Annotated in this window: 33 protein-coding genes and 2 pseudogenes (1 of these 35 running past the window's edge); 17 read left to right on the forward strand and 18 right to left on the reverse strand. The window is 67.3% G+C overall.

All coding sequences use genetic code 11. The features are described 5' to 3' along the window. The first annotated feature begins 47 nt into the window (after window positions 1-47). Together ACWCRB_RS09935 and ACWCRB_RS09940 are read left to right on the forward strand one after the other, a co-directional pair. Complete coding sequence (locus ACWCRB_RS09935) at window positions 48-578, forward strand: plasmid mobilization protein (protein WP_450995634.1); 531 nt, start codon at window positions 48-50, stop codon at window positions 576-578. Then, complete coding sequence (locus tag ACWCRB_RS09940) at window positions 575-2302, forward strand: relaxase/mobilization nuclease domain-containing protein (protein WP_450995571.1); 1728 nt, start codon at window positions 575-577, stop codon at window positions 2300-2302. Before ACWCRB_RS09935 ends, ACWCRB_RS09940 begins: the two co-directional genes overlap by 4 nt. 245 nt (window positions 2303-2547) lie before the next feature. On the opposite strand, the gene ACWCRB_RS09945 is transcribed toward ACWCRB_RS09940, so the two are convergent. The 4 genes from ACWCRB_RS09945 to ACWCRB_RS09960 all read right to left on the reverse strand — a co-directional run bounded on the left by ACWCRB_RS09945 (window position 2548) and on the right by ACWCRB_RS09960 (window position 5362). Then, the gene (locus tag ACWCRB_RS09945; RefSeq protein ID WP_450995572.1) at window positions 2548-3246 is read right to left on the reverse strand and encodes a hypothetical protein; all 699 of its coding nucleotides are present in this window, start codon (window positions 3244-3246) and stop codon (window positions 2548-2550) included. An 84-nt stretch (window positions 3247-3330) separates the two neighbouring features. After that, a complete protein-coding gene (locus ACWCRB_RS09950) occupies window positions 3331-3705 on the reverse strand; it encodes a hypothetical protein (protein WP_329219713.1) in 375 nt (124 codons plus the stop codon). Window positions 3706-3898: 193 nt separating this feature from the next. Then, window positions 3899-4585, reverse strand: a complete 687-nt coding sequence (locus tag ACWCRB_RS09955) for a DUF317 domain-containing protein (RefSeq protein WP_450995573.1) — start codon at window positions 4583-4585, stop codon at window positions 3899-3901. A 654-nt stretch (window positions 4586-5239) separates the two neighbouring features. Then, window positions 5240-5362 (reverse strand): hypothetical protein, encoded by a 123-nt coding sequence (locus tag ACWCRB_RS09960; protein ID WP_329219709.1) that lies wholly within the window; start codon window positions 5360-5362, stop codon window positions 5240-5242. Window positions 5363-5757: 395 nt separating this feature from the next. Here ACWCRB_RS09960 and ACWCRB_RS09965 point away from each other — a divergent pair, with 395 nt between their 5' ends. Further along, the gene (locus tag ACWCRB_RS09965) at window positions 5758-6387 is read left to right on the forward strand and encodes a hypothetical protein (protein ID WP_329219702.1); all 630 of its coding nucleotides are present in this window, start codon (window positions 5758-5760) and stop codon (window positions 6385-6387) included. Between the two features lie 444 nt (window positions 6388-6831). Continuing rightward, complete coding sequence (locus ACWCRB_RS09970; RefSeq protein ID WP_450995574.1) at window positions 6832-9471, forward strand: valine--tRNA ligase; 2640 nt, start codon at window positions 6832-6834, stop codon at window positions 9469-9471. A 63-nt stretch (window positions 9472-9534) separates the two neighbouring features. Here ACWCRB_RS09970 and ACWCRB_RS09975 read toward each other — a convergent pair whose 3' ends face one another. The 3 genes from ACWCRB_RS09975 to ACWCRB_RS09985 are packed head-to-tail and all read right to left on the reverse strand — an operon-like array spanning window position 9535 to window position 12557. Continuing rightward, on the reverse strand, window positions 9535-10458 hold the full coding sequence (locus tag ACWCRB_RS09975; protein WP_450995575.1) for a glycosyltransferase family 2 protein: 924 nt from the start codon (window positions 10456-10458) through the stop codon (window positions 9535-9537). A 20-nt stretch (window positions 10459-10478) separates the two neighbouring features. Next, on the reverse strand, window positions 10479-11153 hold the full coding sequence (locus ACWCRB_RS09980) for a class I SAM-dependent methyltransferase (RefSeq protein ID WP_450995576.1): 675 nt from the start codon (window positions 11151-11153) through the stop codon (window positions 10479-10481). Between the two features lie 42 nt (window positions 11154-11195). Continuing rightward, on the reverse strand, window positions 11196-12557 hold the full coding sequence (locus ACWCRB_RS09985; protein ID WP_450995577.1) for a hypothetical protein: 1362 nt from the start codon (window positions 12555-12557) through the stop codon (window positions 11196-11198). Window positions 12558-12982: 425 nt separating this feature from the next. On the opposite strand from ACWCRB_RS09985, the gene ACWCRB_RS09990 reads away from it, so the two are divergent. Beyond that, a complete protein-coding gene (locus ACWCRB_RS09990; RefSeq protein ID WP_450995578.1) occupies window positions 12983-14023 on the forward strand; it encodes an AAA family ATPase in 1041 nt (346 codons plus the stop codon). Then, entirely contained in the window at window positions 14020-14580 is a 561-nt protein-coding gene (locus ACWCRB_RS09995; RefSeq protein WP_329219690.1) for a phosphotransferase-like protein, read from the forward strand. Before ACWCRB_RS09990 ends, ACWCRB_RS09995 begins: the two co-directional genes overlap by 4 nt. 24 nt (window positions 14581-14604) lie before the next feature. On the opposite strand, the gene ACWCRB_RS10000 is transcribed toward ACWCRB_RS09995, so the two are convergent. Together ACWCRB_RS10000 and ACWCRB_RS10005 are read right to left on the reverse strand one after the other, a co-directional pair. Beyond that, window positions 14605-15462 (reverse strand): DUF1932 domain-containing protein, encoded by an 858-nt coding sequence (locus ACWCRB_RS10000; protein WP_450995579.1) that lies wholly within the window; start codon window positions 15460-15462, stop codon window positions 14605-14607. After that, window positions 15459-16133 carry an HAD family hydrolase gene (locus ACWCRB_RS10005; RefSeq protein ID WP_450995580.1) on the reverse strand — a complete coding sequence of 225 codons (675 nt, stop codon included), beginning with the start codon at window positions 16131-16133 and terminating at the stop codon, window positions 15459-15461. The genes ACWCRB_RS10000 and ACWCRB_RS10005 overlap by 4 nt, the downstream gene beginning before the upstream one ends. A 591-nt stretch (window positions 16134-16724) precedes the next feature. Between ACWCRB_RS10005 and ACWCRB_RS10010 the strand changes: the two genes are divergently transcribed. The 6 genes from ACWCRB_RS10010 to ACWCRB_RS10035 all read left to right on the forward strand — a co-directional run bounded on the left by ACWCRB_RS10010 (window position 16725) and on the right by ACWCRB_RS10035 (window position 34083). Continuing rightward, a complete protein-coding gene (locus ACWCRB_RS10010) occupies window positions 16725-22001 on the forward strand; it encodes a DEAD/DEAH box helicase (RefSeq protein WP_450995635.1) in 5277 nt (1758 codons plus the stop codon). Continuing rightward, complete coding sequence (locus ACWCRB_RS10015; RefSeq protein ID WP_450995581.1) at window positions 21998-25021, forward strand: helicase-related protein; 3024 nt, start codon at window positions 21998-22000, stop codon at window positions 25019-25021. The genes ACWCRB_RS10010 and ACWCRB_RS10015 overlap by 4 nt, the downstream gene beginning before the upstream one ends. Further along, window positions 25018-29079: an Eco57I restriction-modification methylase domain-containing protein gene (locus tag ACWCRB_RS10020; protein WP_450995582.1), complete on the forward strand. Its 4062-nt coding sequence runs from the start codon at window positions 25018-25020 to the stop codon at window positions 29077-29079. The genes ACWCRB_RS10015 and ACWCRB_RS10020 overlap by 4 nt, the downstream gene beginning before the upstream one ends. A gap of 93 nt (window positions 29080-29172) precedes the next feature. Then, on the forward strand, window positions 29173-31017 hold the full coding sequence (locus tag ACWCRB_RS10025) for an AIPR family protein (protein WP_450995583.1): 1845 nt from the start codon (window positions 29173-29175) through the stop codon (window positions 31015-31017). 64 nt (window positions 31018-31081) lie between these two features. Beyond that, window positions 31082-32902, forward strand: coding sequence for an McrB family protein (locus tag ACWCRB_RS10030; RefSeq protein WP_450995584.1), 1821 nt, complete (start codon window positions 31082-31084; stop codon window positions 32900-32902). Continuing rightward, window positions 32899-34083 carry an McrC family protein gene (locus tag ACWCRB_RS10035; protein ID WP_450995585.1) on the forward strand — a complete coding sequence of 395 codons (1185 nt, stop codon included), beginning with the start codon at window positions 32899-32901 and terminating at the stop codon, window positions 34081-34083. The genes ACWCRB_RS10030 and ACWCRB_RS10035 overlap by 4 nt, the downstream gene beginning before the upstream one ends. Before the next feature lie 32 nt (window positions 34084-34115). Here ACWCRB_RS10035 and ACWCRB_RS10040 read toward each other — a convergent pair. The 5 genes and pseudogenes from ACWCRB_RS10040 to ACWCRB_RS10060 all read right to left on the reverse strand — a co-directional run. Then, a pseudogene (locus ACWCRB_RS10040) lies at window positions 34116-34493 on the reverse strand (aminotransferase class I/II-fold pyridoxal phosphate-dependent enzyme); the annotation flags it as partial. Between the two features lie 297 nt (window positions 34494-34790). After that, window positions 34791-37523 carry a pPIWI_RE module domain-containing protein gene (locus tag ACWCRB_RS10045; RefSeq protein ID WP_450995586.1) on the reverse strand — a complete coding sequence of 911 codons (2733 nt, stop codon included), beginning with the start codon at window positions 37521-37523 and terminating at the stop codon, window positions 34791-34793. Further along, the gene (locus ACWCRB_RS10050; protein WP_450995587.1) at window positions 37511-41077 is read right to left on the reverse strand and encodes a pPIWI_RE_Z domain-containing protein; all 3567 of its coding nucleotides are present in this window, start codon (window positions 41075-41077) and stop codon (window positions 37511-37513) included. The genes ACWCRB_RS10045 and ACWCRB_RS10050 overlap by 13 nt, the downstream gene beginning before the upstream one ends. Next, on the reverse strand, window positions 41070-42131 hold the full coding sequence (locus tag ACWCRB_RS10055; RefSeq protein ID WP_329219676.1) for a pPIWI_RE_Y domain-containing protein: 1062 nt from the start codon (window positions 42129-42131) through the stop codon (window positions 41070-41072). Before ACWCRB_RS10055 ends, ACWCRB_RS10050 begins: the two co-directional genes overlap by 8 nt. Then, a complete protein-coding gene (locus ACWCRB_RS10060; RefSeq protein ID WP_450995588.1) occupies window positions 42128-43648 on the reverse strand; it encodes a PD-(D/E)XK nuclease family protein in 1521 nt (506 codons plus the stop codon). The genes ACWCRB_RS10055 and ACWCRB_RS10060 overlap by 4 nt, the downstream gene beginning before the upstream one ends. Window positions 43649-43776: 128 nt before the next feature. Between ACWCRB_RS10060 and ACWCRB_RS10065 the strand changes: the two genes are divergently transcribed. After that, the gene (locus ACWCRB_RS10065; protein WP_450995589.1) at window positions 43777-44670 is read left to right on the forward strand and encodes a serine/threonine protein kinase; all 894 of its coding nucleotides are present in this window, start codon (window positions 43777-43779) and stop codon (window positions 44668-44670) included. Window positions 44671-44703: 33 nt separating this feature from the next. On the opposite strand, the gene ACWCRB_RS10070 is transcribed toward ACWCRB_RS10065, so the two are convergent. After that, the gene (locus ACWCRB_RS10070; protein WP_450995590.1) at window positions 44704-47418 is read right to left on the reverse strand and encodes an AfsR/SARP family transcriptional regulator; all 2715 of its coding nucleotides are present in this window, start codon (window positions 47416-47418) and stop codon (window positions 44704-44706) included. A 741-nt stretch (window positions 47419-48159) separates the two neighbouring features. After that, window positions 48160-48437 (reverse strand): annotated as a pseudogene (locus ACWCRB_RS10075) (LacI family transcriptional regulator); the annotation flags it as partial. 124 nt (window positions 48438-48561) lie between these two features. Here ACWCRB_RS10075 and ACWCRB_RS10080 point away from each other — a divergent pair. Next, a complete protein-coding gene (locus ACWCRB_RS10080; RefSeq protein WP_450995591.1) occupies window positions 48562-49314 on the forward strand; it encodes a hypothetical protein in 753 nt (250 codons plus the stop codon). 88 nt (window positions 49315-49402) lie between these two features. Here the strand turns inward: ACWCRB_RS10080 and ACWCRB_RS10085 are convergent, their stop codons facing one another. Together ACWCRB_RS10085 and ACWCRB_RS10090 are read right to left on the reverse strand one after the other, a co-directional pair. Next, window positions 49403-49873: a DUF5615 family PIN-like protein gene (locus tag ACWCRB_RS10085; RefSeq protein WP_450995592.1), complete on the reverse strand. Its 471-nt coding sequence runs from the start codon at window positions 49871-49873 to the stop codon at window positions 49403-49405. After that, window positions 49870-50514 carry a DUF433 domain-containing protein gene (locus tag ACWCRB_RS10090; protein ID WP_450995593.1) on the reverse strand — a complete coding sequence of 215 codons (645 nt, stop codon included), beginning with the start codon at window positions 50512-50514 and terminating at the stop codon, window positions 49870-49872. The genes ACWCRB_RS10085 and ACWCRB_RS10090 overlap by 4 nt, the downstream gene beginning before the upstream one ends. Before the next feature lie 169 nt (window positions 50515-50683). Here ACWCRB_RS10090 and ACWCRB_RS10095 point away from each other — a divergent pair, with 169 nt between their 5' ends. The 3 genes in view from ACWCRB_RS10095 to ACWCRB_RS10105 are tightly spaced (each overlapping or abutting the next) and all read left to right on the forward strand, a layout consistent with a single transcriptional unit that may run on beyond the window. Beyond that, window positions 50684-52342 carry a TIGR02677 family protein gene (locus tag ACWCRB_RS10095; protein WP_450995594.1) on the forward strand — a complete coding sequence of 553 codons (1659 nt, stop codon included), beginning with the start codon at window positions 50684-50686 and terminating at the stop codon, window positions 52340-52342. After that, window positions 52339-53664 (forward strand): TIGR02678 family protein, encoded by a 1326-nt coding sequence (locus ACWCRB_RS10100; RefSeq protein WP_450995595.1) that lies wholly within the window; start codon window positions 52339-52341, stop codon window positions 53662-53664. Before ACWCRB_RS10095 ends, ACWCRB_RS10100 begins: the two co-directional genes overlap by 4 nt. After that, window positions 53661-57671, forward strand: partial view of a TIGR02680 family protein gene (locus ACWCRB_RS10105; RefSeq protein ID WP_450995596.1) — the 5' portion only. 279 nt of this gene lie beyond the right edge of the window; 4011 of the gene's 4290 nt are visible here — the first part of the coding sequence; the start codon lies at window positions 53661-53663; the stop codon falls past the right edge of the window. The genes ACWCRB_RS10100 and ACWCRB_RS10105 overlap by 4 nt, the downstream gene beginning before the upstream one ends.

The raw sequence follows: 57671 nt of genomic DNA on the forward strand, positions 1-57671 counted from the left end.
GAATATTTTATAGAAGATTACGGAATACGAGATTGCTTAAGTGGTGACTGGTTTTCAGACGTGTTCTATTCCGTTCTGGGGGGGGGTCCGTCCGGCGCCAGGGGGCGCCGGACGGGAAGGCTGCGACCGAGGGCGGATCGCAGCCAGGGAAGGCCGGCCGCAAGCGCCGGACCAAGATCAAGGGGAAGGCGCGTCCGCGCGACAAGAAGCAGCGACCTGCCCAGAGTGTCCGCCTCAGCGATCAAGAGCACGCCATCATCCAGGTCGGCGCCGATGCCGTCGGCATGAGTCTGGCCGGCTTCCTCGCTCACTCCGCGCTGGCTGCCGCCCGTGACCAGTCCCGCACTGCCGCCACCATTGCCACCGAACGCGATGTGCTCACAGAGCTGTTCGCCATGCGCCGTCAGCTCGGCTGGGCCGGCAGCAACCTCAACCAGGTGGCCAAGGCCCTCAACTCCGGCGGCGATGTACCCCACCTCAAGGAAGTGCTTGCCGACATTCACTGCACGGCCCACGCCGTGAAGAAGGCCGCCGACCGGGTCACCAACCGCCAAGAGCAAGAAGGCGAGGCGGCTTGATCCCCAGCATCCACAAGCAGGGCAGCCGCACCCTCGGCCTGCTCCGCTACCTCTACGGCAAGGGCACCCACGAGGAGCACATCGACCCGCACCTGGTCGCCTCCTTCGACCACATGGCACCCGACCCCGGCCGCGACCCCTCGGCCACGACGGAGGACCTCAAGCAGCTCCTCGACCAGCCCCTCCATCTGCTCGACGCCGACCAGCGACCCGAGAAGCACGTGTGGCACTGCTCGGTGCGCGCCGCCCCCGACGACCCGATCCTGACCGACGAACAGTGGGCCGACATCGCCCGCCGCATCGTCGCGGCCACCGGCATCGACCCCGGCGACGGTGCGGGCTGCCGCTGGGCCGCCGTCCGGCACGCGGACGACCACATCCACATCGTCGCCACCCTCGTACGCGAAGACGGCCGCCGCCCCGACCACCACCGTTCCGGCAAACGCGCCCAGGCCGAAGCCCGCCTCATCGAAGCCGACTACAACCTCCACCGCGTCACCCCCGGCGACGGCACCGCCGCGAAGTGCACCACCAGCGCCGAGCGGCACAAGGCCGAACGTCTGGGCAAGGAACGTGCCTCCCGCGAGGAACTGCGTGAGACCGTCCGCCGCGCGGTGGCCGGTGCCGCTTCCACGGACGAGTTCCTCGGCCGCCTCAAGGACGCCGGGCTTCTCGTCCGCGTCAAGGTCATGCCCTCCGGTGACCTGAAGGGCTACAAGGTCGCCCTGCCCGACGACCGCAACGAGGACAAGGAGCCGATCTACTACGCCGGATCCACCCTCGCCCCCGACCTGTCCCTGCCCCGCATCCAGAAACGCTTCACCACCGACTCCGCCCCAGCGGAGACCGCCGACAGCGAGCGGCCGGAACGCCCCACCGCGCCCTCGGCACCCGCTGCGGCACGGCGCACCACCGCCCACGCGGCCTGGGCAGCACTGCTCGTCCTCGACCACAGCGGCGACGACGGCGCGACTGCCGCCCAGATCGCCGCCACCGGCGAGGCCCTCGACGCCCTCGCCAAGACCTCCGCCCTCCACACCCGCAACGAACTGCGCCAAGCGGCCTGGGAGTTCGAGCGGGCCTCCCGCTCCCACACCCGAGCCGAGTTCCGCCACGCGCAGGACCTGCGTCGCGCGGCCCGCGACCTTGTCTACGGCGGGCCCGCGTTCGGCCGGGGCGAGGACGGGGCCGGCACCGCGATGGTCTTGGACACGCTGATCTTCCTCGCCATCGCCGCCGCCCACTGGCACGCCCAGCGTCAGCACGCCCAACAGGCCGAGGCCGCCCACCGGACCGCCGAGCACCTGCGGGCCGCCTACCAGCAGGCAGCCACCGAACCCCTCACCGTGCTGCGCGAACGTGGCCGCCGTATCGCCCCGTCCCTGCGCCACCACCACGCCACCACCGTGCGCGCCGCCCTGCCCGACCTCGCCGAGACCGTCCTGGCCGAGCCCGGCTGGGACGCCCTGGCTGCCACCCTCGCCGACGCCACAAAGGCAGGCCACAACCCGCAGGCCCTACTCGCCGAGGCCGCCGCCCGCAGGGAACTGGGCACCGCCGATTCCATCAGCGACGTCCTGGTCTGGCGCCTGCGTCACATGGCCAGCCTTCCCGCCTACGCGCCGTCGCCCCCGGAACCCACCCAGGCCAGCCTCCTCCCGGCCGGCCAGGCCCCGACTCCGCACATCGCAGCGCCTTCGGCACCACGCGCACCGCGCCGCTGATCCCGACACGGGTCCGTAGCCGACCACGCCGCTGACGACACCGGCTGCGCGTTGCACGATGGGCCCGACCGGTTCTCCCGGTCGGGCCCATCACGCATTTATGCCAACAGCCAGCAACGGCCCCACGTTCAGAGACGCTCGGCCTCGTTAAGCCGTATCCACCAACGGTCAACTCCGAGTACCTGGACCGAGGATGAACGCCGGGGCGCGAAGCGCTGTCCCATGGCGTCGAGTCCCCATCGGCGTCAGGGAGCGCCATGCGCCTTGTCGACGGCCTTCGCCAGGTGGGCGTCAACCAGGGCCGCGCTGCCAGAAACTGCTACGACCACCGTCCCGGTACGGACGGCCGTCTGTTTGACCACGCTGGCGCGACCGCCAGCGGTGAAGGTGAGCAGCTGGCTCCACCGCTCGTCACCCAGCCTCGGGGCGGGCAGCTTCCGCGTCGTGACCGTGATAGGGGTGGCGCCGACGAGCACCTGGTACGTGGGGCAGGAGGTCATCGCCTCGAAGATCTGACCCACGCCTTTCGAGAGGTTGTCCTCGGTACCGCTGTACAGCTCCTCGGCCACCTCCGAGTTGCTGCCGCCCTCATAGGCGAAGGACGCCTTCGCCTTGCGGGGGAAGTCGAGGCTGCCGCCGACAGCTACGTCGCCGCCCAGCTTGTCCAGGGCCGGGCAGCCGGACACGGTGACGTCGTCGTGCCGCTGGGGCTGCTGCGGCTTGCGGGTGTAGCCCTCGCCAAGGTCGCTCTCGTCCAGGAGGCGCTTGCTCAGCTCGGCCGAGGACAGCAGCGCGGACACCGCGGCGCCCTTGGCGGCGCGGTGCGCCTGGGCTGTCGCCGAGGACGCCTTCCTAGGGGACGTGGAGGAGACGGTGGAACAGCCCGCCAGGGCGGGGACGGCTAGGGCACTCAGACACAGAGCGGTGATGGTGTGACGACGCATGCGGAACCCCCAGGGTGCTGCGGAGCGGATGGTCTGACTGAACCGACCCGGTTACGGTGTCGGCGGGTAGCAGGGGGTGGGGGCTCAGTGGCCGAGGTGGCGCAGGCCGTCTTCGAGGGTGGGATGGAACCGGTCGACCGGCCCGGAGTTGCGGTTGTACCAGGCCGCGTCCAGGCCGGACTCCCTCGTCTCGTGGCCGGCCCGGCAACGCAGCCACACCGAGTCGTCACGCAGGCAGAAGACGATCCAGTCCCGGTACGAGCCGCACGCGGGGCACGTACGGACCTCGCAGTCGATGACGAGCGGCTGCTCCCAGCGCATCATCAGCCCGGCCACCTCCTGTCGCGACGGGACCCGCAGATCCGGCGGCAGGAACTCGGACACCGCCCCCTCGGGTGCGGCCGGTGCCAGCGCAGCCGCGCCGTCGGCGTTGTCGGGCAGGGGCGGTTGGCTGTGCATCTGTAGCAGCGTGTAGCCCGCGCGCTGGGCTTCATGGAATGCGCGGTCCGCGCGAGCTCGTCGAAAGAACAAGATCTTCTTCCTCTCTGTCTTCTGGTGAGCGCAGGGCACGGGGCGCACCCGCGCTCACCTGCTGAAACTCAGGGAAGTTGGCTACGGCTAGCGCCACAGCCTGCTCCGGGGAGCGGTGTCGTCAGTTGCGGCGGACGACGGTGAGCCGGCCCTCGGCGCCCTTGGGCACGGTGCGGCGGGGCACCGGGACCGGTGAGGCAAGCGATGACGCGAACACGGCCACCAAGTCGTTCGGAACACTGGCGCTGAAGCTCGCGCACCACAGGTACGAGGCGCCGAGCACGGGTTCCGCCCACGCCTGCCAGCCCACCAGGTCAGGGCGCGGGTCGGCGTCCTCGATGAGCGGCGGCAGCATCTCCATGGAGACGCTGGAGGACAACCCGGGGTCTGTGGCGGTGGTGCGGGGGCGGTCCACGTCGCGGATCCAGCCCTGGGCACTGAGCGCGTTGATGACCGTCTCAGGCCCGTCGAAGCTGACGTGGGGCGCCTCGCGGGCGTCGAGCGCTATGAGGAGATCGGCGAGCGCCTCGGGAGGGATACCAGCGGTGAAGTACGCATTCCACTCCGTCAGCGCGGAAGCGGCATGCGGGCGGGCGCTCAACTGCCAGGCAACGGGCAGTCCGCCCAGCTCGAACGGGTAGGCCGCGAGGATCCACTCGGCGCCGCGCAGCCCGTCCGGGCTCACGTACAGCAGGGTGTGGCGGGCCGTAGGCCACATGCGCCAGCCGAGGCCGGCCAGGGTGTCGCCGATCCGCTCGGCGAGTACGCCGTCGTCACCGGCCAGGTGGCGGGGAGTGACCGAGTACACCGGGTCCGACGAGTCGGAACGGGAAGGATCGCTGGAGTGGTGCGGGTGCAGGGGCGCCTCCGTGGGCTCAGGGGAGGTTTTCCGTCAAGACGTTGTACGTTGACATGGTTTGCAGCAGCACACCAGTCTTTGCGGGATCTTTCCTGTCTGCCCCCGGCGAACTGTTGTCCTTGGACAGCGAATCCAGTCGTCCGCCCCGCGCTGGCCTGCGGCGACTAACTTGATTGTCAAGGGCGTTGATGAGGCCGTCCCCGCTCACCAACGCCGTGACCTGCGACGACTGCGTTGGATGTCAAGGAATTCCACGGACTGGGTTCGATGTCGGCGGACAAACTGATTGACCTGTCTCACCGGAGTTGGGTCGTGTCTCACTGAAGATGGACAGATGCTGGTCCGTCTCATCGAAGGTGGACAGCAGGCGCGCGACCAGCTCGAAAGTGGAGCCGGAGTCGGAACTCACCGTCGATGGTGCGCCGACCCCCGACACCGGAAAGGCGCCTGCCGGTGAGACCTCCGTAGCCTCGCGCTGACGCCGAGGCCCTGGCCAAGTACTCGATAGATCGGGCGTGACCAGCGCTACCGTGCATCGGTACACCTTCGGTGAGACGGGTCGGCTGCGCACCTATGCCGAGAGGATCAACTGCGGACCGGGCATCACTCCTGGGCGGAGGCGGTCAACTCCATCATCGCCTGGGCGTAGGTTGCGCCGTCAATCTCCTCGTCGTGGTACTGGCGCATCAGCTCGTCGATCTTGGCCTGTAGCTCTGTCCGGTCCATCGTTATCTCCCAACATGTCAGTGTCGCAAGGTGGGGACAGTAGCGCGACACGCACCGCACGACGGCGCTTTCCCCAGATCGAGGACACCTTGCCCTTCCACTTCGAGCTGGTCGCGCGCCTGCTGTCCACCTTCGATGAGACGGACCAGCATCTGTCCATCTTCAGTGAGACACGGCCCAACTCCGGTGAGACAGGTCACTGATGCAGTGGCACCCCACCATCAGCCCAGGCGGTAGACGCGGAGCGGGCACGGCTACCAGTGCCCGCTGGTAGCCGTGCCCGCGACTGGGCTGGATCTGGCCGGGTGGCTGTGGCGCTGCTCAGCAGCCGACGGAGGCGGGTAGCACGAAGAAACCGGTCGAGGGAGGTGCCGAGGCGCTGGCACCCTGGGGCAATGTTGTTCAAGCTCACCGGATCCAGTTGCTCGGGCAAAACGACGCTCGCCAACGCCACAGCTGGCAGGCTCCGGCAGATCGTCGTGCACGACTTCGATGAACTCGGTGTGCCAGAGGGCGCCGACCTTCACTGGCGCCATCGAATGACCGAGTTGTGGGTGCAACGCGCGCTGGAGTACCAGGATCGTGGCATTGACCTCCTACTCACCGGGCAGTCTCCCCTGGGCGAAGTCCTCGCTGTGCCCTCCGCGCCACTACTGGACGGCATCGCCGTATGCCTGGTCGATGTCGCCGACGAGGTCCGGCGCGTTCGACTCGCCGAGCGTGACCCCGGCCGGTGGGACGCTCCGGCGGTCGACGCCTTCATCGGCTGGGCCGCATGGCACCGGAAGCACGCCCTAGACCCCCGTCACCGGCCCGACGTCGTCATCGACAACAGCTGGCCCGAGATGGCCTGGCAGTGCTGGACCAGGTGGCACGCCGATGATCCCCGATGGCGCACTCAACTGCTCGACACCACGGACCAGCCGGTCACGAAATCCGTAGATCAGGTCGAGCGGTGGATCACTGAGCAGCGCGAAATGCATCGGGCTGGCCGACTCGCCCTGGGCCACGGCTGGACTTCATGATCCGATCGGGCGGTCCGGGCGTGCAACTGCCATCATCACCCACGTCCACCAGGCCGGTCGTGGCCCACGTGAACTGCCGACCGAAGCAGTTGCCCACTCGGGACCTGGACACCGCCGAGCCGTCAGCGACGTCCTCCTCCGGTGTGTGAGTCAGATCGCCGGCCCATCTGCCGAGCCTGCTACACCAGCACACGGCCGCCCCGCCAGTGACCCCGCCCCGATCACGACAGAAGCAGCACGGACGACAGTCGAGCTTTCCTCCGACGCCGAGATCTTTGCAATCGGGCGATCCGGCAGTAGCCGAAGCGGGTAAACTGGTTCACGGTCGCACGAGAGCGTTCTTGGTCACACTTGGACTGCCTTCGTGCGGCCACTTTCATGCCCTGGCCAGGGACTGCGCTCGGAGAGAAAGTCCGGCGAAGGCAGAGACCCCGGGCCCCTAGAATGGCCGTCGTGACCGACAACACTCAGCGCCCCGACAGCGGGCTAAACAGCTCCCCCGAACTGCCGACTCAGTACGCGCCGGCCGAGGTAGAGGGGATGCTGTACGAACGCTGGGTAGACCGCGGTTACTTCGAGGCCGACGCGAAGAGCGACAAGCCCGCGTACACGATCGTCATCCCCCCGCCGAACGTCACTGGCTCCCTGCACCTCGGGCACGCCTTCGAGCACACGCTGATCGATGCCCTGACCCGCCGCAAGCGCATGCAGGGTTACGAGACGCTGTGGCAGCCGGGCATGGACCATGCCGGAATCGCCACGCAGAACGTGGTCGAGCGTGAGCTCGCCAAGGAGGGCAAGTCCCGCCACGACCTCGGGCGCGAGGCATTCGTCGACCGTGTCTGGCAGTGGAAGGCCGAGTCAGGCGGGCAGATCGCCGGCCAGATGAAGCGCCTCGGCAACGGTGTCGCCTGGAGCCGTGACCGCTTCACCATGGACGAGGGTCTCTCCAGGGCCGTTCAGACCGTCTTCAAGAAGATGTTCGACGACGGTCTGATCTACCGCGCCGAGCGGATCATCAACTGGTGTCCGCGCTGTCTGACGGCCATCTCGGACATCGAGGTCGACTACCAGGACGACGACGGCGAACTCGTCTCCATCACGTACGGCGAAGGCGACGAGACCCTCGTCGTCGCGACCACCCGCGCCGAGACGATGCTCGGTGACACCGCGGTCGCGGTCCACCCGGACGACGAGCGGTACGCGCATCTCATCGGCAAGCAGATCAAGCTGCCGCTGACCAACCGCAGCATCCCGGTCGTCGCGGACACCCACGTCGACCCCGAGTTCGGCACCGGCGCGGTCAAGGTGACCCCGGCCCACGACCCGAACGACTTCGCCATCGGCCAGCGCCACGGCCTGGAGTCGCTGACCGTCATGGACGAGCGCGGTGTCATCACGGTGCACGGTCCGTTCGAGGGCCTGGACCGTTTCGAGGCCCGCTCCGCGATCGTCGCCGCGTTGCGCGCTGACGGCCGGATCGTCGCCGAGAAGCGCCCGTACGTCCACTCGGTGGGCCACTGCTCGCGCTGCAAGACGACGCTGGAACCGCGCCTGTCCCTGCAGTGGTGGGTCAAGGTCGAGACGCTCGCCAAGGCGGCCGGGGACGCGGTCCGCGACGGACGCGTGAACATCCACCCCGGCGACATGTCCCAGCGGTACTTCGACTGGGTCGACAACCTCAACGACTGGTGCATCTCACGGCAGTTGTGGTGGGGACACCGCATCCCGGTCTGGCACGGCCCGAACGGCGAGACGGTCTGCGTCGGCCCCGACGAGCAGCCGCCGACCGGCGAGGGCTGGACCCAGGACACGGACGTCCTCGACACCTGGTTCTCCTCCGGCCTGTGGCCCTTCTCCACCCTCGGGTGGCCGGAACAGACCCCGGACCTTGAGAAGTTCTATCCGAACTCCGTCCTCGTCACCGGCTACGACCTCATGTTCTTCTGGGTCGCCCGCATGATGATGTTCGGCCTGTACGCGATGGACGGCGAAGTCCCGTTCCGCACCATCGCGTTCCACGGCATGGTCCGCGACGAGTTCGGCAAGAAGATGTCGAAGTCGTTCGGCAACACCGTGAACCCGCTGGACTGGATGGACAAGTACGGCTCGGACGCCGTCCGCTTCACCCTGGCCAAGGGCGCCAACCCTGGTACGGACGTGCCGATCGGCGAGGACTGGGTCCAGGCGTCCCGGAACTTCGCCAACAAGATCTGGAACGCCACGCGCTTCGCGCTCATGAACGGCGCCACGATCGAGAGCGACCTCCCGCCCGTCGAGAAGCTCTCGGCCACGGACCGGTGGATCCTGTCCCGGCTCAACGCGACCGTCGCCGAGGCGGACGCGTACTACGACGACTACCAGTTCGCGAAACTCGCCGACTCCCTCTACCACTTCGCGTGGGACGAGGTCTTCGACTGGTACGTCGAGCTGTCCAAGACCACCTTCTTCGAGGGCGGCGAGCAGGCAAAGGTCTCCGGCCGCGTGCTGGGCGAGGTCCTCGACGTCACCCTGCGCCTCCTGCACCCGGTCGTCCCGTTCGTCACCGAGAGCCTCTGGACGACGCTGACCGACCGCGAATCCCTCGTGATCGCCGACTGGCCGACGGACAGCGGATTCCGCGACCCGGCAGCCGAGGCAGAGATCGAGAACCTCCAGCAAGTGATCACGGAGGTCCGCCGCTTCCGCTCCGACCAAGGTCTGCAGCCGGGTCAGAAGGTCCCGGCCCGTCTAGACCTGTCGGGCACGCAGCTCGCCGCCCACGAGGCCGCCATCCGCCAACTGCTGCGCCTCCAGCCGGAGGGCGACGACTTCAACGCGACCGCGACGCTCCCCGTCGCCGGCGCCACGGTCGCACTCGACCTGTCCGGCACGATCGACGTCGCGGCCGAGCGGAAGCGTCTCGCCAAGGACCTCGCGGCGGCCGAGAAGGAGAAGGCCCAGGCGCAGGCCAAGCTCGGCAACGAGACGTTCCTGGCCAAGGCCCCGGACAACGTGGTCGACAAGATCCGCACCCGCCTCGCCAAGGCGGAGGAGGACATCGTCCGTCTCCAGACCCAGATCGACAATCTGCCGTCTGCCTAGCGGCCAGGCCAGTGAAGAAGCCCCGGACCGTGGTCCGGGGCTTCTTGCTTGAGTGTGCGGCGGTTACGGGATTCCCAGGCACTCGAACGGACTCGACAGGGAGAACTCCCTCTGACGTGCGACCGTCAGGGCCTGCTCGACGTCGTGCGTGGCCATGCGAATCAGGTCGTCGAGTCGAGAGGGCTTCGACGCGAGGACGTCGCGGGCAATGTCTTCTGCAGTGCCGTCGCGCTGGAAGTGGTGCTGGAACAGGTCGAGGTTCTTCTCGACCACGAGGAGGGTCATGTCGAACTCGGAGATCGCGGCGTTGGACACGCGCCGACCGCGCGAGTGCACCCGGTACTCGTGCAGCGGGCCGGAGATGCACACGATGGAGTTGTGCGCTCCGTTGCGGAAACGCCCGGCGAGTAGGTTCACGGCAAACGCCCAGTCCCCCCACTTCAGTACCTGCGGGTCGTACATGCCGCCGCGGATGGCGTCGTCGCGGCGGTAGACGATCGAAGTGGGCACGTGGTGCTTGCGCAGCACCAGCTCCTCCCGGCACGGATACGAGGAGATAGTGAGGCCCTCGAATTCGCCGATCATGCGGGACATCGTGTGCACGAAGGCCACGTGGTCGTGCGTCCGGAGGATCTCGACCGCACGGTCCGGATAGCTGCCGTCCACGAGGAGTTCTGGTGCAGTGGCGAGGCGGTCGTCGGCGTCGAGCTGCATGACGTACTCGAAGCGCGCGGCTTCGACACCAGCATTCCTGGCCGCGTGGTGCCCGCTGTGGCCGAGGCGGATTACACGTACCTCCGGTCGTTCGCCGCATGCTGCGATGGCGCCGAGAGTGCTCTCGTCGTCCGATCCGTCATCCACGATCAGGACCTCGAACGGGAACACGTGCGGTTGCCCGATGAGGGAATCCACGGCCTCGATGAGGTAATCGCCCGAGTTGAAGCAGGGGATGACGAAACTGATCCCTACTGGCGTGGTCGACTTCACGATAATCTCCCTGTCCCTGATCAGGCCGACGTGTTTGCCGTAATGACGGTGGCGCGGACCGCTTCGAAACAGTTGGCCCCGGTTCGGCTGTCTGTTTCGGCGTGCTCATCCCAGAGCAGCGTGACGTCCCACCCGTGGTAGATACGCTCGATGAGGCGCTGGAAAGACTCGGGCGAGTAGCCTGCTTCACCCTCGATCTGCCGGAGCCGACCCGCTGTGGATCTGCGGGTGATCGACGTAAATACCTCAAGGTAGTGATAGTTCTTTGACCGTGCGTTGGCGACCGCGCTTTCCAGCACGGACTCGACGTCGGGTTCTGCGAGGTAATGCAGTACATCCTTGGCGACGACTATCCCGAAGTCCCGGTCAATCGTGTACTCCTCAACGAGCGACTCACGTACATCGATTCGCTGGGCCAAGTCCCCTTGCCCCTCCAGCCGTCCCAGGAGCACGCTGCTGGGAACCTGGTCGACAGCAACCACCCTGTACCCCGCCCGAGCCATGGCAACGGTGTGGTTCCCCGCGCCGTAACCGAGGTCTAAAGCCGTCCGCGGAGTTCCTTCCCCGACCGAGTCCAAGAACAGGTTGAACCGCTCCGATGTCGGGGCCTGGAGGTTCTCCGCCGTGTTCCTCCCCCGCCGGATTGCATCCACGTAGAAGGCATGCACGGACGCCTTCGACACAAGGTCAGCCATTGAACTCCTCCTCAGTCACTGTGAGATGGGCACTGCGAGCCACTAGAACGGGACCTCGATCAGGCGGCCCGGAGTGAGGACCGCCGAGGCGAGCGCCTCGGTCACCTTCATCGGGAGGAGGTGGCTGGCCAGGGAGCTCCGCTCCTCCGTGCCGTTCAGCCAGTGCTCCATCAGCTGACGGTTGCTGTCGCTGTGGAACAACCCGTCGAACGACTCCTCCGACACGTACTGCTCGTCGGGGAGGAGAGCGGCGTTGGCGCGCGTAGTCACACGGGCGAAGGCGTCGATCCCGTCTGCGCTGACACCACGAGGGATGTCGTAGCAGTGGACGTGCGTGGAGAACAGCGTCGAGATCTGGGCCTCCATGTCGACGCTCGAAGTACGGCCGTTCACGTTGTAGAGATCCGGAGGGAGCTCGTCCCAGTTCCGGATGGAAGGGGTGGTCTGCTCGAAGGACAGCGTGCCGAGCGAGACCGTCCTGCCCGACGCAATGTCGACGAGACGGAACGTGGAGGTTACGTCGGTCTCGCCGAACCGGAAGCCGTCGTCGGCGTCATCTGGCCAGAGCGGATCGCCGTCCTGGAACCTCCTCGTGATCGGCCGGGACATCCGCTGGCGCTGGTCGATGGGGAACGCGCCGAAGCCGCTGAGCTCCAGTTTGAACTGGCGCTCAGGGAACAAGGAGGAGTTGAGCGAGAGGATCTGCGTCGCGAGATCGACGTAGTGGTACGCGCCGTGCATCATCATCCCGTAGCCGTACTTGTACGGGTGATCGTCGCGACTCTCGAACTCTCGCTGAAGATTCCACACTCCGCCGGCTGCCCGGAGATGGAAGGAAGTCAGGGGAGCTTCCCACCTATCCATTCTCTCTCTGAGCGACGCGAGGACCTTCTGGTTGTAGATCGGGTGGTACCGACTCAGGGTCATGACCGAGTGCTCCGCCGGAGAGTCGACAGAGACCCCGATGAGCTCCTCCATGGTCTTGGTGATGTGCGACGGCTTGAAGCGGCCATCCACCATGGGCGCCAACACGGGCTTCTCGACAAGCGAGTTGATGTGGTTCTCCACGCAGAACCGAAGGTATGCCTCATGCGCCCGTACTTCCGTGGCGATGTATACCTTCGTCGGTATTCCTGGCGTACGGAGACGTCGCACTGCCGCTGCGATGATTTCCTGCGGAGTCTCCCGCACCCGGGCATCAGAGTCCGGGAGGTAGACAATTCCTCGCGGCTTCAGGTCAATAGCATGGACTCGCTGTTCGATTGCCGACCTCTGGCACTCCAGGTCGATGATGGAGTAGGAGTCGATATGGCCTGACTGGACGGCACCCTTGATGCAGGGAAGGTACTTGTTGGCGACGATCTCATCGAAACCGACCACAATGAGATGATGCTTCGCTATCACGAGTCCACCTTTCAGGGATGCCCAAGAGGCATGGCGAATGCGGTGAGTTTTTGAGCGCACGCCACTACAAACCGAAAGGCTGCAGTGCACGGTTACTGCAAGTTCAGCAGTCGGGAATTCCCTGCCTGCCGCCGTTCATCGCTCCCTTGGAAGGCCCGTCAGACGAAGAGAACGGCATAGCTTTGCGACGACGCGGGCATCAGATCGACAGCCACAGCGGAGCCCCTCCGATCTCGTACGGATACTGGAGACCGAGGCGGGTAAGCGATCGCCGCGTCGGTGTGACCATGACAGCGGCTCGGGGGTGTGCGGAGTATCACAAGCTGTTGCCGAAGCTGCTCATCAGCAGCTCATGGCCGGTTGGTCTGACTTTTCAACATCCGCTTACACACGGGTTCATGACAGGCAGACTTAGGCTCCGGATCATGACCAGGGATGGGCAGGCGATAGGCGCGGTGGGTAAGAGTCGCCCAGGGTGGCGCCCGGACAAGCTGAGGCAGCAGCGCGAGGCGCACGGCCTGACGCTCGAAGGCGCGGGCGAGCAGGTGCGCGAGGTGGCCAGGGCCTCGGGGCTCACGGTGCCGGCCGCCAACTTTCAGACGCTGTGGCAGCACGAGCAGGGTGAGGTCTATCCCGGGCCGCACTACCGGCGCGCGTACTGCCTGCTGTACCGCGCGACCGAGCCGGAGCTCGGCTTCCGTAACGCTCTGCCCGACGAGGCCACGAAGCTCAAGTTCACCGCGTCGAGCGAACCGCAGAACGGCGCCCATGTCCTGGCCGTGGAACGGGCGTTGCACCAGCTGGCACCGAGCGCGGAGGACGCCGACGGCCTGGGCGTCCAACAGCGGATCCTCGATGCCTGGAAGCGGCGTCACACGGGCGGTGATCCGAACAGGCCGACGCTGATGATGGTCGGCGGCTACGCGGGCAGCGGGAAGTCGGAGTTCGCCCGCTTCGTATCGCAGCTCACCGGGTGGCCCGTCCTCGACAAGGACCCGATCACGCGCCCGCTTGTCGAGCGCCTCCTTGTTGAAATGGGCAGCGAGCCCAACGACCGGCACACCGACCTCTACCGGGAGAAGGTCCGCCCGCTGGAGTACCAGTGCCTGCTGGAGACCGCGTACGCGAACGTCGACTGCGCGATCAGCACCGTCCTCTCGGCCCCCTTCATCGCCGAGACCACCGACCCTCGGTGGATGCGGCGCCTGATCAACCGCTGCGAAGCACGTGGCGTCACCGTCGCTGTCGTCTGGATTCAGTGCGACCTCGACACGATGCACGAGTACATCAGCTTCCGGTCCGCCGCCCGGGACAGCTGGAAACTCCAGAACTGGGACACGTACGCCAGCGGGATCGATCTCGAACTGCGGCCCGTCGTACCGCACTTGGTCGTCGACAACCGGCTCGGCGCCGCGATATCGCTCACGGACCAGGTACGCCAGGTCTTCGGGACGATGTTTCCGTGAGGCAGGGCATCATGCTGTACGGGCCGCCGGCGACAGGCAAGGACACGATCACGGCCGCACTCACCGAACTCGACGCGCGGTACGTGCCGTTCACCCGGCTGAAGGTCGGGACCGGGAAGTCCGAGGGCTACCGGATGAGTACAGCTGAGCAGCTGGCCGTCTTGGAGGCACGCGGCGACGTCATCTATCGCAACGACCGATACGGCAACATTTACGTCGTCGACCGGCCCGGCCTCGACCAGGCCATGGAGGGTGGCAGGACCCCCGTCGTCCACCTCGGTCAGATGGTGGGGATGGAGCAGGTGGCCGCTCTCTTCCCGGCGCGCTGGGTGCGCGTTCTGCTGTGGTGCTCCAAGGAGACCACCGCCCGACGCTCACCGCAGCGGGGCGACACCGACACGGCGGCTCGGCTGGCCGCGTGGGACGCCACTCAGGCCGATCTTGCGGCTCATCCGCAGGCTGAGTGGGAGCTGCGCGTAGACACGGAGGCGACGGAACCCCGTCAAGCAGCACAGAGGATCAACGACATCGTCCGTGCTACGTCACCTCGCTCCTGACGGACTCGGCGCAATACACCCTGCTCAACTCGGGTTGTCCAGGTCCCCCTCGACGCGCAGGGCTTCCAGTGCCTCGGCGATATCCAGGTGCTCGTCTCTGTTGCCGTCCCACCGGGCGAGCGTCGCCGCAGCGGCGCGCATGAGGGAATCCGGCAGCCCTGCGTCGGCGAGCAGTGCCGCCGCGTCCTCAAGTTCTGGGCCCCAACGCCAGGCACGAGCAGCGGTCTTGGGGATGTAATCGGTCTCCACGAGGTAGCTGCGGGTGCGCTTCGCCGCGATCACCAGCAGCTCGTCCGCGACACCGTACGTGTCCGCCGCCCCGTACGCCACGGCGGCCAACACGCGGGAGACCTTCTGGTAGCTGGAGTACGCGAGCTTGAGAGCGGAGGCTTGGCCGATGCTGTCGCCCAGAACATGGGTCTGCACGTCGGTGCCGGCGAAGAGTTCGGCGATCCGGTCGGCTTTCTCGCCAGGGCCGGACAGATAGAGCGTCGGGGACTTGCCGCCCACCGGAGGCGATCCGACCACGGTGGCATCGATGGCCGGCATCGGGGCCAGGCAGTCGGCGATTCGCTGCACGCGCGACGGTGAGACGGCGTTCGCTTCAACATAGAGCGTGCCCGCGCCGACCATGCCAAGCTCGGCTACCTGGGCGGCGGTGTCCTCCGCTGCGGCGGGAGGGCACAGGGAGAGCAGCACGTCAGAGCGGGAGACGAGCTCCGGCAGTGCCTCGGCTTCCAGGCCCGCGTGCTCGGCCCGGCGGCGGGTTGTGTCGCTGCGTCCGTCGGGGCACCACAGCACGATGTGGCCGCGGGCGCGCAGCTGGGCGCCGAAGGCGGATCCCATGCTGCCGGGGTGCAGCAGCCCGACGGTGTCCGTCATGCCATGGTCCTCGCGTGGTCGGCGGAGTGCAGGAGCAGCAGGTCGATGGCGGCGCGTGCATGCGGCACCGTGTGGTCCGGCCCGGGATCGTCCGGCGGCCAGGAGCGGTCGTTGCCGATCCAGATGGTGTTGAGCCCCGCAGAGCGTCCGCCGCCGATGTCGTTGACCGGGTTGTCGCCGACCATCCAGCCGCCGTCGCCCAGCACGGTGCCGCAGCGGGCCGCCGCCAGGGCGAAGTGCCGGGTCTGCGGTTTGCGAGCATCGGCCTCCTCGGAGACGAAGACGCCGTCCACGCGCTCGGCGATACCGGTGGCCCACAGCTTGGCGCGCTGGATGTCCACCGCACCGTTGGTCGCCACCCCCACTCGCCAGTCGGCCACACGCAGCTCGTCCAAGCCGTCGAGGACCTCGGGCGGGCACGACACCATGGCCGCGATTTCGGTAACGTACACGCGCCACAACTCCGCAGTCGACGTGGCTAGTTGGTACCGGGCGCGGATCACATCAAAGGTGGACGGATAGGCCCGCTCAGCCACCATGTCCAGGACGTGCGCCTGCTCCTCGTCCTCCAGACCGTGCCGGGTGGTGAACTCGGCGGCCCAGTCGGCGAGTGCTCTCTGCCTGTCCACGAGGGTGTTGTCGAGGTCGAAGAGAACTAGGAGGCGCTGCACACCCGGCACCCTAATGCGCGAGGGTCGGTTCTGTGAGAGTTGTCCAACCTGAAGTTGCAGGTCGCGGGCTGGCGTGGGCCGGGAGTCTTCAAGGTGACCTTGTGGCGCGTGCGCTGAGCGAGATCCGCCAGAGCGCTCGATCGATCCCGGTTCGCAGAGCTCAACAGAACTGATACGCGCCCCTAACCAGGCCATATCCACCGGATTGAGTGACCTGGCAGGCTATCGAGAGGCGTAACAACACCGGTTCCTCGTGTACGCCTTCCCGTCTCGCTCTCCGAGCCCGGCCCATCCGGCAGTGCTGGACCGGCCCGAATTCGTCACGACTGCTTGCCGCTCTCACCGACGTTCCTCCAGGTCAGGCTGTCGTCAGCTTCGCCTGCCCGCTTCGACGGGCAGGCGGCGGAGTCCTTCCACCCCCGCTCGATCACACAGCGCCTCGTGGCGCACCCCCGCGTAGCGCGGAGTCCGTGATTGCAGGGGAAGCCCCAGATCACTTCAATTGCGATAACTGGACAGACTCCGACACCACATGTCAGTGGCGTGCGCGATGATGTAGGCCGACCAGGGGATGAGAGAGGTTTGGCCGCTGTGGATGTCTTTGAACTGCACCGGAAGCTTGTCGCTGACTACCGGCAGTTCACCGAGTCATTCGTGGGCATCCGGGACCCCAGGATTCGTGAGGCCGTCGAGCGCGACCTCGCAGAAGGCGGCCAATGGCCGGACGCATGGCTGTCGATCAACCCTCTTTTCGAACCGGGGGGCTCGGTTGACGAGCTCGTCAAGGGCCAGCTGCTGCACCCCGAGTGCTCCAAGATCTTCCGCACCGGCAAAGACGCCGAAGGGTCTCCCGGCGTTCCCATCTCTTTCCACCGACACCAGCGAGAAGCGATCGAGGTAGCCACCACTGGCAGGAGCTTCGTACTCACCACGGGCACCGGATCGGGCAAGAGCCTCGGCTACATCGTGCCAATCGTGGACCACATCCTGCGTGCACGCGCCGCGGGCGATACGCAACGCCGTACGCGCGCGGTGATCGTGTACCCGATGAACGCTCTCGCGAACAGCCAGCGCAAAGAGCTCGAGAAGTTCCTTCAGGCAGGGTACGGGCCAGAGGCGTCGCCGGTGACCTTTGCCCGCTACACCGGCCAGGACTCCGAGGAGGAACGCCACCGGATCCTACGCGATCGCCCCGACATCATCCTCACGAATTACGTGATGCTCGACCTCCTACTCACCCGCGACAAGGAGCGCGGAAACTTTCTGAATGCCACACGCGATCTGCGTTTCCTCGTCCTGGACGAGCTCCACACTTACCGCGGCCGGCAGGGAGCGGATGTCGCTCTGCTGGTGCGGCGTGTGCGGGACGCCTGCGAGGCGCGGAGCCTTCAGTGCATCGGAACCTCAGCGACCATGTCGAACGAGGGAGATCATCTGGAGCGCCGCAAAGACGTGGCTCGCGTTGCCAGCCGGATCTTCGGAGGCCCGGAGGACGTAGCACCGGAACATGTAATCGGCGAAACACTCCGCCGCGCCACCCGAGGGCCGGATCCGTCGCCGGCGCAGTTGACTGAAGCTGTCCTCAGAGCACCGGACCGGCTCACCCGCAGCTACGACGACCTTACTGAGGATCCGCTCGCGGTCTGGATCGAGAACACGTTCGGTCTGCGGGACCAGGCCGGGCATCTGGAGCGACAGCGCCCGATCACGCTAGCCGATGCTGCTGTTGGCCTGGCCGCCCTGGTGAACCAGGACGAGGACTTGTGCAGGGCTGCCATCGAGGACATGCTGCGCGCCGGGGCGAAGGCGAAGGACCCTGACACACATCGTCCCTTGTTCGCCTTCCGCCTGCACCAGTTCGTGTCGAAGGGGGACACCGTCTATGTAAGCCTTGAACCCGAGGCGACGCGCTACGCCACCAGGCGATACCAGCGTGTGGTCCAGGGCGATCGGGGGAAGCTCCTGCTGCCCTTGTCCTTCTGCCGCGAGTGCGGCCAGGAGTACCTCGTTGTGTCCCGGACGATGAGAGCTGGCCAAGTGGCCTACGAGCCGAGGCACGATCACGAGTCGGACGACGATCAGACCGCGGACGGCTATCTGTATGTGAGCACCGCCGCACCGTGGCCGGCGGATCCTGTCGCGGACGGGCGGCTGCCGGACTCATGGCTCGTGCGCGAGGAATCCGGTATCGATGTAATCGACAATCGTCGGCGCTTTCTTCCGGTGCCTGTGACCGTGGCCCTCGACGGTACGGAAATGGGGTACGGCGGCGCGGAGAGTGAACCCTCAGCCGCAGGCGACCACGGCACTGAACCTGCCGACGGTGCCGAGGGGCTTAGGGCTGCCTTCGTCCCCGCCCCGTTCCTGTTCTGCCTGAACCCCGAGTGCAAGGTCTCGTACGAACAAGTCCGTGGCCGGGACTTCGCCAAGCTCGCCAGCCTCGACTCGGAGGGGCGCAGCTCCGCGATGACGGTGATCAGCGCGAGCATCGTCCGGAGTCTGCGCAGCCAGCCACCCGGCGAGGAGATGCCGCGAGAGGCTCAGAAGCTGCTCACCTTCGTGGACAACCGTCAGGACGCCAGTCTGCAGGCCGGGCATTTCAACGACTTTGTCCAGGTGACGCATCTGCGGGGCGCTCTGGTCAAGGCGTTGAGCGACGTCGGTGCAGCCGGGTTGCACTACGACACTCTGGCACAGCGTGTCACCGATGCCCTGGCCCTGCCAGTGGAGTCCTACGCGGGCAGGGCAGAGGTTCGCTTCAGCCATCAGCGGGAGAATGTCACCTCTGCTCTGCGCGCGGTAGTGGAACTCCTTCTGTACCAGGATCTGCAGGGGTCCTGGCGTGTGACGATGCCGGGCCTGGAGCAGACCGGGCTCCTGGCTTTCGACTATCCGGCTCTCGGTGAGATTGCGGCTGCCGAGGACCTTTGGGAGAGCGGGCACGTGGCTCTCGCCGACGCCGCCCAGGAGCAGCGCGAGCAGCTGCTGCGGCTGGTGCTTGATGAGATGCGCCGCAATCTCGCCGTCGACGTCGAGGTGCTGTCCCGCACCGGTTTCGAGCGGGTGCGTTCGCGCTCCGACCAGTGGCTGACCGGCCCCTGGGCGCTCGCGGAGAGTCATCCGGAGCCCCGCCCTGCGGCTGTGTTCCCAACGTCGGCGCGGCCCGGCGGGTACCGCAGTGACGTCCACTTCACCGGCCGGTCCATGCTCGGCCGCTATCTACGCGCGCCGAGCTGTTTCCCTCATCTGTCGGACCGCCTGACCGTCGACGACGCCCAGCTCGTGATCCGCAGGCTGCTCGAAGTGCTCTGCCAAGCAGACCTGATCACGGAGTCCGTGCCACGGTCAGAGACGGGTACCCCCGGCTACCGGGTGAAGGCATCCTCGCTGCTCTGGCTGCCTTCAGACGGTTCCGCAGGCATGCGCGACCTCCTGCGGCGCCGGCACGGTGGCACCGCACCGCGCGTCAACGCCTTCTTCCGCGGTCTCTACGCGGATCTCGCCCACAGCCTCGCCGGTCTGCAGGCCGCGGAGCACACTGCTCAGGTCCCCACGCCCGTACGGGAGGAACGGGAGGCTCGGTTCAGTTCTGGCCGACTGCCGCTGTTGTACTGCTCCCCGACGATGGAGCTCGGCGTCGACATCAAGAGCCTCAACACAGTCGCGATGCGCAATGTGCCACCTACCCCGGCGAATTACGCGCAGCGATCCGGGCGCGCGGGACGTTCCGGTGAGCCCGCTCTGGTCACCACCTACTGCGCCATCGGGAACGCACACGATCAGTACTACTTCCGTCGGTCGCACCTCATGGTGCAAGGGCGGGTGGCACCGCCGCGCCTCGACCTCGCGAACGAGGATCTGGTCCGCAGCCACATCCAGGCAATCTGGCTCGCCGAGACCGGAGCCGACCTGCACTCGAGCCTGCCTGAGGTGCTGGATCTCGCTGATTCGATGCGCGGCTATCCGGTGCGCGAGGAGATCTGGGCGCAGATGCTCGATCCGGCACCGGCCCGCCGTGCGGAGGAGCGAGCCCGTAACGTGCTCGCGTCCGTACCGGACCTCGACACCTCAAGCTGGTGGAGCCCGCGCTGGCTGGAGGACGTCGTCCGCAACGCCGCCCGAGGCTTCGACCGAGCATGCGACCGCTGGCGCAACCTCTACCGGGGCGCTCTAGCGGAGCAGGAGGAACAGAACCGCCGCGTCCTCGACCAGTCGCTGAGCCCCCAGTCCCGTGAGCAGGCGGCCCGTCGCAGGCGCGAGGCCGAGAACCAGCTCAAGCTGCTGCGGAACGAGGACAGCCAGCGCCTCGGCCACAATTTCAGCGACTTCTATACGTACCGCTACTTCGCGTCTGAGGGGTTCCTGCCCGGATACTCCTTCCCGCGACTCCCGCTGGCCGCGTACATCCCAGGCTCCCGCAAAAATCGGGGTGCGGGTACTGAGGGCGACTACCTGCAACGCCCCCGCTTCCTAGCCATCAACGAGTTCGGCCCCGGTGCCCTCATCTACCACGAAGGAGCCCGATACGAGGTCAAGCGGGTGCAGTTGCCCATCGCCGAACCGGGCGAGATCGACACCGAAGCGGCCCGGTTCTGCCGCCACTGCGGCTACTTCCACGAGCAGAAAGCCGGGACGGATCTCTGCGACAACTGCGGTGAAGCGCTCACCGGGCTCATCCCCAACCTGATGCGGCTGACCACAGTCGTCACCGAGCGTCGCGAACGCATCTCCTCCGACGAGGAAGAACGACGCCGGGCAGGCTTCGAGCTGGAAACCGCCTACCGGTTCAACGCGCACGGCGACCGACCGGCCAGGCTGGACGCCCAGATTCTCCTCGATGGCCAGAAGCTTGCCGATCTGGCCTACGGAGACACCGCCAGCCTGCGCGTCATCAACAAGGGACGACGACGACGCAAGGACAAGGCACGGGTCGGTTACCGCATCGACACTGCGACCGGCCGATGGCTGCCCGACAAGCAGGCCGAAGCCCTCGAATCGGACGAACGGGAGTCGTTTGCGGATGCCGACATTTCGCGCCCCGTGGTCCCCTTTGTGGAGGACCGACGGAACATCCTCCTTCTGCGTCTCGCCGAGCCGGTTGACGAGATCACCGCCACCACGTTGCGTTTCGCCCTTGAGCGCGGTGTCGAGGCGGCATTCCAGCTGGAGGACTCCGAGCTGACCTCCATCGCACTGCCGGACCCGGACAACCGGGCCCGGATGCTGTTCACGGAGAGCGCCGAGGGCGGGGCCGGGGTGCTGCGCCGCCTGCAGGCCGAACCGGACGCCCTGGCAACTGCGGCCGCCGAAGCCCTGCGTATTGTGCACACCGACCCCGACACCGGTGAGGACGTGCCGGCGGCGGCCGGCCTGCCCGAGCCCTGCGAACTCGGTTGCTACGACTGCCTTCTGTCGTACGGGAACCAGAGCGAGCACCGGCTGATCGACCGTACGAAGGCGATTGGGCTGTTGAGGGGCATCGCACGGGCAACGGTGCGAGGCACGGGTGGGGCAGCCAGTCCTGCCGACCGGCTCAACATGCTCAAGGAGGACAGCGAGAGTGAACTGGAGCGAAACTTCCTCGATTTCCTCGCTGTCCGGGAGCTGCGTGTGCCGGACGAGGCGCAGGTCCCGCTGATAGAGCTCGCGGCCCGCCCGGACTTCGTCTACCGCCTCGCCGGTGCTGACGTCGCCGTCTTCGTCGATGGTCCGCACCATGACCGGCCCACCCAGCAGCAGCGCGACGAGGAGGCCGAGGACCGGCTGATGGACGCGGGCTGGCTGGTGGTCCGCTTCGGGCACACTGACAACTGGCAGAAGATCGTCGACCGTTATCCGAACGTGTTCGGATCCGGAGGAGCCCGGTGACCAAGTACGAGACCGGCAACCTGGTGGCCGCCCGCGGGCGGGACTGGGTTGTGGAGAAGGTCACCGAGGATTTTCTGGTGGCACGCCCACTGGGCGGTGACGCGGCATTCACCACCGGGCTCTTCGTCGAGGAGGTAGAGGACTCCTCATTTCCCCGGCCCAGCACCGACCCCGACGAGGTGGGTGACTTCAGCAGCGCGGGGCTCCTTCGAACCGCGCTGCAGATCGGGTTTCGGGACAGCGCGGGTCCCTTCCGGTCCCTCGCCCAGTTGAACTTCGAGCCTCGGCGCTACCAGCTGGTACCGCTGATGATGTCGATGAGCATGGATGTGACGCGTCTACTCATCGCCGACGATGTCGGCATCGGCAAGACCGTGGAATCAGGACTCATCGCAAAGGAGCTAGTGGCGCAAGGGCAGGTTGACCGGTTCAGTGTGCTGTGCCCCCCAGCGCTGGCCCGGCAGTGGCAGGACGAGCTGCGGGACAAGTTCGGCATCGAAGCCGCGCTGGTTCTGCCCAGCACCGTCAAGAAGCTGGAGCGCGACCTGATGGGCGCCGAAAGCCTCTTCTCCCGATACCGGTTCACAATCGTGTCGACGGACTTCATCAAGCGGGAGGACCGCCGCAGCCAGTTCCTGCGCAGCGCACCGGAACTCGTCATCGTCGACGAAGCCCACACCTGCGTACCAGACGCCGCCGACCGGGCCGGCAAACACCGCCAGTTGCGCTACGAGCTCCTCACCGAGCTTTCCACATCACCACAGCGCCACATCATTCTGGTCACCGCCACTCCGCACAGCGGTAAGGAGGAGTCCTTCCGCTGTCTCATCGGGTTGCTCGACCCTCAGTTCGCCCCGGATTCCGGCTCGTTCGACCCGTCCCAGTCCGAAGACAGGATGCGCCTGGCCAAGTTCTTCGTGCAGCGACGCCGCCGCGACATCAAGCACTACCTGCAGGAGGAGACCCACTTCCCGGACACGCGGTTCCTGCGGGATGTGCCCTTCCGGATGCACGACGAGTACGCGGATCTCCTGGAGGACATACTGGCGTACGCGCGCGAGACCGTGCGTACGAGCAGCGGTGCGACCCGCGACCGCATCCGCTGGTGGTCCGCCCTCGCCCTGCTGCGCTCCCTCGCTTCCTCGCCGCTGGCCGCCGCCGCCACATTGGAGACCAGGGCCGCCGTCGAGGGTCTGACCGACGTGGAAGCAGAACGGCTCGGCCGAGCCTCTGTCCTGGACGGCACCGAGGACGACACCGACGAAGGCGCCGACGCCGCGCCTGCCGGTGATGCCACTGAGGCACTGATCCCTCTCACGGCAGTGGAAGGAGCCGATGGGAGTGAACTGAGCGACCGGGACAAGGCCCGGATCCTGGAGGAGCGGAAAAGGCTCCGGCGATTCGCCGAACGCGCTCGGCAGCTCGCCGGCCCTGAGCACGACCGGAAGCTCCTTCAGGTGGGCAAGGAAGTCAAGCAGCTGATCACGGCCGGCTACAACCCCATCGTCTTCTGCCGGTACATTCCCACGGCCCAGTACGTTGCGGACTACCTGAAGTCCATCCTCGGCAAGATCACCGTCGAGCACGTCACCGGGCTGTTGCCCCCGAAGGAGCGCGAGGACCGTATCGCGACGCTCACTCAGAACCCTGCCGCTCGCAGGGTCCTGGTCGCTACCGACTGCCTGTCGGAGGGCGTCAACCTGCAGCACGGCTTCCAGGCTGTCGTCCACTACGACCTTCCGTGGAACCCGACGCGTCTCGAGCAGCGCGAAGGACGTGTCGATCGTTTCGGCCAGCGTTCGACGTACGTGCGAGCCGTGACCCTGTACGGCGAGGACAACGGCATCGATGGTGTGGTCCTCGAAGTCCTGCTGCGCAAACACCGCGCCATCCAGAAGGCGACCGGCGTCGCGGTACCGGTCCCGGAGGCAGCCGACAGCCTGGTACAGGCACTCGTGCAGGGTGTGCTGCTGCGCGGCCGCGAAGAGCGACAGCTGACCCTCGACGTGGAGGCCGAAGAGGCGGCCGAGGCACTTGAGCGGCAGTGGCGCGACGCAGCCGAGCGTGAGTCCAAGGCACAGACCCGCTACGCGCAACGCACCATCCACACCGACGAGATGCAACAGGAGATCGACGCCCTCCGGCAGGCCATCGGAAACCGGGACGACGTCATCCGGTTCGTCCGAGCCAGCCTCACCAAGCTGGGCGCCACCATGCGTCTCGCTCCCTCCCGCGAAGAGGTCTCGGTCAGCGCCCGCCGAAGGCCCGCCGGTTCCTCCGCGATCGCCCAGCCAGCCTTCGAGGAACCGAAAGAAGAAGCAGGGGACTTCACCGCCGACCTCACCGGGCTGCCCCCTGGACTGCTGCGTGACCTACAGCTGGACGGCGCGGCCCGAACCCTGGAGCTCACCTTCCGCGCAGAAGGTGCTGAACGGATCGGCGAAGTTTCCCTCACCAGGTCGGATCCCCGTGTGGTCGCTCTGGCCCAGTGGGTGCTCGACACCTCCCTCGACGGATCGATCGCCGGCGGGCGGCGCCTGGCCCGGCGCTGCGGCGTCATCAGGACGACCGCAGTGGACTCCCGCACCACGCTTCTGCTGGTACGCCTCCGCCATCACCTGACCCTGCCGGGGCGCGGCACGACACCCACAGTGGCCGAGGAGGCCCGCGTCCTCGCCTACCGGGGCAGTGCTAGCGCACCCGAGTGGCTCACCCCGCCGGAAGTAGCCCAGCTCCTGGACGCCGAACCCACAGCCAACGCCATGGAAGAACACGTACGTCAGTACGCGGACCGGGCCGTACGCGATCTTGACCGAATCCAGCCGGAGCTGGACCGTTATGGAGAGGCAGCAGCATCCGAGCTCCTCGCAGCGCACCGACGCGTCCGCCGCTCCGCCTCCGCCGCCCGGCGCGGACTGCAGGTGACGTTCCAGCCCTCGGCCGATGTCCTCGGCGTGTATGTGTACGTTCCTGACACCGCATCAACCAACCGGACCACCACACCCGGAGGCACCGCGTGAGCCTGACTGCCGTCCCTCTCGCGAGCGACGGATTCACCGCTGTCCGTATCGAGGGCAGCGTGCTCTCCCCCGAGATCCTGGCGCGTATCTCCGCAGGAGACCGCGCCCTGCCCGGGATGACGCCGGGCGAGTACAGCCTGCCAGTCGGGCGACTAGGCGACGCCGTGAGCCGGTCGTGGGTGTATCTGCAGGGCGTGTACCAGTCTTACCGTGACCAACTGAAGCAGCAGCCAGCGGCCAACCTCGGCACCACTCTGACCCGGCGGAAGTGGCTGCTCCCCCTCTTCGCCGAACTCGGCTACGGCCAACTGCCTGCGACACGGCGGGGAGTCACAGCTGGCGGACGATCCTTCCCCGTAAGCCATCTCCACCACGAGCACTTCCCAGTCCACCTTCTGTCCTGGCACGCCGAACTGGACCGCCGCCCCGCGAAGGGAGGACGCGTCCCCCAAGCCATGCTGCAGGACTGCCTCAACACCGGCGGCTCGCTGTTGTGGGGGGTGCTCTCCAACGGCCGCGTGCTGCGACTGGTGCGGGACTCCACCTCCCTCGTCGGCTCCGCGTACATCGAGTTCGACCTCGAATCGATCTTCGACGGGGACCTGTACGCGGACTTCTACCTGCTGTATGCCCTACTGCACGCCTCTCGCATCGACCTGCTGCCCCGCAAGGAGGACGCACCCGGAGAGCCAACCGCCGCCGACTGCTGGCTCGAACGCTGGCGGGAGGAAGCCCTGGAGAGCGGCTCACGCTTCCTGCGGGGCCTGAGTACTGGGCTTCAGCGTGCGCTGGAGGAGCTGGGCTCCGGCTTCCTCGCCCACCCCGCCAACGAGCAGCTGGGCACAGGGCTCAGGAGCGGCGACATCCCCAAGGACCGCCTCAACACCGCCCTGCTACGCCTCGTCTACCGACTGATCTTCCTGTTCGTCGCCGAGGACCGGCAGGCGCTGTTCGGCAAGGACAGCGATCCGCAAGCCCGGGCCCGCTACGAGACGTACTTCTCCAGCGGCCGACTGCGCCGCCTCGCCTTGACAATGAAGGGCGACCGCCGGGACGACCTGTGGCAAGCCCTGGTCATGGTGCTGAACGCCCTCGGCAAGGAGGGCGGGGATCCTCGACTCGCTCTGCCAGGACTCGGCGGGGTCTACGATCCTGGTCCCCAGGACCACCTCCTCGACGACGTCACCCTGGCCTCCCTGCGGCTGCCCAACGACCGTCTCCTCGCCGCCGTGCGCCACCTCTCCCGGGTCCGCAGCGACGACGGCAGCCGCTGGCTTCCCGTCGACTACCGCCACCTCGGCGCGGAGGAGCTGGGCGGGGTGTACGAGGGGCTGCTCGAACTGGTCCCGGACCCCGATCCGGACCGCAAGACCTATCACCTGCGCAACTCCGCCGGGCATTCCCGCAAGGCTTCGGGCTCGTATTACACTCCCGCGGCCCTTGTGGACACCCTGCTCGAATCCGCCCTGGATCCCGTCTTGGAGGAAGCGGCGAGGTCGTCCAACCCCGCGGACGCCTTGCTGCGGGTGACCGTGTGCGACCCGGCGTGCGGATCCGGACACTTCCTGGTCGCCGCCGCTCGCCGCATCGCCAAACGCATCGCCGTCGTACACACCCAAGAGACCGAACCACCCGTCGATGCCGTACAGCGCTGGCTGCCCGACGTCGTGGCCCGCTGCATCCACGGCGTAGACCTTGACCGCATGGCTGTCGACCTCGCCAAGTTCGCCCTCTGGATGCAGGCCCTCGAACCGGGCAAGCCCCGCCCGATGTCCTTCCTCGATGCCCACATCCGTCACGGCAACGCCCTGCTCGGTGCCACGCCGCGCTTGTTGGAACAGGGCATCCCCGACGTGGCGTACCAGGCCCTCGAAGGCGACGACGTCAAGCAAGTCGCCCGGCTCCGCAAGCGCAACCGGGAAGAGCGCGACGCAGGACAGGACGCGCTGTTCTCCACTGGCGGCGTCACCGTGGCCACGGGCAACGCTCACCACGCCCACGTCATCGCGGACATCCACAGCAAGCCCGGTCGCAAGCTCGCCGACATCCATCGGCAGATCGACAAGTACCGCTCATGGCAGTCCTCCCCGGAGAAAGTCAGGGATCGCCGTATCGCGGACGCCTGGTGCGCCGCCTTCGTGTGGCCCACCTATGTCGGCGGACCGGAGGGAATCGCCGCGGACTCCTGGCGCCGCATGATCGAGAACGGCAGCGCGGGTGCAGTGACCGACCAGACGGTAGACCAACTGGCCCGTGAATACGGGTTCTTCCACTGGCATCTGGAGTTCCCGCACATCTTCAACAGCTCGGACGACGAAGCGCCCGGATACGACCCAGACCTGGGATGGAGCGGCGGCTTCTCTTGCGTCCTGGGCAACCCTCCTTGGGACCGTGTGAAACTCCAGGACAAGGAGTTCTTCGCCACACGCGTCCCGGAGATCGCGGACGCTACGAACAAGGCGGCCCGCGACCGCGCGATCGCCAAGCTCGCCGCCTCGCCGGACCAACGCTTCCACTACGACGCCTATCTCGCTGCGCGCCGGCGCTCCGAGGGCACTCTCCATATCCTGCGCGACTCAGGACGCTTCCCATTCACAGGACAGGGCGACGTCAACACGTACTCTGTGTTCGCCGAATCCGCCCGTCAGTTCATCGCGGGGCATGGCCGCATGGGCATCATCGTGCCGACCGGCATCGCAGTGGACTCCACAACCGCACCATTTTTCCGGGACATCCTCCAACAGCGGCGCCTCGACTCACTGCTGGACTTCGTCACCAACCCACGGATCTGGACGGATGTGGGCAACCGCCGCTTCCGCTTTTCTCTCCTCACGGTCACTGGGCGAAACACCGAAATCAGGCAAGCCGAGTCATGGACCCTGGCTAAACATCCTGACGAACTGCCGCCGCGAGGCGATCGCATTGAGGTCAATCCGAAGGATCTGCTGCTGGTGAACCCCAACACCGGCACTATGCCCATGTTCCGCACCCAACAGGACGCCGACATCACGCTCGGAATCTACGGGCACGTACCAGTGCTCTGGAACGAAAACGACAACATCCATGAGGCCAACCCGTGGGGCATCTCCTTCATGCGGATGTTCGACATGGCCAATGACTCCGACCTGTTCTGGGAGCAGCCCGAACTGGAGGCCGGAGGGCTGCACTTGGAAGGAAACGTCTTCACCAACGGCACTGGCAGACTGCTGCCACTGTATGAGGCGAAGTTCATCCACCACTACGACCATCGGCTGTCCTGCTACAGCAAGCGACCTCAGGGCAGCCAGGACACGGAGCTGCCGCGGCTGACGCTTGAGGAGAAAAACGACCCGTGGCGGGGGCCGATTCCGCGGTACTGGATGTCCGAGTGCGATGTGGACTACCGCTTGGGTGGACGGTGGGATAAGGGATGGCTATTGGGGTGGCGCGATGTGACTCGGTCCACGGACGAGCGGACACTCGTGGCTGATGTGGTGCCTCGTATTGCCACGAACAACAAGTTCCTCCTCGCGTTCGCCCGACACGGAAGTCCAGCAGCGCTACTTGCATGCATGTCTTCGTTTGCTATGGATTTCCTCGTCAGACAGAAGATGAGTGGCGTTTCTCTCAACTACTTCATCCTTAAGCAGATCGCGCTTCCTCGCCCTGAGGCGTTCGACCAGCTCAGATGGGTCCAAGAGCAAACGGACATCGGCTGGATCGCCGCTCGCGTCCTGGAACTCACCTACACTGCCCACGACCTCGCCCCCTTCGCCCGCGACCTCGGCGACGAAGGCCCCCCCTTCCGCTGGGACGAAGCGCGCCGAGCCCAGATCCGGGCCGAGCTCGACGCCGCAATGTTCCACCTCTACGGCCTGGTCGAGGCCCAGGCCGGCCATGTGATGGAGACGTTCCCCATCGTGCGGGGCAAGGACATGGCGGCCCACGGCGAGTACCGCACGAAGCGGCTGATCATCGAGGCTTACACAGCCATGGACAAGGCCGCCCAGGCGGGCGACGCCTACGTCTCACCGCTCAACCCACCTCCGGGACAAGGGCCAAGGCATGTGCCGGAGTAATCCATTCTCCGTGCGACGAGGGCGCGGCAAGCTCGACACTTTAGGATCTGAAACGGCGTGACTACGCATCAGCGAGGGGACAAGGTGAGCGGCGTGGGTGACGGGGTAACGCCACAGGAAGCGGCGGCCGTACTCAAGAAGGTGCTCGACGACCGCACCGACCTCGACCGTGATGAATACGGGGACAACAAGCGCCTGCTCTTCGCCCTCCAGCTGCACCAGGGAATCGACGACATCCATGCGGTGGCCGTCGATTCCCTGACCGACGGGGGTCAGGACCACGGCTGTGACCTGGTCTACATCGACCCCGACTCCGAGAAGCTCATCATTGCCCAGGGGTTCGAGTCTCCCAAGTCATCCCTCGCAGAGCCCAAAGTATGGAAAGCCACCGCCCTCAACGAGAGCGTCGCCTGGCTGCTGAGCGGGAAACCGGAGGACCTGCCCGCACGGCTGAAGCCCGCCGGCGAGGCCGTCCGTCAGTCCCTCCAGGACGGACGCATCAAGGAGGCGCAGTTCTGGTTCGTCCACAATCAACTCGAGACCGCCAACGCGCGGGCCGAGCTCGACGCAACCGTTCGCATGGCGACGCGAGTGCTTCAGCAAGCGTATCCGGACTCCGCTCCGGAGCGCGTCATCGGTCTCGAGGTAGGTGTGCCCACCCTGTACCGCTGGTACAAAGGGTCGCGGAGTCCCATTCTGGTCACCGATGAGATCACTCTCACCGTGGATGACTGCTTCGAACTGTCAAGCGGTAAGTGGAGCGCCGTGTGCACCGCCGTGGACACCGCCTGGCTCCAGAACCTGTACTGGGAACACAACGGCACCGAGGAAAACCGTCTGTTCTCCGCCAACGTCCGTGGCTTCGTCGGAGTCAAGGGCAAGAAGGGCGCTATCAACAGCGCGATCCGTAAAACCGTGCAGGAGCAGCCGGCAAATCTCTTCGTCCTGAACAACGGCGTTACGGCTCTCACCCAGGGAGTCGAGGTTGGTGAGCCTGGCCCCGACGGTCGGCGTGTCATCACGTTGCAGGGTCTGTCGATCGTCAATGGTGCACAAACGACCGGGGCCGTGAGCGACGAAACCCTCCGCAGACAGACCGAGGCCGGCCAGCTGCTGATCCGGTTCGTGGTGTGCGACGACCCTTCGCTCGTCAGCGAGGTGATCCGCACCACGAACCGTCAGCTCGCCACCCTGCCGGCGGACTTCCGCAGCAACGACCGTACCCAGCTGCGCCTCATCAAGGAGTTCCAGCAGCTCGGCGACATCGCCTACGACGGCGGGCGCCGTACCGACCCCAGCGACATCGCAGTGGCGCCACCCGCGAACCGCGTCGTGGCGACGACGGCAGCCAAGGCCCTCGCAGCCTTCCACGGTGATCCCTACATCGCTTACAACGAGCCGGGCAGGATCTGGTCGGACGACGGGCTCTACGCCAGCCTCTTCGGCGACCACACCACGGCACGACATGTGCTGTTCTGCTACGGGTTGCATCGCGCGGTGGAGCAGGCGAAGACCGAGTACGCCGTCAGGTGCAGGAACGATCCAGACCTCAAGGGCAACCCGCGCAAGGTGCACGACTTCCTCCAGCGCCGCGGTGCTGTCCCCGTGGTCGTCGATGCCGTCGCCGCTTGCATGGACACCCTGCTCGGCCGCGGCACGCGCGATCCGTTCACTCTCGGGTTCTCCCGGCAGCCCACGCTCCCCAAAGTGATCAAGCACTGGCATCAGGCACTCAAACCCATAGTTCCGTTCCTCCCGCACCTCGCACCCTCTCTCCAACGCGGGGGCTCGAAAGGTGCCGGCGAGCACGACCGGGCGAAGGCGGTTGAGGACGCCCGCACGAACTTCGCCGGGATGGTTGAATCCCTGAGCGATCAGGACCACACGAAGACGGTATTTGACGTCTTCCGGCAGAACCTTGGCGAAAGGGCTGACTAGCCACCGCCACCGCCCCGTCTCCCTAACCAAGGCTCCGCCACTTAGAGGATCCAGAGACCTTCGCGTGCTCTCCCCCGACAACGCCATGTTCGGCACCCACGAACTCATCATCCGGGTCACAGAAGACACAGGTGACGCCGGAAATTTGGGCGTCGTACTCGCGCTGCTCACCCCTGGGACCTGGGCCACCCGGGACGACGTCGCCGACGTACTGCGAGTCGATCCCGCCACCGTCATGCGCTATGCACGGCAGATCCAGTCCAGTGCCTCCGATCGCATCGTCAGCAACGCGGCTCAGCCCGATTCGCAGTCCCAGGCGCACGCCATGCGCAGGGAAAGCACACTCCTGCCACAGTCGGGGAGACCAGATCCAGCCCGGAGGGTTACCGTCGAAGCTATGCGCGAAGCTCTGGGCACCGCTGCGCCATCCCCACCGCGCCGCGCCTGGCTAGTCCGGGCCTCCGACACGGGCCCCTCCGACCTGCTACAGGACTGGCTGAACGAGGGGTACTGCGGCGTCGAGGCGTCACGCTTGCGGGTGTTGGAGCCAGGTAGTGGCGAAGATGCCGTACGTCTCGCCGTCGAAGCCGATTACGCCCATCTCGCCCAAGTCGCCCTGAGAGACAAAAGCGCGGAGATCCACCTCTTCCTGAACCGGATGCGCGAGGGTGACCTGGTACTGACCCCTGCCAGAGAGGGTGATCAGCTGTATCTGGGGGAGGTCACGTCGGGCCCACACTTCACATCGGACCGGACGGTGGCCCTGACCCGCAGTGTGCGCTGGCTCAACACCGCGGCCCCTATCGATCCCTTCGAGGACGACATACCGGACGGCCTCAACGGCAAGCTCGGCGTCCAACTCAGCGTCGTCGACCTCACAGACCTCGCCGACGACCTCGCCACCATGCTGCCGACCGAGGCCGGCGCTCCCCCACCTCCACCCCGTCGCAGCCTGCACCTCCCCGGGCCGGACGCCCGGTTGGCCGAAGATCTGCATATCCGTCCGCAGGATCTCGACGACTGGATCAAACTCCTCAAGGAACGGCCTCAGCTCGTCTTCTACGGCCCGCCGGGCACTGGCAAGACGTATCTCGCACGCAAGCTTGCTCTGCACCTCACAGCAGGACGACGTGAACGCGTCACCCTCGTACAGTTTCATCCCTCGTACGCCTACGAGGACTTCTTCGAAGGGTTCCGCCCACGCCAGGGCAAGGACGGGCAGCCCGGATTCGAACTCGTGCCTGGTCCATTCCGGCGCACCGTCGAGAACGCCCGCAAGGACCCATCCAGCCCTCATGTTCTGATCATCGATGAAATCAACCGGGCCAATCTGGCTCGGGTTTTCGGAGAGCTGTACTTCCTGCTGGAGTACCGCGACGACATAGTGCATCTCCAGTACGGAACCGACGACGGCAACGGCTTCACGCTCCCGCGGAATGTCCTCATCATCGGGACGATGAACACGGTCGACCGGTCGGTGGCACGCGTCGACGCAGCCATGCGGCGACGCTTCTCCTTCGTTGAGCTGCATCCCACCGCCGAACCCACCTCGTCCATGCTGCGCAACTGGCTCCGCAGCGAAGGACTTCCGGATACCGCAGCCCTACTCCTAGAAGAGCTCAACAGCCGCATCGCCGAGCGGGACTTCCAGCTCGGACCGTCCTACTTCATGCGCCGTTCGCTGTATGAGGAGCCGGGCGCGCTCGCCCGCGCCTGGCGTACCTCGATCCTGCCGCTGCTAGCCGACCAGGAACCCGGCGATACCATCGATCGGTTCGCGCTAGACGAGATCCTCGACGAGCTCGGCATCGAGGAAGCGGCACTGCTGCGTCAGGCCCCCTCAGCTGACGAAGCTCCTGGCGAGGATGTCAGCGGTCCGGCATGACGCGCCTCGACCTGTCCGAGAGCGGCAAAGCCATTCAAGCGGAACTCAGCCCGCTACAGGCAGCTGCCCTGACCTCGTCTCGCATCGTGCGAGTGGAGCCAGGCCGCCGCCCCGGTCTGTGGCGAATCAGCGGCAACCGGCTCGTCGGGGCCGCGCGAATCGGGGGCATCGATGTCCGCATCGCACCCAAGACGCCGATCGCACGTCTCCTGTTCCTCCTGGCGTACACCGCAGCTCCGGACCGTTGGTACCCCGAGCCCATCGAAGCGTCGGAGCGCGACGGACTGCTCCCGGCGGTGGCGTACGCTTTCGTCAGAGCCGCTGAGCGCGGCCTCCGCCACGGCACGCTACAGGGGTACGTGAGTGTCGACGCGACACTGCCCGTCGTACGCGGTCGTATACGCCATGCTGATCAGCTGCGTCGGCACTTCGGCAGAGCCTTCCCCGTGGAAGCAAGCTACGAGGAATTCACCGAAGACATCCCAGAGAATCGCATCCTACGCTCGGCGGCCTGGCGTCTCTTGGCGCTCCCCGGGGTGCCGGCAACCTGCCGTCCCGAGCTCAGACGGGTGATCGCCGCACTCCCCGATGTGGGAGACGTGCCATCGACGCGGGCCTTGCCCGACTGGACTGCCAGCCCTGACAACGCGCGCTTGCGTACCGCAATCCGCCTCGGAGAGCTCGTCCTGCGAGGAGCTTCGTACGAACTCGACGGCGGGGGAACCGTCCCCGTGGATGGCCTACTGATCAACATGGAAAAGGTTTTCCAGGACTTTGTTGCTGTATCGCTCCGGGAAGCACTCCGTCCGTACTCCGGATATGTGATCACCGATGGCGGCCGCCACTTCCTCGACGAGGCACACCGGATCCGCCTGCTCCCCGATGTCGTTTGGTGTCGCGGCGACGGCACAGCTGCAGGGGTGGCCGACGCCAAGTACAAGGCGGACTCGGTGCGTGGCTTCCCGAACGCCGATCTCTACCAGATGGCCTCGTACTGTCTCGGTCTGGGACTTGACCGCGGGCACCTCATCTACGCCGCGGGCGAGAGGCAAGCCCTGCGTCACACCGTTCGGCACTCCGGCATTGAGCTCATACAGCACACCGTGCCGCTGGCTGCTGAGCCACCCGCAGTACTCACCGCCATGTCACGAATCGCCGCCGCACTCGTTCATAAAGCATGATGGCCTGACCAGAACATCACAAAAAGGCTCAACGGGGCACGCAGGGTGAGCGGTACGCGCTTCGCGCCGGCCATCGCGATGCAGGCGGCGTAGGAGTCGTAGAACGGCTCGAAGGCGATGACCTCGTCGTCCGGCTCCAGCAGCGCTGGCATGGTGGCGGCGATGGCCTCGGTGGCGCCGGCGGTGACCAGGACCTCGGTGTCGGGGTCGAAGGAGAGGTCGTAGAAGCGCTGTTGGTGGTCGGAGATTGTGGCGCACAGTTCCGGGATGCCGGGGCCGGGCGGGTACGGGTTGCCCTTCCCGTCCCGCAGGGCGCGGACGGCGGCCTCGCGGATCTCCTCGGGCCCGTCGGTGTCGGGGAAGCCCTGGCCCAGGTTGATCGCGCCCGTCGCGGTCGCCAGCGCCGACATCTCCGCGAAGATCGTCGTCCCGAGTCCGTCCAGCCTTCTGTTCAGCAGCACGTGACAGCAAGTCGCGGACCTGGTAGCCACTCCTGAGCAGGTCGGCTCCGGGGCCCGGTCTAGCTGTGATCATGCGCAAAGGACGCTGCCTCGCCTGCAGACTCGCCGCTCGCAGCCCGCGGACGGCTACGACGCATACCGCAGCCTGATCTGAGCCTGCGCCACGCGCCCTGGAAGTGATGATCAGGCTCTGTTCCACAGCCCGGGCGGGCCGTGGAACAGCTAGTCGCGCGTCGCGAGCGGCAACTACTCAGTGTTTTCCTGTGCTGCCGGAGCTGGGGCCGGGGCAAGTGGTAGTACGTACTCCTCGGCCAGCTTCGCAAGGTGCAGCGGGAGCGGCCGGGAGAGGGGGTGGTACTCGTCGTGGAAGCGCAACTGGTGGGCAGCCGCCGCTACCACGGCGGGCCGGTCCGGGATGGTGTCGGTGCGTCCGGCAGACGAGAGGGCCTCCTCGGACAGACATCCCAGCACGGTGAGTTCCAGCGCCTGGGGGTTCCAGGCCGTGGCTGCGGGGCCGTGTGGCCAGTCCTTGTCGGGGACCAGCTTGCGGAGGTCGCGCCGTACCGTGCCGGCGGTCGGCGGTTTCCCCACGGTGCTGGCGAACACCCGGTTGTCCCGGCCAGCGTCCCGTGCCGACCAAAGGCCGGCGGAGAATCCCGGAGTCTCCTCGTCAGTCTCACCAGGTGCGTACCACTGGGGCGTCTCGCCACGGCTGTTGGCGTCCCGGAGCAGCACCATCCGTAGGTCGGCCCCATAGAGTGCGAGCCGCGCGGGCGGCTCCCCGTAGAAGGTGACCATGTCCCTAACCAACTGCCCATTGTTCAGGCCGGGCCAACACTCCCGTAGGTTGCCGCTGTTGGCCAGTAGCAGGGTCGGCCGGTCACGCACCTGATAGAGCAATGACCTTATCTGGCGTTCGACCTCGTCGCGCCGCCCATCGGTGGTCGAGGCGTCCCAACCCGATCGGGTCTGCGTGGGGGCTTCCAGCGCAGCGCCGTCGGCAGCGAGAGTGAGCAACAGCTGGGCGTACGGCACCCACTCCTTTCGGGCGTCGTCCCAGCCGCGTACGGGATGCACCGGATCACGTGGCCGGATCCGGAGGGCAACCAAGTGCTGTCCCGCTTGCCGGGTCGGCCCGTTGGCCTGTCGCCGGACGTGCCAGAGCGCGAGGTACTGGAGATCGTCGCTCAATTCCTCGTCCAGCTGTTGGTCCGGCGGGACCACGGCACCGAGCTGGCGCATTCCGTCAGCGAAGGCGGACTTGGCGCGCAAAGCCACAGCCCCGTCTGCGTCCTCCGGAACCACGATGAACTGGCTGACCCGGCGAGCTGCAGCGCAGCCGTGCCGCAGAGCGGACTTGGGGTCGTGGTCCTCTTTGGAGAATCGGTCGGGGCCGAGGATCTCCACGAGCGCCAGCCCCGCCGGACCCGTTCGGGTACCGAGTTGTGCGGCCGTCCGCGCGGCGCGCCTGCGGACAGGCTCGGCCAGTGCTTGGGCCCGTGACTGGCCGGATAGCCTGGCGATGTCCAGTGGGGCACCCAGGTCCCCCAGGGGCCGGGCACGGAGCACGACACGCAAGCCCCCTTCCTGCCACTCCTGGTCGCCATCCGCTCCACCGGCAGCAGCCGGGAGGCCCAGCCCCTCGCAAAGCGCCGCGATCAACGCGTCCCGCGTCTCCTCCGTCTGCCAGAGCAGGTCCACCAGCAGCGGCTGCCCATCGAGGGTCGCACTCACCGCGTTGCGCCGGGCTTGCACCCGGTGCCGGGAGCGCGTTTCCTGTTTCTCCGGGTCGTTCGTCTGCAAGGTGGGCAGGAGGACAGGCTTGGACTTTCGGTGCGCGCGTTCAAGGTCGGGCACCCGGCGCAGGACGGGGCGGAGAGCCTCCTCGACCCAGCGGTCGAGCAGCGACCGTTCGAGCGGCATGATCCCGGCGCCGACGCCGTGCCGGCCCATCGCGGTGCTGTGCAGGATGCCCGCGGCAACCCCGTCCCGGCCCTCGATCCAGTCGACCGGTTCGGCGATCAGCTCGGACGGCTTGGGGTAGACACGCAGCACGTCCAGTTCGGGTAACAGGCCGACCAGGCTCTGCCGGCTCCAGGCGAGCATGCCGAGGCGGCGGTCATAGGCAAGGGAATTGGCGGTGAGCCGTCGGCGCGGACCACCGGCACCCGGCCACGGCAGCGGCGCGTCGAGCAGAACGGTCGCGCCACGGCCTTCTGGCAGCCGTACGGGCGATCCGGTGGCCCAGCGGCGGATTCCGTACGAGACGTGCAGGCGGAACCGCGCGGCGAACGGCACCGTCTGAAGGGTGATGGTCACCAGCCCCGAGTAGTGCCAGGTTCGCTTTCCCCGGGTGTACGACCGCGGCGGCCAGCTGACCAGCTCGACTCCTTGTTCACGGGTGACCAGCCGAAAGGAGAGGTCGATGCCGTCGAGGCGGAGCGGGCGAACGGCGAGCCTGGCACCGATCCGCTCGGGGAGCAGGTGATAGAGCCTGCGGTCGGGCTGGGCTGTGCCGCCCGGGGAGAGTTCCGCAGCCGTGAGGTCCACGGACTCGTTTCGCCACTGCGGGGTGTGATCGTCGATCAGCGCCAGTGCCCGGTCCAAGGTCGCCCGGTGATCGGCCATACGCTCGGCATCGGGGTCGGTGCCGGGCGGCAGAGTCATCACCCAGGAGGCCAGCAGCGGGGCGACCAGTTCAGCCGGCATCTCCTCGGACGCGTAGAACCAGGGCGCCTCGGCGCTGCTTCCTGCTCCCCGGCCGGTAGCTACCAGTCCCGGGGCGGTGGCCCGCAGCAGGTCGTTGAGCTTGCTGATCGGCAGGCCCACCGGTTGTTCCCGGCGGCGCCACCGCCGCCGGTACAGGTCCATGAACTCGGTCCTCCATTCCTCGGAGAAGCTGATGACCCGGTACTGCTCGGTCCAGGGCCCGGCCTGCGGGTCCGGTTCGTAGGCGGTGGTGCTGATCAGGTGGTACATGCGGTGTTCCTTTCGTCGGCTGTCCGGGTGAGGCAACGGTCGAGAGCTGTCCACATCGGCCGGTAGAGCGCCTGGACGATATGGCGGTCGTCGGCAGGCTCGGGGGTGCCCGGGGTGAAGTAAGGCTTGAGCACGGCATGGATGCTGTGCAGGAGGCTGGTTTCCGAGGTGTCCGGCAGGTTGGACGGCCCCCCGGCGGCCAGGTTGGGCGAGAACGCCGCGTCGACGAAGGCGACTCTGGTGGGCACCGCACCGCGGACGGAACGGCCGATCACCTGCCAGATCAGAACGAGCAGATCCCAGGTGACCTGCTCCCGGTCGTCGTCCAGGCGGCTCCACGCCATGCTCCTGGCGAGCACCCGGTACCACTGGGAACGAGCCAGGTCCCTGACCTTGCGGGCACCGAGTCCGAGACTGGGCTCACTCTGAACCCAGTCGGCGAACTTCCCGCTGTCCATGGCCCGTACGATCCAGTCGTTGATCGCGTGCACTGCGAGGCCGAGATCATCTGGACGCGGATTGGGGCGGGCGAGGAAGTAGATCGACCCGATCGCTGCATGCTCACGGTTGAGGTCGAGGATGTTGTGTCCGCGCTCGACCGCCAGCAGTGGCGCCACCAGGATTTCGGCCCGAGTGGTGGCCAGCGTCTCCACATCGCCACGGCGCAGCACGGGCGCGTGATGCTCATCGTCGTCCGACCAGGTGCCGGCTTCGGGATCGTCATCGGATGCCAGCCGACGGACCCTGCCCTTCCAGCGCTTGTTCAGGGTATGCAGGGTGTCTGCCACGACCTTGGATTCCTCATAGCTGCCGACGAGCAGCAGGATGTGGCGACGGCTCTCCGGGAGAAGCGTCAACTCCTCCCGAAGACGACTAATACCGGCGTCCTCCCTGCCGAGAGCGATGACCATCCGGCGCAGGATGTCCGCCCGCTGGTCAAGTGGTTCGCCAGAGAGCCGCTGTGCCTCGTACTGCTCATCGCACGCGCATCCCGCGCGGCATCCGCAACCGTCGCGGATGAACTCGAAGCGGAACTCGCTCAGTTCGGCGATCCGGTCTAACTCCTCCGGGGCCGGCTCGATGATCACGCCGATGTCCACCGGGATGTGGTACCGACTGGAGCTACCTGCCCAACTGCTGCCCGACATCAGGAGGACGTTGGTGCCGGGGAGGCCGTCCACCGTCGGCAGGTCTGGCATCGCACGGAGCAGTGCCCGGCCGACCCCACTGCACCGGAAGAAGCGCAGTTCCCCGGTACGCACTCCGCCGGGGTCGGGGCCGTCCATCAGGAACTGGAAACCGATCACGTTGCCCATCGGCGCCTCGGGCACCATGGGCCCGTAGTCGAGCGGCCTGCGGTACATCTCGTTGAAGCCCAGGTTGAGCGCTGCTGCGGCGCGCGGCCACATGGCGTTGATCAGAGCTAGTTTGGGCTCCAGCGCGCTGAGCAGCAGGGTGAACTCGAAGCGGGTCATGAGCAGCTTGAGCCATACGTCCGGGCTTTCCGGAAGGTGCTTGTTCCTCCGGCGCTTGGCCTTCTTCCGACCCTTCTCACGAGGCTCCGACTTCCGCAGCCGCTCCCCACTGGCGAGGACACGCAGTTCCCGGTAGCGCTCCTGGCCTTCTTCAGTGGGCTCCAGCAACGGGTCGAGGGTGAACAGGTCGCGGAGCATCTGCTCCAGCCTCTCCCGAGTGCGCTCGCGGCGGTTGGTGTGCAGGAGTTCGCCAAGCAGGCCGGTGAGTTCGACGCCGTCCTCGGTGAAGCGATGTCGGTCGCCGAACGGGTTCTCCCGGAAGGCGTCGAGGATCTCGGTGAGCCGCAGCCTTGACGCCCGATGCGAGTGCTCGGTGGCTTGTTCCGCCGCCTCTGCCGGTGTGTCCTCGCGGTCCTCCGGGAGCGGGTATCGCTCCTCCAGCAGACGGAGTTGAAGCGTCCATGCACTGAAGTACCCGGTCCTGACCCAGTCGCGCAGCTCGACGTCGCGGACCAACATGGCGACCAACCGATCGGCGGCGGTCTGGGTGGTATTGACGGCGGCCGACCAGTTCTCCACGTCACGGTCGGACAGCTGGATCCCACCGGCACCGGCCAACTCGCGGATGCGGTGCTGGTTGACGTCGTGGAGGAAGGACCGGGTGTCCGAGCCGCCGCCGATCAGCGGGATGGCCGGCGCGAACATCCGGTCGAACTGCATCTGGACCCGATCCGCCTCGTCCACGATCACCAGATCGCTGCGTCGACAGGCAAGTTCGAGGTAGCGGATGTTCTCGGGGTTCTGCGGGTGTGGCACTTTGGAGTCGACCAGGCTGGCGGGCGTGGCGACCCAGAGGGCCGCGCTCACCAGCTCACGGGCCCCGTGATGGCGGGGACAGGCAGACCAGAAGGGGCAGGCCAACGGCTGCCGTCCCCACGAATCCTCCGCGAGGTCGCGGCGGCGGCTGGGCTGCTGCAACCTGGCGCAAGGCGCCTCGCCGAATCCCAGTAGGTCGTCGTCGAGTTGCACTTCCGAGTACCGCAGCGCGTTCAAGGCGCAGGACGTACTCAAGTACGCGAACGCGGGGTCGTCATGGGCGAGCAGATTGCGCCTGCCACGGCTGGCCAACCGCCGGTGCAGCCGTTCGGCGTGCTGCTGGCGGCCCGACGCACCGAGCACCGGGGCGGCCGATCCCGGTACGTACGTGTTGTACAGCTCAACCAGCTTGAGCTGTTCTGCGACGTCCCCGACAACAATGGTCGCCCGGAGACCCTGGCCAGCTAGGTGTACCGCCAGTACGTCCCGCAGGGTGCTCTTGCCTGCGCCGACGATGCCCAGCAGGTGCTGGATCCGTGCCACCTCGAAGCTGTCTGAGCAGCGGAACTCGCCTGCCTGGCGGGTGAAAAGGTGGATCGCCCGAAGTCGCTTGGTCCAGTTCTCGGGTTTCACCGAATCCATGAACGCCGCCGTTTCCAGCAGGTCGTCCCACAGGAAGGACAGTGGCTCACCGCCATTCGCGGGCGGCGCCGCGAGGTCATGGCTGACCGGAGACGGCAGAGCCGACTCGGGCAGTTGGACAGTGGTCAGGTCTCGGCCGATCGGGAAGGCGTGCCAGCCAGCCTTCGCGAACGCCATCGGCCGTCCGGCGAAAGCCGGTGCTTGGTGCAGCAGCCGCTCGTAGGTCTCCCATCGGTTCGGCGCCACCGACAGCGAGAGTCGGCGGACAGCTGGAAGGTCCGGGTCGACAATCTCGTAGCCACGGATCTGGCGGTCGAGCAGTTGGTACTCCTGGAGCGCCTCGGTCCAGGCCATACGGCGGCCCCAGGTCCACAGCGTATGCCGGGCTGTACGAAGGGTCTGTTCCCCGACCGCATCGACGGCGCCCCAGGCTCGCGCAAACGGGTACCCGCTGAACAGCGTCCACGCGTCCGCAGCCGGTGTTTCGGCCGCGAACGTCTCCTGGAGCAGCAGCCCTACCTCGATCTCGCACAATGAGACGAGCCGGGCTCTCTTCATCTGCGGGGCGGCGTCCGACAGAAGGGAGACCACCTCGCTCAGGGGCTGGGTGGTACTACGCATGGTTCCTCCTCGGTCGACCGGCCGGTCCCGGTGCGGTGAAGTCACTCGCGGACAACAGGCGCACCTGTGCGTCCGCTGGCAGGGCACGGTCGAATTGCTGGCGATATCCGGGACGCGCCGCCACACCATCCGGCACCACGATGTCCAGCGGTCTGCCGAGCAGGGCAGCGACCTCCGCTGCCCGCAAGGCGGCTGGCCCCGGCTGTACCCGGTCATGGACCTGGAAGGCGCGGACGGTCACGTCCTGACCGGTGATGCGGTGAACGCCCAGGCTCAGCGGAAGCAGCTCAACCTGATCCGTGAGCCGGGATCGGACAGCCTGCTCCGTGCGGCCTGGGAGCGCTAGGAAGAGCCGGAGGGCGAGCGGCAGGGCAAGGGCCGACTGGGGCTCGTGAGTCGTTTCGAGTTTGTGGTCCCCCGGCGGACAACCGCCCTCGCACCAGGGACCACCCGCCGTAACAGACTTGGCGAGCAGCCCGCAGCCGGTGCAGCAGTGCACCAGTCCGTCGGACAGGAAGCGGTCGGGCACGGCACTGTAGAGCCCCTTGACCAGACTCCAGGTCTGAGCGGTGGTCGGCCGCAGCAGCTCCATCGGGTCGGGCCTGAGCATGACCGGCCGACGGATGAGGAAGTCACGGCAGGCCGCAAACCGTTCCTCGGTGCCACAGGCGCCGGCGAGTCCGGCCAGCAGTGTCTCGGCTTCCTGCTCCGGCACACCGTGCGGGCCGAGAGAAGCCAGTTCGGCGCAGGTCCGGGTCGGCTCACCCGCCGTGGGATGGATCAGGCGAGCGCCCGCGATCAGGAAACCGTCCGGGAGCTCCAGTCCCCATTCCTCCGGTCCTCGCTCCCGGCACCAGGACATCAGGTCCGGTACTCCGGCGGGTACTGGATGACCCTGGGTTATTCCGGACAGCACCATTTGGTCCAGGGCGAGCTGAACTCTGGACGGGTAAGGCAGCCGGAACGCCGAGGACCGGGCAATCGAGGTCAGCTCGATCACACCGCGCGCCACCCCGACCAGCAGGTCAATGTCCGTCCGCTTGTCCTCGGTCACAGACCCGCCCCCGGTCCAGGCGGCAGCGACTGCCGCGCTGAGCACCACCGCGCCACCTCGCAGCTGGCGCACTCGTTGCCGGGAACTGCCTTGAAGAGCGTCTCCGTATGCCAACCTGAGACCTGCTCGCGCAGCACCGCCTCAGCGGCGGCACGGGTTGAGTGTGCGAACGGGTCGAGCGTGCGCAGGTCGGCTCCTCCAGGGCGCAGCAGCTCCAGCTCGACCCGTCCTCGGGCCTGCGGGCCGGGCAGTGCGCCACTGCCGATGATCTTTACGGCCAAGGCCAGCTGGGGATAGGCAGCAAGTACGTCGCGGCGGGGGCGGTCGCTGGCGGAGGTCTTGGTCTCCCGCCAGACCCAGGAACCCGCGTCCTGGTACAGCAGGTCGGGGTCCGCCAGGACAAGCAGGTCGGCTGCGGGGTCGTCGAACGCCAGCCGGGGTTCGATCCGGATCTCCGACTGCGGTCCGACCGTACGCAGCGGGCAGACCTCGGCATGGTGACGGAGCAAATCGGCGCCGAGCTGCCGCTCCTCATCGAAGAGCCGGTATCCCTCGGGCACCCAGTCCGCCGGAATCTCGGGCGTGCACGGCGTGCGCTGCTGCCGGTTGTGCCGCTCGGCGAGGAACGCATGTACCGCCCGCCCACGTTCAACGGCAGCGCCCCTCTCCACTACGTCATCGGTCGGGAGCCGCAGGCCACGCAGATAGCCGCGGGCCGGGCAACTCTGGTGGCCTCGACCAGTGGTCGAAGACCAACTGCGCCGCGGCCGACTCCGGTCGGTCAGCCCCAGCAGCCCCGCGGCCTTCGGAAGTGCCGGGCAAACCGGCGCGACGACGCACGAGGCGCAGGCGGTGCCGGGGCGGTACTCCTGGCTGTCGAGCAGCGCGCGGACAGCGGGTGCCCCGTCTTCCCTGTATACGGCCAGGGCTTCGTCCCGGGTGCCCTCGAAGACCGGGCCCATGCGGCCGTCAGACAGGGCAAACTGAACGACCTTGACTCGTTCCAGCCGAGGATCGAAGTCGCCCTCTGCCACAACGAGCGCAGCTATCGCGCGTTCCGCCTCGCTGCGGGCACGGAGACGGTTAACTGGCAGGCGCAGCTCCCGCAGTCGACCGTCGGTGGACTCCAAGCAGCGTCCCCAGGCGGTGATCCGGTACTCCACGGTGGCCTGACCGTTGCCGGTAGCTTGCTGATGCTTGTAAATCCAGGGTGCATGGGCGAGACGCAGGTCCGGGTCCCTAGGAAACGCCTCTCGGTACGTCCGCAGCGCATGCTCGGTCCACTGCCGTACACCGTCGTGCAGCGGACGTTGCCGACCACTTCTGGATGCGCGCGGCAACGGCTCGTCCACCGGTCTTTCAAACTCGTCGGCTGCAGCCATGAACGGGCCATGGGGGAATGGATCCAGTACCTCCGGTTTCCAGGCGGACCGGGCGCGCGGCTTGAGTCCGCGTGCCTTCAGCACGTTGGACGCGGGGCACTGGTACCGCTCCGGGCCGAACATGCTGAGCCGCATGGTGACGACGGCGGAATCCCCAACCAGGCCAGCGGGTGGCCAATTCTCTGTCATAATTTCCTCACTTCTGCACCCCGAGACATGTGTCGAGCCGATCGGGGATTTACTTTTCCTTACGGAGGGACACGTTGTTTCCTGGCATTCTCCTTGACGGTCGTTATCGAGTGCTACGAAAGCTCGGAAAAGGCGGTGAGGGCGAGATCTTCGCGGCGCTGGACGAGCAGCGCCGTTGCGAAGTGGCGGTCAAATCACAGTTCCCTCGTACCTTCGAATCAACAACCGCTTACGCCTCCGCCGCTCTACCCATGGAGAACGAGCTCGAGCGGCTCCAGTTCATGCGGCGCGTGCCGGGAATCCCCCGAGTGATGGGGAACGGCCACTATGGGCGGAACAGAGGCCGGTACATCGTGATGGAACTGGTCGAGGGCCTTACGGTCGAGTCCTGGATCACCGACCACCACCCCGTTCCGGCGGCTGCGGCTGTGTCGGTCGTCGCCCAGCTCTGCAAGATTCTGGACAGCGTGCACGATGAGAAATACGTGCATCGGGATGTCACGGCGAAAAACGTGATGATGCAGTTCGACGGTCGGGTCCGGCTGCTGGACGTGGGCATCTCCGGCGTGGCCGGAGACATCAACGACGATCCTCGCGGCACTCCCGGTTACGCGCCCCCGGAGCAGTACGACCGGACGGCGGTGCTCGCTCCGCAGGTCGACGTCTTCTCCCTTGGCGCGATGCTGTTCGCAATGCTGGGCCCGGAGCTGCCGTACAGCAGTTTGGAAGGCCCGCCTGACGCCACGACCCCGGCCTTCCCTAAGGGCATCCGCGCCGAGATGCCCGAACCACTCCGGAGCCTCGCGCTCGCCATGGTCTCCGTCGACCCGCGCGAACGGCCGGACGGCGTGGCTGAGGTGCTGGGCTACCTACGACCGATGCTGCCCGAGCCCGGTTCCCCTGCCTCTCCGAAGGCGACGCGCCCCGATCCGACGGCCCCCTACCGCCTCGGGTTGTCCGTGCCGTAATTCGCTCCAGGGCTGCACGGTGCCGGGTCGCCGTCACAGCAGGTACCTCAGACGCTCAACAGCCGCGTCAAGGTCGCTTTCGCCCAGTTCTCCCAGCAGGACTTGAGCCCGATCGATCGCCTCCTCGGCCTCCCGGGGCCGGTCGGCATCCCGGAGCGTGTCCGCGAGCCAGACCAGCGTCCGGGCCTCCCTGCTGCCGTAGGTCATCGACTGGTACAGACTGCGAGCGCGCTCGAAGTCGGCAACGGCGGCCTCGTGGTCACCCAGCGCCAGCCGGATCCGGCCCAGGCTGAACAGCACATGCGCCAGGCCGTTGAGATCATCCGTGCCTTCCAGCAGCGTCAGCGACCGCCGGCAGTACTCCAGCCCCGTGTCGTACTGCCCGAGGTCGTAGCGGGCACTTCCGATCCCGTTCAGCGCAGCACCTTGGCCGAGGGGGTCACCGACTTGCTCGAAGGCGGACAGAGCTGCAGTGAAATGCTCCAGCGCCTCTCTTGGGGCACCGCTCTCGCGTAGCAGGACGCCGAGGATGTGGCGCGCCAGAGCGGCGCCCAGGACGTCTCCGTCGTCCTCGCTCACCCGTACTGCTCTTCGTAGTTCACGCGTTGCCCGTGGAAGGTCCGCGAGGCTTCGGTGGGTGCCGGCGAGCATCCGGTGGACCATGGCCACGTCGGCCGGACTGGCCTCGCGACCGGCGGCTTCAAGGGCGCTGGTCAGGTATTTGAGCGCGTCTAGATTGCGCCCGGATCGCCATTGGAAGGTCACCAGGACCATCGACAACAGCCACGTATAGCGGTCGAGTCCGCGCTTCTCGGCCAGCCTGACCGCAGCCGTGAGGGTCGAGTACTCGGCCTCGAACCAGGACATCGCATCCACAGCACGCGCCGGAGTGACCACCTCAAGATTCGAGGCTTCGCCGATCGGCAGTCGACGGCCGGGATCCAACTTCCGGTCACAGGCCCACGCGTTGTGCAGCAGGAAGCGCAGCACCCGCTCCACGACCCGGGAACGCTCGTCTTCGTCTTGCTGGTCTGCCAGTTCGCTGGCGTAGACGCGCACCAGATCGTGCAGGGAGTACCGTTCGAAACTCGGCTCGGTCACCAGGCTCATCCGCATCAGCTCGTCGATCGCGTCGTTAACGCCGATGGCGTCGTCCGGCTCTAGCGCTCGCAGCGCCGCCCAGCTGACTGTCGGTCCCGGATGGACCGCCAACTGCCAGAGGAACTTCGCCGCAGCTGCCGACAGCAGCTTGTGGGACGCCTCCAGCAACAGGCGGACGCTCAAGTTCTCTGACCTCAGGTCGAGTGACCGCAGCCTGGTGCTCTCGTGCCGCAGGTCGCGGACCATGCCCGCGAGCGCCTGGGATGGACGCTCCGCGATCCGCGAGGCCATGATTTTCAAGGCCAGGGGCACACCGGCACAGTGCTCAACAAGGTCACTGATGAACGGAACGGCCGTGCGCATCCGATCCTCGCCCAGTCGCGTACGCAGCAGTTTGGTGGCGTCGTGCCGGTCCAACGGAGCGAGGTTGACGAGCTCGGCTCCCTCCCTGATGGCCAAGCCGTGCAGCTGGCGGCGACTGGTGACGATAGCCGCGCTAGCCCCGAGTCCGGGGAGAAGTGGGCGTACATGGTTCTCGTCGCGTGCGTTGTCCAGGACCAGCAAGACCGCGCGGTCCGCGAGTGCGGTCCGGTAGGCGGAGACCATGCCGTCCATTGTCGGAGTCGCTGGGCGCACCCCGAGATCGTTCAGGAACCTGGCTAAAACGGCGTCGGGCCGCTCAGGCTCGCCTGACGAGAAGCCGCCGAGGTCGGCATAGAGGGTCGCGTCCGGGAAGCTCGCCTCGACATGTACTGCCGCTCGCCCGGCGAGGAAGGTCTTCCCGACACCGGGCATGCCAGTGACCACGGCGAGCCGACTTCGACCGGCCGTCCGGCCCAGCAAAGTCTCCGCGAGCTGATCAAGCTGGGGCTGGCGGCCGACCATGTCGACGGCCTGCGAGGGAAGCTGTCGGGGCTGCGAGCGGGCCGGCGTGGTCGAAGCACCGACAGGCACACTGCTGAGACCCCCCGTCTCGCCGAGGAGCAGCAGGTGAACGGTGGACCGGCCGAACCGATGCCCCCAGGAGGCGAGCAGTGGCTCGACCTGGTCCTGCCTCCCAAGGCTGACCAGGGCACGCACCTTGACTTCGACCAGCCTCTCGTTCTCGGGCCAGCTGGCCAGCCCCGAGTCTGCTCGCTCCAGCGCGGCGCGCGCCTGCCCGCACTCCAATTCGGCGAGTGCACAGGCAGCTGTCGCGTTCCGCAACTCTGCGATGAGTTCGACACGCTTCTGTTCGAACCCTTCGCCTGGCATGTCCTCCAGTGGCGTTCCCCGCCACTCGCCGAGCGCGGACCGGAGCGCCTTGAGTCGGACCGAGGAGTCCTCAGTGGCGTTCGCCGTACGCTGGAAGTCCTGGAAGCGGACGTAGTCGATCTTCCGGGGATCGACGTCGATCTGGCAGAATCCCCGGTCATTCGACTGAGCGATATCTGGCATGGCGATCCGCAATTGAAGAGATGTTTGTCGAATTCGATTGGCGTTCGATTCTTTATCTGGCCACAGGAAGCGCGTGACACTGGCGTGCGAGGCACGGAATCCAGGCGCCATGAGCAGAACGGCGAGAAGTTCGCGGGCTTTAATCGACTTGATCGCGACCGATCGTTCACCCCGCAAGGCAACTACCGGGCCCAGCACGCGTAATTCCATGATCATTATCTCCCAGTCACCCATACCCACACGCCGCTATCGACCTGATCGGCCGGCACTGGAAAAGCATGCCACGGAGCGCCGGGCGCACATTAACGGTCAGCTAACGCTCACGGTTTGGCAGCCACCCGACTCATCTGCAACGCTTCAAACATTCCACCCCGACCGCTCCAGCGGATCGCCGGAGACGTAGGCCATTTATGGCGAAGGTCAAACCCCGAACGGGGACCGAGAGCACCACCCGGGCGGCGGGAAACACACCACCTGAGCAGGGAGAAATCCATGAAGCCCAGACAGCGAAAGCCTACCCAGCACGACACGAGCCGCCCCGCGCGGACCCGGCGGCCCAAGGCAACGGTGCCTCCCCGGCGTCGACGGCGCCCCCGCCCGACACCTCAGCCGGCACCTCAGCCGACTTCGGCCGCACTGCGCGGTCGAGCCTGGAAGCCGGTCTGCCCTACAGCCCAACGGGCCTACGAAGCCGAACTGTTCGCCGAACTCGAGTAAGGCCGGGGTGCTGCGGCGACCAGACTGAACCGCGCCGGTCAGCGCGGAAGCGGGGCCGGGGGGAGTGCGTGGGGGGCGAGACCCGGACCTCCCCCCGCGCTTCCGGGGCCGCCAGAATTCTTGATCCGTTGGGGGCGGGTGAGGACGGTTGTCGCCGGGGACACGGGGGATGATCTTGGTCAGACAGAGCCCAGCCCACGTGTAGGGGGCTGGGCTCTGAGCCTCGGTGTACGGCTAACCGGTGGTTCGGAGGAGCTTGTCCAGCGCCGTCACTGGGGAACGAGGGCACATGGCGCGGCGCGCATCAAGCGCCTCTTCTCACCGCTGGGTCAGGCCGCTCATGATGCGCCTGCGCATGCCCGGGGTGACGTGGGCGTAGCGGGCGGAGACTGAGCCATCGATGTGTCCCATGCCCTCGTCCATGAGGACCTTCTCGGTGCCCAGGTCCTCCACGTGCGTACGGTGGGAGTGCCGCAGTCCGTGTGGGTGAGGCCCTCCGCGATCGGGAGCCAATGAGAAACCGCCATCGTGGTCTTTGCTGGTCAGCGGGGCTGGTGTGATGTTCGGGTGGGCTGCTCGTGCTGATCGGGAGCGTGATCGTCCGTCACCAACACGGCGCAGCGAAGGGTGAAGCCGATGGCCAAGCCCACGGAGGAGCAGAAGCGGCAACGAGCCGTCAAACGTGCTCTGCGCTCGGCCCTCGATGCCGAGGCGGATGACCTTCGGCGCCGCGAGTGGGATGAACGGTGGAAGCGAGAAGGTACGCGCCTCAGCTGGGCGGACTACATGGCCGGTGAGCCCTGTCGAGGCTGCGGAGAGCCCATGCAAGACGGGCTGGGGGACTGGTATCCCCTCATGAAGTTGTCCGAGTCGGAGAAGCGCGAGTACGAGGAAGCCAACCAGAGGTTCCGCGAGCGGCACGCCGACTGCCGGGGTGGTCGGTGGAGCATCAGCGGTTCTCGGGTGACGCATTGCGGCTTCTGTTGCCCGCCACCGCCGATGGGGCCGAAGCAGATGGAGAAGCTCGCCAGGCTGTTCTCGTCCTGGCCCTCACGGGAGGAAAGCAAGAAGGACCTCGATACTTGGGACCTCACTCTCCGTTGCGACCATGTGGTGCCCCAGATTCAGCATCGCGAGCACAGCCACGTTTCCACCCGCGTCGTCGACTGCCCGGAATGCGGAGAGCGTCGCGGAGTAGTGAGCAGTGAGCGGGTAGGGCCCGCGTACCGCGACGACGGGACCATCCATGAGCGCTCGGCAGCTGATCGAGAGCGGCTCGCCCGGGAACTGGCAGACGCCGAGGCGAAACTGACCCGTCAGCAGAAGAGCGCGGCGGCAACCCAACGGCGCATCGCCGAGCTCCAGGATGAGCTCGGAAGCGAGTCTTGATGAGACGAAGCCCGGTCGGCGGCGCCGCGTCTTTTCTCGGCGTCGCTTCGTATGGGCTGCCGACCGGAAGCCCTCGTGTATCGCGGTGTCAGGACTCAGCGGCCGAATCACGCCCCGGCCAGTGCTTCGGCGGGGCGACGGCCGGGTCCGTGATCCGGAGCCGGTTCTGCCGGGTCGGGTCGATCGATGTCAGGGCGACGAGACGCTGGCCGTCGGCTGTTTCGAGTTCGGACAGGGCGTGGGGAAGAGCAGCGCAGACGGTGGCGATCGCCGTGCCCAGACCGACCAGGCCACCGTGCTTGTTGTTCTGGCGGTACTCGATGCGATGCAGGCCCGACTGTGCGATGGCCACCACTTCGAGTGGCCGGCTGAGTTGCTTGGTGTCGTTGGTGATGACGATGTCGAAGTCCTCGGCCTGGGCCCTGGCGTACAGCTCGATGTCCTTCGTGCCCGTCCAGCCCTTGAGGTCATGGACGTGGACGACGTCGTGTGCCTTCAGCAGGATCCGGACGATCTCGGCCATGGGGCGGGGCACGTTCTCGTCGAGCAGCAGTTTCAAGCGACGACCTGCCGGGGCTCGCTGCTGCCGTAGCTGTCGACGTACTCGCTGAAGTCGGCCGCATCGCGGGCGGCCTCGGCCGTCACGCCTGGGTAGAACTCACTGATCTGAGCCGGTGGGACGCCGTCCCTCACTAGGGCTGCGACATCTGACGCGGGGATCCTGGTGCCTTGGATGACCGGTTCGCCGCCTCGGACCGACTCGTCGACAGCGACGTGCTCACGGGGGGTGAGCAGAGCGGGAATGCTGCGGCCGTCCTTGTAGAAGGGAGCGAGCACATCCACCATCTGGTGGATGACCACGTTGCCCCCCTTGATCAGGTCTACGGCGTGGTCGGGCTCGGCCAGATAGATGGTGTCCGGGCCCGCGACGAGTTTGTACGAGGAGAGGTGCTCCCACTCGCCGAGGTCTTCCCGGAGCGCGTTCAACGCACGGCGGATCTTCTGCAGCGAAGCCTCTTCGCGCAGCTGCACACAGATGCGGAGTGCGACAACGTCGCGGAACGAGTAGAGGATCGGCCTCTCGCTGGAGATCTCGGGCACGAGCACGGCGCCCTTGGGCCCGGAGGCTCGGCGCCAGTGGGACAGCTGGCGCAGCGTCGCGCCGGAAAGAGCCGCAGCGAGTTTGGGTTCGTACGACACCGCGCGCGCCTCCTTCCGCCCCTGCCGATACGGGCCTGAACGTACCCCATTCTCCTGGAAGCCACTCGGCGCAGAAGCCGAGGGGCCCATTCAGGGGGCCTGGCACACGTCCGCGGCATTTTCGGCCACTCGCCGGCGACACCCGGCTGCGCCGCGTAACCTCGCGGACATGGGGGCATCAGCATCCGGTGCAGGTCAGGACGCCGACGAGGAGGCTCGGCGGCGGCTGGACGCGTACACGTACCTCAGCGCGCGCGAGCGGCTGGAGCACATCGCGATCATGCGGGTCTTCTGCGGCACGCTGCTGGCGGATCTTGCCGTGGCGGACATCATGGCGAAGCTGCGTCATGGCGGTGGTCCCGCCGCGGGGCTCGACGCCGACACCCTCACGGTCCGGCTGGAACAGCTTGTGCAGTGGGGAAACCTGTTGCGCAGCAGCCACACGGTGAAGGCGTCCAGCATCAGCGAGTACCAGCGTTCTCGCTCGCGCTACCAGCTGTCGAAACTCGGCGAACGCATCCAGCGGGATGCGGACGGGGTCCTCGCCGAGGCCGACGCCGCCCGCGAGGTGAGCAACGAACTGCTGGCCCTGGTCGAACGCGGGCTGCGGGAGCTGGCCGGCCTCGTGACCGCGCCGGGCGGCATCCAGCCGCAGGACGGGCTGGAGCGGATCAGCACGCTGTTCGTGCAGTTCAGCGAGTTCGCGGACTCCATACGCGACTTCTACGCCTATCTCGGCCAGGTGCTGTCCCGCTACGACCTGGACAGTGCCGAGTACCAGGGCTTCAAGGAACTGCTCCTGGACTACGTCGAGGCGATCACGGAGGACGTGGCGTTCCGTGCACCCCGGATCTCGGCCGCGCTGGACACCCTGTGGCCGCACCTCCCGGCTCTGCTGGATCGGCTAGATGCCCACGCCCAGGGGCTCACCGGGCTCTCAGCACAGGGCGAAGGGCGCCTGGAGGTCCGGGTGCAGCGCAGCCGGGGCCGCGAGCTCGCGGACTGGGAGGGGCTGCGCGGCTGGTTCAGGGACACCGACGGTCAGGGCAGTCAGGTCGATCAGCTGCGGGACGCCACTCTGCGCGCGTTGCAGTCGCTGCTCGCCAACGCCAAGCGGATGCTGCGGTCGGCCACCGGGGAGATGTCCCGGCGCAAGGATCTGCTGCGGCTGGCCCGCTGGTTCGAGGAAGCGGCGCCGCAGGACGCGCACGACATCGCCGTCGCCGCTTTCGGACTGTACGGTGCCCGCCATCTGGGCATACCCCCGGCCACCGACGAGGTGGTGCCCGCCTACACGAGCTGGTGGACCGGTCCGGTGGTCGAAGTGCCGGTGGCTCTGCGGGAGAGGGGCAGCCGTGCCCAGCGGGGTCGGGCCTCCGCGGTGGAGGACCACTCCGCGCAGAAGGAGCGGCTGCGGGAGGCCGCGCGGCAGCGGGCGGCGGCCAGGACAGCGGCGGCGGACGAACTGCGCAGCGCGTCGGGCCGGTTCGCCGACGTACGGCTCACCTCGGCGGCGCTCGGGCTGCTCCTGGAGCTGCTGGCCACGGCACTCGGGAACGCACAGCTCAGGAGACTCGCCGATACGGACGGGGAGGGGCCTGCGGGCTTCGGCCTCGACTCGGCGCGCAGCGAGGACGCCGGACTGGGCATCCGGCTCACCGTGCTCCGGACGGCGGGCGCGCGGACGGTGCTGTACTCGGCCGACGGTGACCTGCTGCTGGACGACCTGGAGCTGGACATCAGCCGTATGGCCGCCGCGGTCGACGGTGAAGGCGCTCTTGATGGTGAAGGCGTTGTCGACGGCGAGGCCGAGGTGAGCGTGTCATGACTCTTCCCTCGGCTCACGACGTGGCTTTGGCCGCCGAACGCCGCACCGCCGCCCGGCTGTTGCTCGCCCACCCCCTGGTCGCATCGGACGGCCCGCACGCCGACCTCTTCCCACTGATCCGCAGGCATGCCGACTGGCTGGGCAAACGGTTCCAGCAGGTGCTCGGCTACCGCCTGCTGGTCGACAGTTCCTTCGCCCGGCTGTTCAAGGCGGGGCTGGGGACGGGATCGGGTCATCGGCTGGAGCGCTCCACCGGCACGCCCTTCACCCCGCACACGTACGCCTGTCTCGCGCTGGCCCTGTCCGTGCTGGTCACCGCGCCCGAGCAGATGCTGCTGTCGCACCTGGTCGCCGACATCAGGGCCGCTGCCGCCGACGCGGGGATCGAGCTGGAGGAGACGGGCCGGGCGGCCGGGAAGCGGACCCTGGTAGCGGCACTGCGCCAGCTCGTCGAGTGGGGCGTCCTCGTCGAGACCGAGGGCCAGGTGGCTGCGATCGCGCAAGAGGCGGGCGGAGAAGCCCTGATTACGGTGGACCGGGAGCTGGCACGCGTGGTCGTCGCTGGCCCGCTCGCGCAGGCCCGGGACGGCGCCGACCTGGTCCGACGGGCAGCAGACCCGGGGTTCAGCGGGCCGCGCACCTACGTGCGCCGGATGCTCGTAGAGACACCTGTCGTCCACCTCGACGAGCTGACCGACGCCGAGCGCGACTGGCTGCGCACCCGGCAGCGCCGGGAAGCCCAGGCATTCTCCGAACTCCTGGGTCTGGAGATGGAGATCCGCGCCGAGGGCGTGGCGCTGGTGGACCCCGAGGAGGAGTTGACGGATCTGCACCTGCCGGGCACCGGGACCGTCGCACAGGCCGCGCTGCTGTTGGTGGAACGGCTCGTGGAACGGCTTCGGCCGCAGGAACCGGGGCATCCGGCGACCGGCGGGACGCTCGTCATCGGGGTGGCCGTCCCGGACGGCCTGGTGGACGAGGTGCTCGCCGAGCTCATCGCCGAGTACGGGCAGCGCAGCAACTGGCAACGCGGCTATCTGGAGGACCTTCCCTCCCTGCGAGAGGCCGTGCTGGACTTGCTGGTCCGCATGCGGCTGATGGCCCGCACCGGGCGACTGCGAGCCGAGGGAGGAGGGCTGCCGGAGGGGTACGTCGAGGAGGCGCCAGAAGGACGCACGGTGACCGATGTCCATGGCGCACGGCCCGGCGGCGAGGGCTGGGTGCTGCTGGCCGCGGCGGCGCGCTACGCCACCCTCGTGACCGTGCGCCCGGCTGCCAAAGCTCGCCAAGGAACAGATGTGCAAGAGGAGTTACCGCTATGACCACCGAAGCGCGTGGCCTCGTTCCGCTGCCGCGTTCCGGCCCCGCGGCAAACACCGCCCCCGCGACGACCACCGGCACCCGCTTCCGGCTGCACCGGGCAGGCATCCAGAACGTCTGGCAGTACGACGCTCAGGAGTTCTCCTTCGGCGACGGACGGCTGCTCCTGCGCGGCAAGAACGGCGCGGGCAAGTCCAAGGCCCTGGAGATGCTGCTCCCGTATCTTCTGGACGGCGACTCCCGGGCGCTGGACGCGACCGGCACCGGCCGCACCACGCTCCCCTGGCTGATGCTGGACGGGTTCGAGCAGACCAATCGTCTCGGGTACCTGTGGGTGGAGTTCCAGGGCACGGCCGAAGACGGCGGCCACCGTTTCCTGACGCTCGGTGTCGCCATCCGTGCCTCGAAGTCGACGCAGAAGGCGCTGCCGACGTTCTTCGTCACTCCGCTACGGATCGGCGAGGACCTGCACCTGGTCGAAGGCGGAAAGCCGCTGCCGGTCGACCGGCTCAAGGAGCTTGTCGGCTCCGACAACACGACCGAGCGTGCCGTCATGCACCGCTCCCGGGTGGCCCGAGACCTGTTCGGCATCACCGACGCGACGCGCTACCGCAACCTCACCCAGCTCCTCCACCGGCTGCGGCGCCCCACGGTCGGGGACCGCATCGAGCACGGGGGTCTGGCCTCCCTTCTCAGCGAGACCCTGCCGGGGCTCGACGAGGACGTGGTCGAGAAGGTGGCGCGCAACCTCCACGACCTGGACGCCGTACGGGACGAACTCGGCCGCCTGGAACGCACCGACGCGGCCTTGCGCACGTTCCTCACCAGTTACCGCGGCTACCTGGCCGGAGTCCTGCGTACCTCCGCGCAGCGAGTCAGCCACGAGTTGGGCGTCCTCGTGCAACGGCGCCGGGCGGCCGGAGACGCCGCACAGCGGACGAGTGACCTGAGGGCGCAGGAGGAGGAGTCGGAGGGCCGACTGGAGACCTTGCGCGAGGAGGAACAGGCCGCCCGGACCGACCTGGCCGCCCTGCACGCCAGTCACGTCTACCGCAGCCTGCGCGAACTGTCCGAGCGCCGCGGCACGGTGGAGGCGCTGCACACCGCCGCCGAGGCCGCCTTCACCACCCTGCGCAACGCACACGAGGCGGAGGAGAGCACGTCGGAGCGGCTGGCCGAAGGGGTCGAACACCTGGGGAGTCGGCTGGCCGAAGGGGTCGAACACCTGGGGAGTCGGCTGGCCGAGCTGGGAACCGAACACCGGGAACTGCTGACGCAGGCGGAGAAAGCGGGACTCCCCACCGGTCATCTCGGCGAGGCGATGGCTCTGTCACGCACCGTCCTGTCCCAGTCCACCGAGACGGAGTTGACGACTCCAGACGGGGAGACGCGCACCGTACGGCACCGGTCGGCGGCCCGCGCGGACACAGTCACCACGCGGGAAGGACTGCGGTCCTGGCAGAACCAGCTGGAGGACGCCGAGGCGGTCGCGAAAAACCGGGCCCGGATGGTCCAGGAAGTGAACCGCCTCATCTCACGGGCGGATGCAGCCCGCGCCGGAGCGGCTCAGGCCGATGCCGAGCGGGAACGGCTGGAGGGCGAGGCGGAAGAGGCCGCGAGCCGTCTCGACATCAGCCGTCAGAAGGTCGCCGAGGAGAGCGGCGCCTATGCGGGCCGTGTCGCCGAGTGGGCGGCGCGCACACGGACAGCGCTGGGCTCCGAATGCCCGCCCCTGAACGCCGTACACGCCACTGTCGGCCACGAGACCTCCGCCGACGCACCGTTCACGGACCGCACGCTGCCACCCGACATCGACAGCCAGGCGTGGCGAACCGCTCAGGCTGCACTCGAACCGCACGGCGAGGAACTCACCGAACGCCGGGACGCGCTGGTGCTCAGCGTCGGCCGAATCGGCGAAGAACTCGACCGCCTGGCGGAGCAGAAGCGAAACTGGGAACAACGTACCGATCCTGAGCCGCCAGTCCCGCACCACCGCGTCACTGTGAGGGCGACAGGCAGCGGAGCGCCCTTCTATCGGCTCGTGGACTTCGCGGACGGCCTGGCGCCAGCCGACCGGGCCGGTCTCGAAGGGGCGCTGGAAGCGAGCGGAATCCTGGACGCGTGGGTAGGCGCGGACGGCGTCCTTCTCGACCCTCGCACCCGGGACACCCTCCTTCAGCCCGGTCCCGTGCTGTCCGACGGACCGACTCTCGCCTCGGCTCTGCGCCCTGCCCCCGAACCGGGGTGCGGCGTGATGTCCGAGCGCGTGGAGCGTCTGCTGGCCGCGATCGCGCTCACACCGGCAGCGCAGAACTCCGCAGACAACGCGGTGTACTACGACGGCAGTTGGCGTCTGGGCGTGCTCAGCGGCCGTCACGACAAGGGCGACACCGAGTACGTGGGGGCCGCCGTACGCGCCGAGACCCGGCGGCGCATCCTCACCGAGCTGGAGGAGCGGATCGCGCAGACGGAACAGCGGCTCGCCGGCGTCCGCGAGGAACTCGCCGTAGCCGATGCCATGCGTCGGGCTCTCACGCTCGCGGAACGGGACTTCCCCCGGGCGCAAAATCTCGCGAACTCATGGAGCAGGACCGAATCAGCCGAGAGGACCCTGCATGACCTGAACGCCAAGGCGACCCGGGCGGCACGGCAGGCCGAGGAAGCCCGTGCTCTCGCGGTATCGGCGCGCGCCGAGGCGGACGCCACCGCGACCGCCCACGACCTACCCGGCGACCCTGATGCCTTGGACCGCGTACGCACCGCACTGGCTGCCCTGCTCAGCGGTGTCGGGCATCTACGCAGGGCGGTCGGCGGCATGGGCGAGCGGCTCGGCGCGAATCAGATGGATGCCGAACGGTACGAACGTGCCCGAGAGGATCGCCTGGCCGCGGAGGAGAGCTACCGGGTCCACCTCACCGGACTGCGCACCGCTGAGCAGGACCTGCGGACCCGCGAAGAGGCCATCGGGTCGTCCGAGGAGGAAATCCTCACCCGCGAGCAGGAGGCCAAGCAGCGCATCGCGAACGCCGTCCGCGCCCTGCCTGGGGCGCAACGAGCCCGCGACGGCCTCCACGACCTGCGCGTGCGCGCGGAAGAGGACGAGAAGCGTCTGCGCGGAACCCTGGCGGACCAGGAGACGGAGGTCATCGACACCGGCAGCGCTCTTCGCGGTGCTCTCGGCCGACCGGAGGTGGTGCTCGGCGCCGCCCTTGATCGGTCCTCGTTGCCCGAGTATGTGTCGGATGATCCGAGCGTGGACGTCCGCAGCCGTCTGCGAGCGCTGCGGGCCCTCGCCGACGCCGTGGAGCAGGCCCTCGGCCGTCCGAGGGGCGAGGTGTCGGACAGCGCCCTGCTTATCCGGCACACCGCGCTGAGAGACCAATTGGCCGGCGGATACGACGCACAACTGGAGGAACGCGACGGGATCAAAGTGTGCCGCCTGGTCGACGACCACGGGTCTCATGACGTCGCGGCCGTGGGCGAGCGGATCGCAGTCCAGGCCGCGGAGGCCCGAGGACGGCTCACCGAACGCGAACGCGAGGTGTTCCAGCGGTTCCTAACCGGCGAGCTGGGCGACCATCTCTCGACACAGGTCATCACCGCGGCGAACCTGGTCACGGCTCTCAACGACACCCTGCGGACAGTGCGCACCTCCCACGGTCTCGGCGTCGAGCTGCTGTGGAAGCTGGACGAAGACGTGGACGCGGACATCCGGGCAGCCGTGGATCTGTTGCGCAGTCCGTCGAGCCTCCGGACGCGCGAGGAAACCGAGCAACTCCGCGAAGTCCTGCAACGCCGGATCGAGGACGCCCGACGGGCCAATCCATCAGCCGGTTACGCCGCCCATCTTCGGATCGCACTGGACTACCGCGACTGGTTCCGCTTCCACACCTTCGTGGTCGAGGACGCGGCTCCGGGCCGCCGTAGAAGACTCACGGGCCGGACCGGGCTCAGCCAGGGCGAGCAGCGGGTGCTCTCCTACCTCGTGCTCTTCGCCGCAGCCGCCACC

Source organism: Streptomyces sp. NPDC002156, from assembly GCF_053593675.1.

Bases quoted from the DNA above. Each gene is read 5' to 3' on its own strand.
- ACWCRB_RS09945 (WP_450995572.1), bottom strand. From the start codon at position 3,246: ATGCGTCGTCACACCATCACCGCTCTGTGTCTGAGTGCCCTAGCCGTC.
- ACWCRB_RS09950 (WP_329219713.1), bottom strand. From the start codon at position 3,705: ATGCACAGCCAACCGCCCCTGCCCGACAACGCCGACGGCGCGGCTGCG.
- ACWCRB_RS09960 (WP_329219709.1), bottom strand. From the start codon at position 5,362: ATGGACCGGACAGAGCTACAGGCCAAGATCGACGAGCTGATGCGCCAG.
- ACWCRB_RS09965 (WP_329219702.1), top strand. From the start codon at position 5,758: ATGTTGTTCAAGCTCACCGGATCCAGTTGCTCGGGCAAAACGACGCTC.
- ACWCRB_RS09970 (WP_450995574.1), top strand. From the start codon at position 6,832: ATGGCCGTCGTGACCGACAACACTCAGCGCCCCGACAGCGGGCTAAAC.
- ACWCRB_RS09980 (WP_450995576.1), bottom strand. From the start codon at position 11,153: ATGGCTGACCTTGTGTCGAAGGCGTCCGTGCATGCCTTCTACGTGGAT.
- ACWCRB_RS09990 (WP_450995578.1), top strand. From the start codon at position 12,983: ATGACCAGGGATGGGCAGGCGATAGGCGCGGTGGGTAAGAGTCGCCCA.
- ACWCRB_RS10000 (WP_450995579.1), bottom strand. From the start codon at position 15,462: ATGACGGACACCGTCGGGCTGCTGCACCCCGGCAGCATGGGATCCGCC.
- ACWCRB_RS10035 (WP_450995585.1), top strand. From the start codon at position 32,899: ATGACGCGCCTCGACCTGTCCGAGAGCGGCAAAGCCATTCAAGCGGAA.
- ACWCRB_RS10045 (WP_450995586.1), bottom strand. From the start codon at position 37,523: ATGTACCACCTGATCAGCACCACCGCCTACGAACCGGACCCGCAGGCC.
- ACWCRB_RS10050 (WP_450995587.1), bottom strand. From the start codon at position 41,077: ATGCGTAGTACCACCCAGCCCCTGAGCGAGGTGGTCTCCCTTCTGTCG.
- ACWCRB_RS10060 (WP_450995588.1), bottom strand. From the start codon at position 43,648: ATGCGGCTCAGCATGTTCGGCCCGGAGCGGTACCAGTGCCCCGCGTCC.
- ACWCRB_RS10070 (WP_450995590.1), bottom strand. From the start codon at position 47,418: ATGGAATTACGCGTGCTGGGCCCGGTAGTTGCCTTGCGGGGTGAACGA.
- ACWCRB_RS10080 (WP_450995591.1), top strand. From the start codon at position 48,562: ATGGCCAAGCCCACGGAGGAGCAGAAGCGGCAACGAGCCGTCAAACGT.
- ACWCRB_RS10095 (WP_450995594.1), top strand. From the start codon at position 50,684: ATGGGGGCATCAGCATCCGGTGCAGGTCAGGACGCCGACGAGGAGGCT.
- ACWCRB_RS10100 (WP_450995595.1), top strand. From the start codon at position 52,339: ATGACTCTTCCCTCGGCTCACGACGTGGCTTTGGCCGCCGAACGCCGC.